The sequence below is a fragment of the Micromonospora sp. NPDC005367 genome, from assembly GCF_040606825.1.
GTDB lineage: Bacteria > Actinomycetota > Actinomycetes > Mycobacteriales > Micromonosporaceae > Micromonospora.
In genome coordinates this window covers 1-57,671 of the sequence record NZ_JBEXFP010000003.1, presented here as the reverse complement: position 1 = coordinate 57,671, position 57,671 = coordinate 1, and the positions used below count along the sequence as shown (strand labels likewise).

The 57,671-nt window shown below is 72.2% G+C and carries 27 protein-coding genes (1 of these 27 running past the window's edge); 10 read left to right on the top strand and 17 right to left on the bottom strand.

Annotated features, from left to right (window positions below):
• The 5 genes from ABZS42_RS03050 to ABZS42_RS03030 form a co-directional block, all read right to left on the bottom strand.
• Positions 1-434 carry the 5' portion of an SDR family oxidoreductase gene (locus ABZS42_RS03050; protein WP_355141983.1) on the bottom strand. The gene continues 253 nt to the left of window position 1, outside the view, so the window shows 434 of its 687 coding nt (coding positions 1-434); the start codon lies at positions 432-434; its stop codon lies off the left edge, out of view.
• A 253-nt stretch (positions 435-687) separates the two neighbouring features.
• The gene (locus ABZS42_RS03045; RefSeq protein WP_355141981.1) at positions 688-1,383 is read right to left on the bottom strand and encodes a hypothetical protein; all 696 of its coding nucleotides are present in this window, start codon (positions 1,381-1,383) and stop codon (positions 688-690) included.
• Positions 1,384-1,671: 288 nt separating this feature from the next.
• Positions 1,672-2,637, bottom strand: a complete 966-nt coding sequence (locus ABZS42_RS03040; protein ID WP_355141979.1) for an ROK family protein — start codon at positions 2,635-2,637, stop codon at positions 1,672-1,674.
• Positions 2,638-2,641: 4 nt separating this feature from the next.
• Positions 2,642-4,111, bottom strand: a complete 1,470-nt coding sequence (locus tag ABZS42_RS03035; RefSeq protein ID WP_355141977.1) for a M81 family metallopeptidase — start codon at positions 4,109-4,111, stop codon at positions 2,642-2,644.
• 13 nt (positions 4,112-4,124) lie between these two features.
• Positions 4,125-5,270, bottom strand: a complete 1,146-nt coding sequence (locus ABZS42_RS03030) for an ROK family transcriptional regulator (RefSeq protein ID WP_355141975.1) — start codon at positions 5,268-5,270, stop codon at positions 4,125-4,127.
• Positions 5,271-5,565: 295 nt separating this feature from the next.
• Here ABZS42_RS03030 and ABZS42_RS03025 point away from each other — a divergent pair, with 295 nt between their 5' ends.
• The 5 genes from ABZS42_RS03025 to ABZS42_RS03005 all read left to right on the top strand — a co-directional run bounded on the left by ABZS42_RS03025 (position 5,566) and on the right by ABZS42_RS03005 (position 12,274).
• Positions 5,566-7,356, top strand: a complete 1,791-nt coding sequence (locus ABZS42_RS03025) for a peptide ABC transporter substrate-binding protein (RefSeq protein ID WP_355141973.1) — start codon at positions 5,566-5,568, stop codon at positions 7,354-7,356.
• 198 nt (positions 7,357-7,554) lie between these two features.
• Entirely contained in the window at positions 7,555-8,514 is a 960-nt protein-coding gene (locus ABZS42_RS03020; protein ID WP_355141971.1) for an ABC transporter permease, read from the top strand.
• Positions 8,511-9,431, top strand: a complete 921-nt coding sequence (locus tag ABZS42_RS03015; RefSeq protein WP_355141969.1) for an ABC transporter permease — start codon at positions 8,511-8,513, stop codon at positions 9,429-9,431. The genes ABZS42_RS03020 and ABZS42_RS03015 overlap by 4 nt, the downstream gene beginning before the upstream one ends.
• A gap of 12 nt (positions 9,432-9,443) precedes the next feature.
• Positions 9,444-11,585 (top strand): ABC transporter ATP-binding protein, encoded by a 2,142-nt coding sequence (locus ABZS42_RS03010; RefSeq protein ID WP_355141967.1) that lies wholly within the window; start codon positions 9,444-9,446, stop codon positions 11,583-11,585.
• The gene (locus ABZS42_RS03005) at positions 11,582-12,274 is read left to right on the top strand and encodes a copper homeostasis protein CutC (RefSeq protein ID WP_355141965.1); all 693 of its coding nucleotides are present in this window, start codon (positions 11,582-11,584) and stop codon (positions 12,272-12,274) included. Before ABZS42_RS03010 ends, ABZS42_RS03005 begins: the two co-directional genes overlap by 4 nt.
• Before the next feature lie 22 nt (positions 12,275-12,296).
• On the opposite strand, the gene ABZS42_RS03000 is transcribed toward ABZS42_RS03005, so the two are convergent.
• Entirely contained in the window at positions 12,297-14,093 is a 1,797-nt protein-coding gene (locus ABZS42_RS03000) for a copper resistance protein CopC (RefSeq protein ID WP_355141963.1), read from the bottom strand.
• Between the two features lie 210 nt (positions 14,094-14,303).
• Here ABZS42_RS03000 and ABZS42_RS02995 point away from each other — a divergent pair, with 210 nt between their 5' ends.
• Complete coding sequence (locus ABZS42_RS02995; protein WP_355141961.1) at positions 14,304-14,873, top strand: sigma-70 family RNA polymerase sigma factor; 570 nt, start codon at positions 14,304-14,306, stop codon at positions 14,871-14,873.
• Positions 14,874-14,950: 77 nt separating this feature from the next.
• The gene (locus tag ABZS42_RS02990; protein ID WP_355141959.1) at positions 14,951-15,694 is read left to right on the top strand and encodes a zf-HC2 domain-containing protein; all 744 of its coding nucleotides are present in this window, start codon (positions 14,951-14,953) and stop codon (positions 15,692-15,694) included.
• Positions 15,695-15,788: 94 nt separating this feature from the next.
• On the opposite strand, the gene ABZS42_RS02985 is transcribed toward ABZS42_RS02990, so the two are convergent.
• Both ABZS42_RS02985 and ABZS42_RS02980 read right to left on the bottom strand, forming a co-directional pair.
• Positions 15,789-16,340, bottom strand: a complete 552-nt coding sequence (locus tag ABZS42_RS02985; protein ID WP_355141957.1) for a DUF5872 domain-containing protein — start codon at positions 16,338-16,340, stop codon at positions 15,789-15,791.
• Positions 16,341-16,523: 183 nt separating this feature from the next.
• A complete protein-coding gene (locus tag ABZS42_RS02980) occupies positions 16,524-18,440 on the bottom strand; it encodes a glycerophosphodiester phosphodiesterase family protein (RefSeq protein ID WP_355141955.1) in 1,917 nt (638 codons plus the stop codon).
• A 224-nt stretch (positions 18,441-18,664) separates the two neighbouring features.
• Here ABZS42_RS02980 and ABZS42_RS02975 point away from each other — a divergent pair, with 224 nt between their 5' ends.
• The 3 genes from ABZS42_RS02975 (at position 18,665) to ABZS42_RS02965 (ending at position 23,290) form a co-directional block, all read left to right on the top strand.
• Entirely contained in the window at positions 18,665-19,033 is a 369-nt protein-coding gene (locus ABZS42_RS02975; RefSeq protein ID WP_355141953.1) for a GntR family transcriptional regulator, read from the top strand.
• Positions 19,030-20,040: a hypothetical protein gene (locus ABZS42_RS02970; RefSeq protein ID WP_355141950.1), complete on the top strand. Its 1,011-nt coding sequence runs from the start codon at positions 19,030-19,032 to the stop codon at positions 20,038-20,040. Before ABZS42_RS02975 ends, ABZS42_RS02970 begins: the two co-directional genes overlap by 4 nt.
• A 463-nt stretch (positions 20,041-20,503) precedes the next feature.
• Positions 20,504-23,290: a M36 family metallopeptidase gene (locus ABZS42_RS02965; protein ID WP_355141948.1), complete on the top strand. Its 2,787-nt coding sequence runs from the start codon at positions 20,504-20,506 to the stop codon at positions 23,288-23,290.
• Between the two features lie 116 nt (positions 23,291-23,406).
• On the opposite strand, the gene ABZS42_RS02960 is transcribed toward ABZS42_RS02965, so the two are convergent.
• From ABZS42_RS02960 to eccD, 9 genes are all read right to left on the bottom strand, one after another.
• Positions 23,407-50,622 carry a toxin glutamine deamidase domain-containing protein gene (locus ABZS42_RS02960; RefSeq protein ID WP_355141946.1) on the bottom strand — a complete coding sequence of 9,072 codons (27,216 nt, stop codon included), beginning with the start codon at positions 50,620-50,622 and terminating at the stop codon, positions 23,407-23,409.
• Positions 50,623-50,711: 89 nt separating this feature from the next.
• Positions 50,712-51,038 carry a hypothetical protein gene (locus ABZS42_RS02955; protein ID WP_355141944.1) on the bottom strand — a complete coding sequence of 109 codons (327 nt, stop codon included), beginning with the start codon at positions 51,036-51,038 and terminating at the stop codon, positions 50,712-50,714.
• Positions 51,031-51,471, bottom strand: a complete 441-nt coding sequence (locus tag ABZS42_RS02950; protein WP_355141942.1) for a YbaB/EbfC family nucleoid-associated protein — start codon at positions 51,469-51,471, stop codon at positions 51,031-51,033. The genes ABZS42_RS02955 and ABZS42_RS02950 overlap by 8 nt, the downstream gene beginning before the upstream one ends.
• Before the next feature lie 13 nt (positions 51,472-51,484).
• A complete protein-coding gene (locus ABZS42_RS02945; protein WP_355141940.1) occupies positions 51,485-53,992 on the bottom strand; it encodes a hypothetical protein in 2,508 nt (835 codons plus the stop codon).
• 64 nt (positions 53,993-54,056) lie between these two features.
• On the bottom strand, positions 54,057-54,449 hold the full coding sequence (locus ABZS42_RS02940; RefSeq protein WP_355141938.1) for a hypothetical protein: 393 nt from the start codon (positions 54,447-54,449) through the stop codon (positions 54,057-54,059).
• 108 nt (positions 54,450-54,557) lie between these two features.
• On the bottom strand, positions 54,558-54,848 hold the full coding sequence (locus tag ABZS42_RS02935) for a WXG100 family type VII secretion target (RefSeq protein ID WP_355141936.1): 291 nt from the start codon (positions 54,846-54,848) through the stop codon (positions 54,558-54,560).
• 37 nt (positions 54,849-54,885) lie between these two features.
• Positions 54,886-55,233, bottom strand: a complete 348-nt coding sequence (locus ABZS42_RS02930) for a WXG100 family type VII secretion target (RefSeq protein ID WP_355141934.1) — start codon at positions 55,231-55,233, stop codon at positions 54,886-54,888.
• Positions 55,234-55,377: 144 nt separating this feature from the next.
• Entirely contained in the window at positions 55,378-56,784 is a 1,407-nt protein-coding gene (gene eccB, locus ABZS42_RS02925) for a type VII secretion protein EccB (RefSeq protein ID WP_355141932.1), read from the bottom strand.
• Between the two features lie 3 nt (positions 56,785-56,787).
• Positions 56,788-57,671 (bottom strand): type VII secretion integral membrane protein EccD (gene eccD, locus ABZS42_RS02920; RefSeq protein WP_355141930.1); only part of this gene is annotated, 884 nt, incomplete at its 5' end.

Genomic DNA, 57,671 nt, shown 5'->3' with positions numbered 1-57,671 from the left:
TTGTGGGTCGTGACCATGGTGGACCCCGGGTACGGACGGTCCTTGGCCACCCCGCCGAAGAGCACCACCGAGGCGCCGGGGCGGAACCGGTCGCGCAGGACCCGTACCGTCTCGGCGTAGCCGACCAGCTTGATGGTCACCGAGGTGACGGCCGCCTCCACGTCGAACTCGGCAAGGGTGTTCGGCGTCTGGCTCGTCGCGGTGATGACCAGGTTGTCGACCTCCGTGACGTCGGCGAACGCGGCGGCGATGCTGCCCGGCTGAGAGAGGTCGGCGCCCAGCCCGCGGGTGTCTCCGCCGATCTCCGCGGCCACGGCCTCGGCTCGTGCCTTGTCCCGGCTGGTGATGATGACGGTGTCCCCGCGGTCCGCGAAGTGCTGCGCGATGACGCGGCCCAGTCCGTTGCTTCCGCCGACAATGATGGACGTGCTCATTTAGCCCTTTTCCTCCCACCGGTCATACCTTGATCGGCAATTACAGACCGTAGCGCGTGCCGGGGTCGGTTCCGCTGGACGGTGTGGTGACCGCCATGCGTGGCCGGGGCCACAGCTTGGTGCGCGTCACCTCGAGCGGCTCCAGGTGTCGCTGGAGCTGACCGGTTGCGCCAGGTACGCGACCGCCCGCTGAAACAGGCTCGCCCGGGGTGCCGGCTGCGGCGCCACGGGCGAGGCCCGACCGGGGGACAGCTCAGTCGAGCACCGACTCGCCACCCGGGTAGGCGAACGACGCGCGCGGTGAGTAGAAGCCCCAGACGATTTCCAGCGGCTCGGCCGGACGCAGCGCGTACACCGGGTGGTCGGGCTCGAGGAACTCCAGTGACTCGACCTCGAAGGGGTCGACGGGCTCCGCCACGAACGGGTAGTTGCCGCTGACGAACCTTCCGTCCAGGCGGGTGAGGTAGCGCAGCTGTCCCCGGTTCACGGCGTCGCCGGCGCGGCCGACGCGGGCCGTCGTCCTGATCACGGGTACGCCGTCCGCCTCGGTGGTGGCGACCAGCCGCCTGCCCCGTACCTCGATGGTGGTGGTTCCCGCGGTGGCCGGCACCCCGCGGGCGGTGGCGTACGCGCGGACGACCGGACTCGAGTTGAAGTAGTGCGTCCACCATCGGCCGGGGGTGATCCCGTCGGGCGCATCGAGGCCGGACAGGTCCGGTCCGATGTAGGTCAGGGAGTAGGCGCCGAAGCCGGAGGTCTGCCCCGGATCGTCGACGACGTACTGATTCATGAAGACCTGACGGTTAGGGGCCGCCTCGAGCCCGTCCGGCACGAGGGCGGCCACGGCCTCGGGGTCGGCCGGTGTCCAACCGAAGTAGAGCATCCTGCTGTTCACGACGAGCTGTGGAGCGACGAGTTCGGTCACGAGGAAGCCCCTTCCACGCGGCATCGATCGATAGTCGCGACGCTACGGAGCGGGCTGCCCGGCAGACAACGACGGATTACCGACATGCGGCCGGTCCGTCGGCGACCGGGCCGCTCCGTCGGGCCCCGCCGATATCCGACCATTGTGGAATCAGGGCGGCCCGGACGCGCGGTCGATCCAACGCTCCGCCCGGGACAGGTGCGTCATGTACAGCGGTGAGGTTCTCTACTTCACCAGATGGCAGGGCGCCGGCCGGTTCAGCTGGGGCAACTGTGGCTGACCGGCCGTCGGCCCGGATCCGCTGACCCGCCGTCACCCGACGGGAGGCACGAGCTCGGGGGCGCCCCAGGCGTCGGGCACGGGCAGGCCGGCCTCCCGTCGGGCCATCACGGCGGCGCCGACCTGTGCGGCCTGCGCGCCGAAGGCGGAGCGCAGCACCGGGGGCGGGTTCCGCCAGGCGAGCGCCGCGCGCAGGGCCTCGCGTACCGGGTCGAAGAAGAGCGCGCCCGCGTCGGCCAGCCCACCACCGAGGACGATGCGGGCCGGGTCGAGGGTCAGGGTGAGGGTGGCCAGGGCGGTTCCCAGCGCCTGGGTCGCGTCGTCCCAGACCGTGCGGGCCACCGGGTCGGTCGTCACCGCGTCGGCGATGGCCCGGCTGTCCGATCCCGGCGTTCCGCCGAGCCGGGCGTAGCGGCGGGCCAGCCCGCCGGCGGAGGCGTACACCTCCAGGCACCCCCGCTGACCGCAACTGCACGGCTCCCCGCCCGGGTGGACCGGCATGTGTCCGACCTCGCCGGCCGAGGCCGTCGCGCCCGACACCGGCACGCCGTGTACCACCACGGCGGCGGCGATGCCGGTGCCCAGCGGTAGCAGGAGGAAGTTGTCGAGCCCGCGAGCCGCTCCGGCCACCGCCTCGGCGACGCCGGCCGCGCGCGCGTCGTGCCCGACCGCCACCGGCAGCCCGAGGTCGTCCCCGATGAGGGCGCGCAGCGGCACGTCGCGGAACCGGAGGTTGGCGGCGTACCGCACCACCCCGTCGACCTCGTCGACGATGCCCGGCGTGACCACACCGATCGCGGCCGGTGTGACGCCGAGGGCCAGCGCGTCGTCGCGCAGTCGCAGGCACAGGGACCGGACGGCCTTGACCGGGTCGTCGTCCGCCTGTGACGGCACGACCAGCGAATGCCGGAATCGGCCGTCCTCGTCGACCACGGCCCCCTTGATGGTCGTCCCGCCGACGTCGACGGCGAGGACGCACCGGCCTTCGGGCTGAGTCACGCGATCACCCGGTCACCACGGCGAGGCCCGCGGTGAAGTCGCGGTCCAGGGGGAACATCGGTCGCACCACGTTCTGGTACGGCAGCCGCACGAGGTCCTGGTCGACACCACCAGGTGTCAGCGCCAGCAGCCAGTCCCCGGCCGCGTCGAACAGTTCGGGCTCGAGATAGCCGATCTTCACCACGACGACGTCCACCGTGTCGACCGCGACCCCCAACCGGGTGTACGAGCTGAGCAGCCGGTACTGCATCCGGCGGGACGTGACGAAGACGCTGAGACCGCCGACCCGAACGCTGACGCACCGTCCGCCGTCGGGATCGTCGGCCACCGCCTCCAGGATCCCGTCGAGCGGGAGCGGTCCCGGATCGCGGGAGTCGATCCGTCCGCCGACCGTCACCCGGACCGGAGAGCCGAGCGGCTGGTCGGCGACCTGTGCCACCGCCTCGGGGTCGACCAGCGAGGCGAACACGGCCCGGCGCGAGCCGTCGCGGATCTCGGGGCGGGCCAGCATCCGTTCGAGGGCGAAGGTGACGTCGTCGGCGCCTCCGGCGCCAGGGTTGTCGCCCGAGTCGCTGATGAAGAACGGTCGCCGGGCCGGGTCGGCGACCGCGGCCAGGGCTGTGTCGAGGCACTCGTCCATCGTGCCGGTGGGGGCGACGAAGGCGAACTCCTCACGGGCCGCCCAGAAGTGACCACCGAGCTCACGGGCCGCGTCGGCGGCGGCAGTGGCGTCGGTGCCGGTGACCACGATCGCGCCCTGGCAGCGCGGCTGGTCGGCCCAGGCGAACCCGATCCAGATCGCCGCGTCCACGATGCCGTCGCGGGCCTCGATCTCGGGGATCCTCGCGTACAGGCCCCGGGCGGGCTCCTCGCGGGTGCTGGTCATCTCGCCGGGCAGCAGGATCGGCACGTGGACCAGCGCCTTGTGCGGGCGCTGCTGCCGGCGCAGCGCCTCGACCAGGTTGCGGGCGGCGCGTTCACGCGTCTCCCACACGTCGACGTGCGGGGCGGTGCGGTAGCAGGTGAGCAGGTCGCAGGCGTCGAAGAGCACCTTCGAGACGTTGCCGTGCAGGTCCATCGCCGCGGAGATGAACGGCTCCGCCCCGATCGCCGAGCGGATGGCGGTGACCAGGTCGCCCTCCGCGTCGTCGAATCCGACGACGCTCATCGCGCCGTGGAAGTCCAGCAGCATGCCGTCCAGCGGGCCGGCCGCGGCCAGCTTCTCCACCAGCTCCGTGGCCCAGGCCTGGTACGTCGGCGCGTCCACCGCGCCGCCCGGCAGGGCGCGGGCGTGCACGAGCGGGATCCACTCGACGTCGACGGCCCAGGGCTGGGCGGGGGAGAGCCAGTCGTATCGCGCCAGCAGCGCATCGCCACGGGTGACCTCGAAGTCGTCGGCGGTGCTCAGGTGGGGCGAGAAGGTGCTGGATTCGATGTGGATGCCGCCGATGGCGACGCGGAGGGGACGTGGCACGGGTGGTGGCTCCTCAGGAGGGTCGTACGTCGGCCGTCGTGCGCAGCAGGTGCCCGAGGCCGACCAGGGCCGCATCCGGGCCCGCGACGCTGGCTTCGATGGTCAGGGACTGGGTCATGGACGGTAGGCAGCGCTCGTAGAGCATTCCGCGGGTCGCCGCCACGTAGACGTCGAGGCTGGACAGGGCGCCGCCGATGACGACGCTGTCGGGGTTGAGGAAGTTGACCAGGCCGGAGAGCGCCACCCCTAGCAGGCCGCCGGCGTGGCGCACCATGGTCACCACGGTGGGGTCGGCGTCGCCGACGGCCGTCACGATCTCACGGACGGTGGTCGCCGACGAACCCTGCTCGGCCAGCTCGCGGGCCAGGGCGGCACCGCTGGCGACGGTCTCCAGGCAGCCCCTGCTGCCGCAGGAGCAGTGTCGCTCGCCGCTGTCCGCGACGCGTACGTGGGTGACGTCGCCGCTGAGGCCACGACCGCCGCGGTAGATCTGGCCGCCGCTGACCAGGCAGGCGCCGATGCCGGTGCCCGCCTTGACGTAGATCATGTCGGCGGTCTCCCGGCCGCGGGTGACGTACTCGCCGATGGCCGCCGCCTTGGCGTCGTTGTCGACCAGCACCGGCACCTCGAAGCGCGCGGTCAGGTCGGCCCTCGCGTCGAGGCCGCTCCAGCCGGGCATCCGGGCCGGGCCGATCAGCCGCCCGTGGGGGAACTCGACCGGGCCCGGTAGGGCGACGCCGAGCCCGAGCATCGGCTCGCCGGGCGCGGCCGCCGCCTGCATCCGCGTGAGGGTGGCCGTGACGACGTCGAAGACTTCCGTGGGTCCGGCGGCGATGTCGATCGCCACCTCCTCGGTCACGCGGAGCCCGCCGCCGGGTGCGCACAACCCCACTCGGGCGTGCCTGCCGCCCAGTTCCGCGACGGCGAGGAACCCGTTGGTCTCCCGCAGCCGCAGGATCCGGGGACGGCGTCCGCCGGTGGACCGTCCCACGCCCTCCTCCAGGACCACGCCCTCCTCAAGCAGCCGGCGCACCACGGTGGTGACGGTCGAGGGAGCGACCTGCAGCGCCTCGACGAGGTCCGCGCGCGAGCTGGCGGCGCCGCTGGCCAGCAGATCGAGGGTCTGATCGCGCAAGGTGGCGGAGATCGATGGTTCCAAGAAGTCTCTCCTCGTTCGGGCGGTACTCCGGCGCCGCAGCCTCAGTTTGTCGCAGTGCCAAAGCAAGGTTGCGCTCCGGAGTCCGCGCGGAGAGCATCTTTCGATGCCTCGCCGACTTCGATCATACCGTGGCCAAAGTTCCCGAATAAAGAGGGAATTTTTCGTTGACTCAGCACTTCGGCGTGGATAGATTCTCCGCGTTGATCGTCGAGCAGCGGCACAAGGCGGCTGTACCTGTGGCAACGCCGCCAGCGCCCGGAGACGCGGGGCACGTGCACATCAATCGAGGAGACTCATGAGGAGCAGATTTCCCGGGCGCGCCCTCCGTGGCGCGGTGGCGCTGGCGGGTGCGCTCGCGCTCGGGGCGAGCCTGGTCGCCTGCGGCGGCGGCTCGCCGAAGGACGGCGGCAGCCAGGGCAAGGACACCGCGACCGTCGCCTTCCGCACGCCGAACTGGATCCTGCCGATCTCGGCGCCGGGCTTCACCCAGGGCGAGAACGCCATCTTCGGTCAGGCGCTGTACCGGTCGTTGTACCAGTACAAGTTGGACGGCACGGCGCAGTACAACATCGACCCGAAGCGGTCGATGGCCGAGCCGCCGGTGGTCAGCGACGGCGGCAAGACGCTGACCATCACGCTCAAGGACAACACCTGGTCCGACGGCAAGCCCGTCACCACCAAGGACATCCAGTTCTGGTACGACCTGGTCACCGCGAACAAGGACAAGTGGGCGTCCTACCGGGCCGGCGGCTTCCCCGACAACATCGCGCAGTGGTCGATCAAGGACGAGAAGACCTTCTCGATCACCACCAAGCAGGTCTACAACACCGCGTGGTTCGTCGACAACCAGCTCAACCGGATCACGCCCCTGCCCCAGCACGCCTGGGACAAGGACTCCGCCACCGCGGCCGTGGGCGACCTGGCCAGCAAGCCGGAGGGCGCCAAGAAGGTCTTCGACTTCCTCACCGCGGCGGCGAAGGACCTGAAGACGTACGACTCCAACGAGCTGTGGAAGGTCAACAGCGGCCCGTGGCAGCTCGCGAAGTACGTGCCGAACGGTGAGGTCACCCTCGCCGCCCAGCCGAAGTACTCGGGCGAGGACAAGCCGAAGCTGGCCAAGGTCGTGCTGCGGCCGTTCACCAGCGACGACGCCGAGTTCAACGTGCTGCGCGCCGGGGACGTCGACTACGGGTACATCCCGGCGGCCAACGTCTCCCAGGAGAGCTACCTCAAGTCCAAGGGCTACACGATCTCGCCCTGGTACGGCTGGTCCGTCACCTACCTGCAGCTGAACTTCAACAACCCGAAGACCGGGGCGCTGTTCAAGCAGCCGTACCTGCGGCAGGCCATGCAGATGCTCATCGACCAGCCGACCATCAGCAAGGTGATCTGGTCCGGCACGGCGGCGCCCACCTGTGGCCCGGTGCCGGCCAAGCCGGGCACCAACGGCACCGGCTGCGTGTACTCGTTCGACCCGGCCAAGGCCAAGGAACTGCTGGAGAGCCACGGCTGGAAGGTGACCCCGGACGGGCAGACCACCTGCCAGACCCCGGGCACCGGGGCCGACCAGTGCGGCGAGGGCATCGCCGCCGGCACCGCGCTGGACCTCACCGTGACCAGCCAGACCGGTTTCGCCGCCACGACCAAGATGTTCGCCGAGATCAAGTCGCAGATGTCCAAGCTCGGCATCCAGCTGAACATCAAGGAGGTCCCCGACTCGGTCGCCGTCACCCCGGCCTGCAAGCCGACCGAGGCGACCTGCTCGTGGGACATGTCCTTCTTCGGCTCGCAGGGCAGCTGGTACTACCCGGCGTTCGCCAGCGGTGAGCGGCTCTTCGCCACCGGCGCGCCGGTGAACCTGGGCAGCTACAGCAGCGCGGAGGCCGACCGGCTCATCGAGGCCACGCAGTTCTCCGGTGACGAGAGCGCGCTCAAGGCGTACAACGACTTCCTCGCCAAGGACCTGCCGGTGCTCTGGATGCCGAACCCGGTCTACCAGAACTCGGCATATCGGTCCGGCCTGCAGGGCGTCGAGCCGCAGGACCCGATGAACCTCATGTACTTCCAGGACTGGTCCTGGAAGTGACCGATCACTGATCGTTCCGGCCCCGGGGGGGGGCCCCCCGCCCCCCGGGGCCCCCCCCGCCGGCGCCCCCCCCCATCCCGGCAGACCCCAAAGCCTCCTGGGTGTCTGGCGTTCCCCCGTCTCCTCGCCCGCGCGCCCCCCCCGCGGCCCCCCCCACCGCGCCGCCGGGGCCCCGACCGGGGAGGAGGAACCGACCACGTGGTCCGGTACCTCATCACGCGCCTGGGCCAGGCCCTCGTCGTCGTCGTGCTCGTCACGGTGATCGCGTTCCTCATCCTGCACCTGCTGCCCGGAGGCGCGGCGCGAGCCACCCTCGGCAAAGAGGCGACGCTGGAGCAGTTGGCGGCGTTCAACCACGAGATGGGCTACGACCGGCCCTGGATCCAGCAGTACCTCATGTACGTGCAGCGCCTGCTGCACGGCGACCTCGGCTACTCGTACCAGCTGAACCAGTCGGTCGTCGAGGCGATCACCCAGCGGCTGCCGAAGACCATGGTGCTGTCGCTGCTGTCGACCCTGCTCGCCATCGTGCTGGCGATCCCGCTCGGGGTCATCCAGGCCGTACGCCGCAACCGCTGGCCCGACTACGCCATCACCTCGCTGTCGCTGCTGGCGTACGCCACGCCCATCTTCTTCATGGGCCTCATGATGATCATCCTCTTCTCGCAGGTGTGGGCGGTCCTGCCGCCCGAGGCGCCGCAGGGATTCACGGTGGGGGAGGTGCTCGCCGACCCGGCCGGGCTGGTGCTGCCCACGGTCACGCTCGCCATCGTCACCATCGCGGTCTACTCGCGGTACGTCCGCTCCACCATGGTCGACAACCTCAACGAGAACTACGTCCGCACCGCCCGCAGCAAGGGCCTCTCCGAGCGGCGGGTCGTGCTGCGGCACACCCTGCGCAACGGGTTGTTCCCGGTCATCACCCTGCTCGGCATGTACCTGCCCGCGCTGTTCAGCGGCGCGCTCGTCGTCGAGTCCCTGTTCAACTTCCCCGGCATGGGGCAGCTGTTCTGGCAGGCGGCGCTGAAGCGTGACTTCCCGATCCTGCTCGGGGTCACCGTCATCATCTCGATCGCGACGGTCGTCGGCGCGCTCGTCGCCGACCTGCTCTACGCCGCCGTCGATCCCCGGGTCCGACTCCGCGGGAGGGCGTCATGACCACACTCTCCGAGACGGCCCGCCCCGGCACCGCCGGTGAACCGGCCGACGCGTCCGAGGCCCCGGTACGCGGCCTCTGGCGGCAGGGGCTGGTCGTCTTCTGCGAGAACCGGCTCGCCCTGGTGGGCCTGGGCCTGTTCATCCTGCTGGCCGGTCTCTGTTTCCTCGGCCCGCTCTTCTACCACACCGACCAGGTGCACACGGACCTCAGCGCCGTGCACCTGGCCCCCGGAGAGCAGGGGCACCCCCTCGGCACCGACGGGGTCGGCTACGACCAGTTGGGCCGGCTGATGCTCGGCGGCCAGACGTCGATCATCGTCGGACTCGCGGCCGGCATCCTCGCCACCGCCGTGGGCACGATCTGGGGAGCCGTCGCCGGGTTCGTCGGCGGATGGGCCGACGCGGCGATGATGCGGGTGGTCGACGCGATGATGTCGATCCCGTCGCTGTTCCTGTTCATGCTGCTCGCCGCCATCGTCACCCCGAGCGTGCCGATGCTCATCATCATCATCGGCGCCTTCGCCTGGCTGGGGCCGGCCCGGCTGGTCCGGGGTGAGGCACTGACCCTGCGCTCCCGCGAGTACGTCCAGGCGATGCGTGGGATGGGGGGCACGGGCGGCCGGGCGGTGCGCCGGCACATCGTGCCCAACGCCATCGGGACGGTGATCGTCAACGCGACCTTCCAGGTGGCCGACGCGATCCTCTACGTCGCGTACCTGTCCTTCCTCGGCCTCGGCGTACCCCCGCCGGCGGCGAACTGGGGCGGGATGCTCTCCGACGGGCTCGCGGACACCTACAGCGGCCACTGGTGGCTGCTGTACCCGCCCGGAATCGCCATCATCCTCATCGTCCTCGCCTTCAACTTCATCGGCGACGGGCTCAGGGACGCCTTCGAGGTCCGCCTCCGGCGACGCTAGCAGGAGCACGAAATGAGCGAATCGACCGAACCGATCGTCCGGAACTCCTCGGCGGACCGGGACAGCGCGGGGGTACAGCCCCTGCTGGAACTGCATGACCTCGACACGGACATCGCGTTGCGCCGGGGCACGGTGCACGCCCTCGACGGGGTCAGCTTCGAGGTCATGCCGGGGGAGACCCTCGGCGTCGTGGGCGAGTCGGGCAGTGGCAAGACGATGACCGCACTGTCGATCATGGGCTTGCTGCCTCAGGGCGGCCAGGTGACCGGGGGACAGATCCTCTTCGAGGGCCGGGACCTGCGGTCGTTGGCGGCCGACGAGGTACGCCGGATCCGCGGGGTGCGGATGGGCATGGTCTTCCAGGACCCGCTCACCTCACTCAACCCGACCATGCGGATCGGGGTCCAGGTCGCCGAACCGCTCCGGGTGCACGAGAAGGTCGGCAAGGCGGAGGCCCGGGAGCGGGCCATCGAGATCCTGCGCCGGGTGGGAATGCCGCGCCCGGACCGGATCGTCGACAACTACCCGCACGAGCTGTCCGGCGGGATGCGGCAGCGCGTCGCCATCGCGATGGCGCTGGTCTGCTCCCCGCGCCTGCTCATCGCCGACGAGCCGACCACCGCGCTCGACGTCACCACGCAACGGCAGATCCTCGAACTCATCGACGACCTGCGCGAAGAGTTCGGGATGGCGGTCATCCTGGTCACCCACGACCTGGGCGTGATCGCCGGGCGCGCCGACCGGGTCGCCGTCATGTACGCCGGACGGGTGGTGGAGACCGCCGCGACCGGAGAGCTGTTCCGCTCGCCCCGGCACCGCTACACCGAGGCGCTGATGGAGGCGCTGCCCGAGTCGGCCATCCGGGAGGCCGGTGAACACGCCCGGCTCTACAGCATCCCCGGACTGCCGCCGGACCTGTCCCGACCGCTGACCGGGTGCCGGTTCGCGGCGCGCTGCCGGCACGTCACCGACGAGTGCCGGACCACCGAGGTCACCCTCTCACCCGGTACGCACCAGCACGCCTGCCTGCACCCGGTGCCGGCGGCCTCCGCCGGTCCGGTCACCCTGCCGAGCCCGGTCCGGATCGAGGTCGAGCCGGCACCGGAACCCGCCGCCCCGCCGCCTGGGCCGGACGGGCCGGCGGTGACGCCGGTCCTGTCGGTGCGCTCGCTCGTCAAGGACTACGCCGCGCACGGTCGTGGGTTCCTGCGCCGGGACGCCGGGCAGGTGAGCGCCGTCGCGGACGTCTCGTTCGAGGTCGGCCCGGGGGAGACCTTCGGGTTGGTCGGCGAGTCCGGCTGCGGGAAGTCCACCGTGGGGCGGCTGGCCGTCGGCCTGGAACGGCCGACCGCCGGGCAGATCGTGCTGGACGGCACCGACATCGCCGGCCTGGCCGGGCGGGAGCGTCGCCGGATGCACCGGCGGGTCCAGCTGATGTTCCAGGACAGCTACGCGGCGATGAACCCGCGGATGCGCGTCGACGCCATCCTCGCCGAACCGCTCGAGATCCAGAAGGTGGGCGACGGGGCGGCGCGACGGGCGCGGATAGCGAACCTGCTCGATCAGGTGGGGCTGTCCCGGCGGGTCCTCGAGCGCTACCCGCACGAGTTCTCCGGCGGCCAGTTGCAGCGCATCGGGCTGGCCCGGTCGCTGGCCCTGCAACCCCGGCTGATCGTCGGCGACGAACCGGTCAGCGCGCTGGACGTGTCGATCCAGGCGCAGGTCCTCAACCTCATGAAGGACCTGCAGCGCGAACTCGGCCTGGCGTACGTGTTCATCAGCCACGACCTGTCGGTGGTCGACTACATGGCCGACCGGATCGGCGTCATGTACCTCGGCAAACTCGTCGAGATCGGACCCGCCCGCGAGGTGGTCCGGGCCGCCCGGCATCCGTACACGCAGGCGCTCATCGACGCCGTCCCGTCCATCACCCCGAACCCCGCGGCGGCTCGGGACGGCATCACCATCCGCGGCGAGCTGCCCAGTGCGCTGAACCCGCCCACCGGGTGCCGGTTCCGGACCCGCTGTCCCCTGGCCCAGGAGATCTGCGAGACGGAGCCGCCGCTGGCCGGCGACCGGCACCAGGTGGCCTGCCACTTCCCGTTGCGCCCGGAGTCGAGCGCGGCGTCCCCGCGGACGGGGGCCGCAGCGTGACCACGGTCGAGATCTGCGTGAGTGACGTGCCAACCGCCCTGGTGGCCGAGGCGGCCGGGGCCGACCGGCTGGAGCTCTGCGCCGACCTCGGCCAGGGCGGCACCACCCCCAGCCTCGGAACGGTCGAGGTGGCGCTGCGGACGTTGCGCAGGGTGGGCGTACGGGTCATGGTCCGTCCCCGTGGCGGTGACTTCCGGGTCAGCAAGGTCGAGGAGCAGGTCATGCTCGCCGACATCGAGGCCATCCGCGGGCTGCCCAATCCACACGGCCTCGCGGTCGGGGTGGTGGTCGGTGCCGTCGGCGCCGACGGCGGTCTCGACCTGGCCGTGCTACGCCGGCTGATCGAGGCGGCCGGCCCGCTGCCGGTGACCGTGCACAAGGCCTTCGACGAGGTCGACGACCAGTTGCGGGCCATTGACGGGATCATCGACCTCGGGGCGGACGCGGTGCTCACCTCGGGCGCGGCGCCCACCGCGCTGACCGGCGCCGCGCGCATCGCTGCCCTGCGGCAACGGGCCGGTGACCGGTTGCGGGTGATCGCCGGCGGCGGCATCCGGTCGCACAACGTCCGGCAGGTGCTCGCGGAGACCGGGGCGCGGGAGGTGCACCTGCGGGCACCGGTGCTGCTCGACGGGCGCGAGGCCACCGACGGCGACGAGGTACGCCGGGTCGTCGCCGCCACCCGCTGACGGCGGGTGGGCGGGGCGGTGCTCAGCGCACATCGATCGTGTATTCGGCCGTGTGCACCGTCCCGTCGACCTGGAAGTCGAAGAACGCCCGGTAACGGCCGGGGCTCGGCGGGGTCAGCCAGAACTTGACGGCCCCGTCGACCAGTTCCGGCTCCGGGTGGACGTGTACGTAGCCCAGGTCGCCCTCGCGGACGACGACCAGGTGCCCGTACGCGCCCAGATAGCGCTCGACCTGCGCGGGCGTGCCGGAGCGGCCGACCCGGAACGAGGTGGGGGACATCATTCCCACCGCCGGTGTCCCGTCCATCGACACCGTGTACGGCCCGGCGGTCGCCGCGGGGTGCGGCGGGGGCAGCGCGGTCGGGGAGTGTGCTCCCGGTACCAGGTGGTCGACGCCGAGCACCAGCGGTAGCGGGCTGCCGCCGGGGGTGGCCACGGAGAAGTCGGCGTAGATCCGGTAGCCGCCGGGCCGGGACAGCTTCAGCGGGACGCTCCAGGTGCCGTCGGGCGCCATCGTGGGATGCAGGTGCTGGTAGCCGGCCAGGTCGCGGCCGACCACGATCAGGTGCAACGTCGTCTCGTGCACGACCGCGAAGCCGGTGGCCGCCCGCCGGTCGGTCCCGATGATCCGGAAGCGGTAGTTCACCGTGGCACCCGCCGGCTGGGACCGCTCCACCGGTCGCAGGGTGTACCCGCCGGCGCTGACCGTGGTGCCGGCCGCCCGCGTCTGACTCGTCCCGCCGTCACCGGGGTGCGTGTGCGGTCCGGTGCCTGCCGGGTGCTGGTGCCCGTCCACCGTCGACATCGCCTGCCCCGCGGCGACCGGCTCGCCGGGGCGGGTGGTGGGAACCCGCGCCCCGGTGGTGCTCCGCTGGTCGCCCGCGCCGATCCGCCCCAGACCGAAGCCGGTCAGCAGGGCCACCACCAGCCCGCCGACGAGCAACGCGAGCCGCGGGTCGCTCGGCTGGGGCCAGCGCGTCCGGGCGCCGCCGTCCCGACGGGTCGTGCCACCCCTTGCTCGGGAGCCGGTGCCGGCGCCCCGACGGCCGGCGGCCACGCGCGCCGCGCCGCGCCGATCCGAGGCGCGGCCGGTAGAGCGGCGGCGGATCACGAGGGCGGCCACCGCCGTGGCCGCCACCGCCAGTCCGGTCCACGCCGGCCAACCGAGGCCACCCTCGTCGCCGGTGACCGTGGCGGCAGCGGCCGCCGGGGGCGACGACGCGGTCGGTGCGGCCGACGGGCTTCCCGACATCGCCGGAGCCGGTCCGGTCGCCGAGTGCTGCTCGGTGGCCGCGAGCAGCGCGGGGTCGGGCTGCTCGGTCGGCGGCCGCCAGCCCCGGGGTGCCGGCGTCGTCGGCCCGGTGTAGCGGAAGGTCGTCGCGCCGCGTACCGTGTCGCCGTCCGAGGCCACCGTCAGGTAACTCACCGAGTACTGCCCGGACGCCGGCAGGTGCGCGATCCGCACCACGGCGGGGAACCCCGTCGCGTACTCGCGCGGCTCGAACTTCCCGTCGACCAGGAAGTACTCCCGTACCGGCCGGTCTAGCGGTTTCGGCTCCCCGTGGCTCCAGCCGCTGTCGACCCGAACACCCCCGGGCGCCGTGACGGTGAAGTACGCGTTGCCGGCGACCTTCTCGGTGAAGTACAGCTCCACGGCCGCGAGCGGCCGGCTCACCGCCGAGCCGTCCGCCGGAGCGGCCGCCGCCAGGGTGCCGTGGGCGGCGGCGGGCGGGGCGGACGCGAGGACCGCGACCGCCGAGCTGAGGACGAGCGCGAGCAGGCCCGAGCCGAGGCGTGCAGGAGCCGGGGGGAGAGGCATCATCGCATTCTCACGACGGTCGAGCTTCGATCAATACTTCGATAACCTTTTATACGAATGGCCAAAAGTTCCGCGTCGATCGACTCATCAGGTCGGCGAGCGGTACGAAACTTCCTACTCTGCCGCTCACGCGGATGGGATACGCTGCCAACCTGTTACTACAGTTTGTCGTACTGCGGCCGTGGCTCGGCGGCGTGACCGGAGGTGGAGATGGCGGACGACGAGGCGGAGATCACCGGATGGGCGCTGGCTGCCGCCCGGGGTGACCGCGCCGCCGCCGCCCGGTTCGTCCAGGCGACCCAGCCGCAGGTGCGGCGGTTCCTCGCGGCGCTGACCGCTCCCTCCGAGGCGGACGACCTGGCGCAGGAGACGTTCCTGCGGGCGGTGCGGTCGCTGCCGTCGTTCGCCGGGCGATCCTCCGCGCGAACGTGGCTGCTCGCCATCGCCCGCCGGGTGGCCGTCGATCACGTCCGGGCCGCCATGTCCCGCCCCCGGACGGTGCCGATGCCCGACGGGTACGACACGACTGACGCCGCCCGGGGCGGCTTCGAGCGCCAGGTGGTGCTGGAACGGCTCATCGCGGCGTTACCGGACGACCGGCGGGAGGCGTTCGTCGCCACCCAGGTGCTGGGTCTGTCGTACGCCGAGGCCGCCGAGGTCTGCGACTGCCCGGTGGGCACCATCCGTTCCCGGGTGGCCCGCGCTCGCGAAGATCTGCTCGTCGCCATGGACGTCCGGTCGGGATCGGCGGCACGTCGCGGCGGCGGCCAGGTCGGCTGACGCCCGGCATCGCCGCTGACCTGCGTCGGAGCGAAACCCGCGGGAACCAGCGCGGCCGCCGTTCCGACTACCGGTACATGAGGTGTGAGCAGTGGCGTGATGTTCTGTCGGCGCAGCTCGACGGCGAGGAGTCGCCCGCCGAGCGGGCGGCGGCCGAGACTCATCTGGCCGAGTGCGACGACTGCCGGACGTGGTACGACCGGGCCGCGGCAGTGACCCGTCGGGCCCGCCTCTCCGTCCCGGCGGCCGGCCGCGACCTCACCGACGTGGTCCTGGCGGCGCTGCCCGCGAAGCGCGACCGGCGCAAGCGGCTGCTGCTCACGCTCAGGGGTGCGCTGGGTCTGGTCGGCGCAATGCAGCTCGTCCTGGGGTTGACCCAGATCGGTCGCGGTGTCACCGGCGAACACCCGCACCCCACGGACGCGCTGGCTTCGGGGCACCTCTGGCACGAATCCGCGGCGTGGAACGTCGCCGTCGGCGCTGGATTCCTCTTCGTGGCGGCCCGGCGCACCCCGCCCACCGGGCTGGTGCCGATGTTGAGCGCGTTCGTCGGCACGCTGGTGCTGTTGTCGGCCAACGACATGGTGACCGGTCGGGTGGAGGCGGCCAGGCTGGTCAGTCACGGGTTCCTGCTCGCCGGTTACGCGATCGTCATCGCGCTGTCCCGGCCCCGACTGCGCCCGGACGGACCCGCCAGCCGGGGACGCGACGACGAGGCCCACTGGCGTCTTCCGGCGGAGGGCGAGACCGAGGTGCCGAATCTGCGGCTCCTGCCGCCCTATCCCGGCTCGGCACACCATCGGGACCGCACGGCAGCGTGAGCGACGCGCCAGGGTCGCCGGGTGCCTCGGCGGCCGGCGGGAACGCCGGCCGATCCCGGGGCCCGCGGGGTTCGCGCGGGCCGGCCGGGAGAGGTCAGCGCCTGTCGAGTTCGGTCTCCAGCCGCTGGACGAGCGTCTTACGTCCCTTGCCGTCGCGCTCGCGCCGCAGCGCGGCCCTGAGCTGCCCCGTCTCGAGATGGGGCACGCGCTTGATCGCCTCGACGACCCGCAGGTCCAACAGCCGGTCGATCGACGTGGTGTCGCTGCGTGCCCGTTTGGCCGGCCCGGTGTTTGAAACGTACTGTCGGCCGGATCTTGACGCCTTTCGCTTCTTGACGTCGGTCGCGCGGCGCTCCTTGTCGGAAAGCTCTGCCCAGGCCCGTTTGGGCAGGTAACGGCTCGTCTCGCCGTCCCTGCGCGCCCGCGTACCGCCTTCCCTGGTCTGCCACTGCTCCTGACCCCAGCGCTGCAGATTCCGCTGCCGCTCGTCCCGTGGGCCCTGGTAGCCCCCGCCCCGCTTCTGGTACTCCTTCGTGAGCAGCTGCGACTTACGTGCCGACCACTGGCCCGGTCTGCCGCCCTTGTCGGAGGCCTGGATCTCGTTCTTGATCTTCTGTCTCAGCTCCGGGTCCGTGTACCGCACCATGCCAGCGGGCTACCCGGGGCCGAGGGGCGTATGCCTGCACGCGATTCTCCGGTGCGTCGGCCTCGCGCGGCGCGGAGACCTGGTCGCGGGCCGGTGCGGCACGGACTGCCGAGGGTGTCGCTGACCCGTGACGAAGGAGTCCCCGCCGTCGGCAGCGACGGCGGGGACTCCACTGTGGCGAGATCAGCGCGGTGCGAGGGCCCGGGCGTCGGCGGCGATGACGGCGGCGGCCTCGGCCGGTACGGCCTCTCCGGCCTGCCGGTCCACCCACCCGGCCAGCTGTGCGTACTGGCCGTGCGCCAGCTTGACGCTCATCGTGTTGACGGCGGACTCGTCGGCCCCCGACGTGAGGATCAGGTAGCCGAGCCCGGCCTGGCTGACCGTCACGGTGAAGGTGCTGGTCGCCGTGGCGGTGCCCTCGGGGCCGGTCACCTCGGCGGTGATGGTGTGCCGACCCGCGGTCAGCTCGGCCAGGTCGAGCTGCCGCCCGGCGGCCGACTTCTCGCCGTCCAGCGTGACGCTGACGGTGTCCGCGTTGGTCGCGGCGACCGCGATCACCGGGGACTGGGCCCGGTCGAGCCGCGCACCGTCGGCAGGCGAAGCGATCTCCACGGTCGGCTCGGCGGAGGCCCGCTGCATGAACGCGGAGTTCCAACCGACCAACTCCGATGCGCGGTTGGTAATGATCGCGTCGGTGCCGATCCGCTCCAGGCGCTGCCACAGGCTGGCGGAGTCCATCGTCCAGGCCATCACCGCGACCCCAGCGGCGTGCAGCGGGGCGATCACCTCCGGCTTGGCCAGCAGCGCGTTGCCGTCCGGGTTGTACGCGGTCAGGTGCAGCTCCTTGGAGATCGCCACCGGGTCGGCGTCGAGGCTGCTGCGGAGCAGGCCGAGCGGCAGCTCGGGGGCGAGCTCGTAGGTGTACTTGAGCGCGTCGACCTCGAAGCTCTGGACGAAGACCCGGCTCATCATCCGCTCGTCCCGGATCACCTGAATGATCGTGGCGACCTCGTCCCTGGTGTGCTTGCCCTTGATCTCCAGCAGCAGGTTGCCACCCCGGGTACGCAGGTCGGCCAGCTGCTCGGCGAGGGTCGGCACCCGCTCACCGACGTACTGCGGACCGAACCAGGAGCCGGCGTCCAGCGCCTTGATCTGCGCGGCGGTCAGGTTGCGGATGTTCCCGGTCCCGTCGGTGGTCCGGTCGACGGTGTCGTCGTGCAGGATGAACGGGATCCCGTCCTTGCTCGGCTGGACGTCGTTCTCGATCCAGTCGGCGCCGCCCTTGCGCGCGATCTCCTGCGCGACCAGGGTGTTCTCCGGCGCGGCGGCGGACGCGCCACGGTGCGCGATCACCGTGAACGGGCTGCCCTCGGGGCGGAGGTAGCCGTTCGGCGGCAGCTCGGTGACGAGGATGTCGTCGTACGACACGGTGCCGCCGTTGACGAACAGCGCCTGGACGCCGTCGGTGGAGCGCCGGAGGCTGCTGGTCCGCATCGCCTCGCGTCCGTCGAAGATCCAGCGGGCCTGGTTGCCGTGCACCTCGACCGCGACCCGCACGTCCCGGCCGGTGCCGGCGGCGTACGGCGCGGCGGCGGTATTCGTCACCACCCACGCGTCGGCCGTGGTCCGCTGGGCGAACTCGAGTCCGTTGGTGGCGGTGGTGCCGCTGCGCATCGTGGCGATCCACCATGGAGTGGCGCCGTCGGCCGACACGTCGATGCCGAGCGAGGCCCAACGGGTGGCGGCGGAGACCGACTCGAAGCGCATGGTCGCCTCGAACCGGAAGTCGTTCAGGTGCCGACCAAAGGTGATCTTGTTGTTCGCGTTCGCACTGGCCGAGGTCCCGTACAGCCGACCGTTCTCGACCTTCCAGGCTCCGTCGACCGCGTTCCAGCTGGCGGGCAGTGACCCGGAGGAGAAGTCCTCCGAGACGACGACGGCGCCCGGTTCGGCTGCGGCGGGCGACGAGCTGGTGATGGCCATCGCGGTGGCGCCGCCGGCCATGGCGAGCGCGGCGGCGACGGCGACGGCGCGGGTACGCGTCACGGCGAGCCTCGCGGCGGCGCCGCCGAGCGGTGAAGGTGCGGATGGGACAGTCATGGCCGGGACGCTACGGAGGGCGTCCGAATCCGCCGTCAATTGAGCGTGGCCGACGCCGTAACGCCAGATGTACGCGACCGACCGGTTCGGTCCGGCATGGAGGTCCGGGGCGCGAGCCGTGCCGTGCCGCGTCCTCCATGGCGGACGGAGCACCGCTCGAACCCGCCGTGGTTCGATCGGTCAATGCTTGATTCCTGTGTCACTTGTTCTAGTAGAATGCGAACATGTTGTTCAGTGTTGTGCCGGAGAGCGGGATGCCGCTGGCCGAGCAGATCGCGGCGAGCGTACGCCGCGCGTTGGCTGACGGAGCGGTACGACGGGGTGACCGTCTGCCCGCTGCCCGGGAACTCGCCGACACCTTGAACGTCAACATGCACACGGTGTTGCGGGCCTATGCGGCACTGCGTGACGACGGGCTGATCGAGCTGCGGCGCGGCCGTGGCGCTGTCGTGACCGGCGCGGTGCCCCAGGAGCAGGCGCAGGTGATCGAGTGGGTGCGCCGGCTGGTGGCCGATGCGCGGCGCGCCGGCGTCGGCCTGGACGAGCTCGTCGCGCTGGTACGCAAGCAGTACGTGAAGGATGCGGGCGAATGAGGACTGCACGTTGGATCGCCGGTATCGGGCTCCTGCCGGGCGTACTGCTCGGTTGCGCCGTCGCGATGACGCTGGCGTGGCGTGGACGTCTGCCGGATCGCCTGCCCAATCAGGGTGGCGTCGGTGACCAGCCGCTGGTGACGACGATCTCGGTGGACATGCTGGCCACGATCCTGATCGGAGTGTCCCTCGCCGTGTGGATCGCCGGGCTCGCCGGGTTCCTCGCTGCCGGTTGGCTGCCCCGGACACCCCGGCACTGGCTGCGCGCCGGTGCCCAGGTCGTGGTCGCCGCCCTCACCGGCGCGGTGGTGACGATCCTGCTCATGGTGCTCGGGGCGGCGCTCGACGCGGCCACCGCCGCCGACGTGCGCATCTCCTGGGCCTACTTCGCCGCGATCATGGCCGGGTCGGCCGCGGCCGCGGCCGCAGCCGGCCTGGTGGCACTCCTGCTGGCCGGCCAGGTCCCGGCGCAGCGCCCCGGCACCGGCCCGGCGACCGCCGGCGACACCGCGACGGCCCGGACCGCCCAGGCTGCGGGCGACGGCGAACGCCTGCTCTGGTGGGAGTCGCGTTCCCTGCGCCCGGTGGTGTGGGCGGCGGCCGCACTCGCGATCGCCGGTCCGCTGCTCGCCGCTCTGCTGGTGCCGCTCGTCGGCCTGCCGGGCTGGGCGGGACTGGCGCCTACCGTGGTCGCGCCCATCCTGCTCCTGTTCTCCCGCTACCGACTGGCCATCGATGCGCGCGAGGTTCGCTTCGCCTTCGGCCTGTACCGGTGGCGTCTGCCGCTCACCGCGATCTCCTCGGCTGAGGAGGCTCGCCTCGACGCGTCGGTGTGGCTCGCCCGCGGGATGTTGCGGGGCGCCACCGACCCCTCGCTTCCACTGCTGCCGGGCCGAGTGCTGGCCCTCCGGCTGACCGACGGCACCCGACGTCTCGTCACCTGCCGCGACGTTCCCACGGCGGTCGACACCGTTAACACGCTCCGCGCACGAGTCGCGGCTGGTTGAGCACCACTCCGTCCGGGCTCCGACGCCGAACCCCGTGTTCCCCTGGCTCCGGTGCTCGGGCTGGACCGCCCGGCGAGGTCGGCGCCGGTGATCGTGACCGTCACGGTCCGCCCCGTCTGACCGCACGTGACCCTGCCCGAGTTGACCACCGAGTTCGTCGCCGTGGCGCCACCGACCGAGCCCGGACCGGCGCTGTCCGACGAGTACGTCCCGCCGGCCGCGACAGGAGTAGGAGTGACCTGCTTCGATGTTGCGCCACGTGTCTGATGAAGGGCCCGCCGGTCGGGCCGTAGCGTCGGTGCTCTTCGTGCCGGCGTGGTCGCCGCACGTGACTGCCGGATGGTCGCCGCGGGAGCTGGGCGACGCACCGCCACGGCGGTCCACGGGCGGCGGGCGCGCGGTACCGACCCCCCGAAGGAGCAACGTGCCCCTACAACCGTCACGTAGGCGACGCCATGCCGCGTTGTTGCTGTCCACGGCGCTCGTCGTGTCCCTGACGCCGCTGGTCGCGCAACCCGCCTGGGCCGAGCCGGACGAAACCGCCCCGGGCAGAACGGCCTTCCTCACCGGCCCGAACGAGGGCGCGCCGAACGAGATCGCCGTCCGCTACCTGCGGGCGCATCCGGCCGAACACGGCGTCGCCGCCGCCGACCTCTCGGACCTCGCCGTGGCCTCCAGCTACACCAGCCCGCACAACGGCGTGACCCACGTCAATCTGGCCCAGCGCCACCAGGACCTGGAGATCTTCGGCGCCACCGCCACCGTCAACGTGGCCCGCGACGGCAGCGTCGTCTTCGTCGGCGACTCGCTGGTCACCGGACTGCCCGAGGCGGCCACCAAGGTCGCCGCGTTGGACGCCGTGGAGGCGGTGCGGGCCGCAGCCGACGGCCTCGACCTGGCCGAACCGGCCACCCCGCGGGTGATGAGCCGCAGCGCTGGTGCCGCGCAGCGCACCGTCGTCTCCGGCGGTGGAATCTCCGAACAGCCCATCCCGGCCAAGCTGGGCTGGCAGCCCACCGACAAGGGGCTGCGTCTCGCCTGGCAGATGGTGATCGACGACTCCACCGACGTCCATCTGTGGAACGCCACTGTCGACGCCGAGACCGGGGAACTGCTCGGCGCCGACGACTGGACCCACCAGGACGCCCCGGCCGAACTCGCCGCCACCCTGGGCCGCCGGCCGGCGCCGACCCCGACGCTCGCCACCACGAACGTCCCGGCCGCTCGGATCACCCCGCCGAACCCGGTCGACGACGGGTCGAGCTACCGCGTCTTCGAGTTCCCGAAGGGCGACCCGAACGACGGCCCGCAGACCCTCGTGACCAACCCGGCCGACGGCGACGCCTCGCCGTACGGGTGGCACGACACCGACGGTGCGCCGGGTGCCGAGTACACCACCACCCGGGGCAACAACGCGCACGCCTACACCGACCAGGACGCCAACAACCAGATCGACCCGGGCAGCCCGGCCGACGGCGGAGCCGGCCTCACCTTCAACTTCCCGGCCGACCTGAACGAGCACCCGCAGACGTACAGCAAGGCCGCCGTGGTGAACCAGTTCTACTGGTGCAACGTCGTGCACGACCTGACCTACCGGTACGGCTTCGACGAGGCGTCCGGCAACTTCCAGGTCAACAACTACGGGCGGGGCGGCAACGGCGGCGACGACGTGCAGTGCGAGGCGCACGACGGCTCCGGCCAGAACAACGCCAACTTCTCCACCCCGGCGATGGACGGTGGCCGGCCGCGGATGCAGATGTTCCTCTGGCCGGGCAACCAGTTCGGCCTGCCGAACACGGTGACGATCGACTCGGGCTCCGCCGCCGGTACGTACGAGGCGGAGTACGCGCGGTTCACCCCCGCGCCCACCAGCGCCGGGTTCGCCGGTCAGCTGGTGCAGGTGAACGACGGAGTCGGAACCAACGGTGACGGCTGCACCCCGTACACCCTGCCCGGCGGCGCCATCGCCGTGGTCGACCGCAGCGGCTCCTGCAACTACCACACCCAGGTCGTCAACGCCGAGACGGCGGGCGCGGCGGCGGTGGTGGTCGTCAACAACGTCGCGGGCGCGCCCGCGGTGATGAACGGCTCCATGGACCCGGCCGTCGGCATCCCCGCCGTCATGGTGAGCCAGGCCGACGGGGCCGGCATCAGGGCCAGCCTGCCGGCCGCCGGCCGGGTGCAGCGCAACCTGGACCGCCCCGCCATGCGGGACGCCTCGTTCCGCTCCGAGACGATCTTCCACGAGTACGGCCACGGCGTGTCCAACCGGCTCACCGGTGGCCCGACGGTCAACTGCCTGACCGGAGAGGAGCAGATGGGGGAGGGCTGGAGCGACTTCCTCGCGATCACCTCGCTGCTCAACCCCGCCATCGACGACCCGGAGAACGCCCGCGGCTACGGCCAGTACGCCCTGTTCCAGGACAGCCGGGTGGGCCCGGGCATCCGGCCGCGGCCGTACTCGCGGAACATGGAGATCCAGCCGTTCACCTACGACAGCATCAAGACCGGCGGCTGGCTGGACGGCACCTCGCTCGCCGCGCCGCACGGCATCGGGCACGGCTGGGCGGCCGTGCTGTACGACATGACCTGGGACCTCGTCGACCGGCACGGGTTCAACCCGAACGTCTACGAGCCGTGGAACACCGGCGGCAACAACCTCGCCCTCCAGCTGGTGATCGACGGTATGAAGATGCAGGGCTGCGGCCCCGGTTTCGTGACCGGGCGCAACGCCATCATCGCCGCCGACGCGGTACTCACCGGCGGGGAGAACGCCTGCACTTTGTGGGCGTCCTTCGCCCGGCGCGGCCTCGGCTACAGCGCGGTCCAGGGCACCACCGGACGCAACGACAACAGCGAGGCGTTCGACACCCACCCGTCCTGCCGGGCCGACTTCATCGGCCGGGCCGCGCAACCGGCCCTGAACACGGTCGACGCGGGTGACGCCGTACCGATGAAGTTCCAACTGGCCGGCAACCGCGGCCTGGACATCCTCGCGAGTGGCTCGCCCTACTCGCGGCTGGTCGACTGCGACACCCTGCAGACCGTCGGACCCGACGGCGCCGTCACCCCCCGGCCCCTCCCGGTCGCCGCGCGCAACCCGGGCGGGTCGAAGATGTCGGTGAACGCGAACGGTCGGTACAACTACCCGTGGAAGACCGACTCGGCCTGGGCCGGCACCTGCCGTGAATTCGTCATGACCCTCGACGACGGCCTCCAGTACCGCGCCTACTTCAAGTTCAACGGCTGACCCGGCACATCCGAAGACGGAGGGAGCGTCCCGATCGGGGCGCTCCCTCCGGCCGTACCACCGGGTCGTCGCCGGCGACGCCCGGCCCGGACCGCCGGACGGCGACGTATACGCCGTCAGACCTCCGACTCCTCGTCGAGTACGGCGTGGCCGGTGGGATCGATGCGCAGACGTACCGGGCTGCCGTCGGTGAGGGTCACCGTGAGGTGCACGTACCGGTGCAGGTTGCGGGCGATCAGTCGGGCGGTGAGCAACGGGTCGTACGTCTCGGGGGCGAACCCGTCGGGCGGAGTGAGCGAGGCGTCGTACCCGTGCACCAGGTCGATCAGGCCGGCGGTGCGGTCGCGCAGCGCCTCGATCTGCGACGGCGGCGGCGACGCGATGCCGGCCATCTGCCACATGAGCTGGTAACGAGCCTCGCCCCGCTGCTGCCGCAGCCGCTCGGCCGCGGCGCGGTCGTGCGAGCCGAGCTGGTCGATCGCCCACCCCTCGACGACCAGGTACCGCTCGTAGACCTGGCGGGAGACGGAGGAGGAGAGCACGACCTGGTTGGTGCGGGCGTGGCCGCGGAGGTAACGGGAGATCTCCTCGGCGACGGCGAGGTGGTCCCCGCCGCCCCGCAGCGCCCCGCTGAACAACTGGTCCAGGTTGTGGCGGGGGGTGTGCGCGTCGGGGCGGGGCCAGGCGCTCGGGTCGATCGTCGGCTCCGGATCCGGCGAGCCCTCCAGCTGCTCCAGCAGGTCCACCACCTCGTAGCCGAAGAGCTGGGCGTAGACCGGGCCCATGATGGGGTCGCTGACGAACCTGCCGTTGGGAACGCCGTCCTCGGTGCGGTCCGCCTCGAGATGGCCCACGAACCGCATCTCGACCGCGTAGAGCCGTCCCTGCTGCTTGAGGTGCTGCTCGTACCGGTAGTTGACAGTCTGCCCGATGCCGTCTCCGCGCGGCGCGACGCGGGACTGTTCGGTGTTCAACCCGCTGCTGTGCGTGTGCGCCGGATCGGTCGGGGGCGCGGCGTCGTTGACGCCGAGCGGCTGACCCTGGTTGGCGCCACCCACCGCGGCCGCGCGCAGGTGGCTCCGGTTGGCGCTGACGCTCGTACCGGCCTGGTCCTTCGCGTACCGGCCCGTGCCGCTGCCCTCGATGGGGTAGAGCACCTTGAGGTGGTAGAGCTCGCCCACCAGGTACAGGCTGGCCCGGGTCCCGGAGTGGCCCGGCAGGAAGATGTCGTCCGCGAGCTTGTGGCGTCCGCCCGCCACCGCCTTGTGCAGGAAGTTGCTGAGGTGGCTCGGCGAGAGCAGCGGCTGCAGGGTGATCGCCGAGCGGAAGGTCGCGTCGTTGGCTTCGGTGCCGAACATCCGGCCGAGCAGGTCCCATCCCACGGTGAGCGCGTCGTCGAGCCGGGCACTGACGATGTACTTGTCGCCCGGCAGCCGGGTGAGCGGCCTCAGGTCGCTCTCGTCGAGAGAACCCGGCAGCCGGCGGGCCTCGGCGATGCTGTGCGGCAGCTTCAGCACCAGCTCGCCGTCGAAGCTGCGCCGTACCGGCTCGTCGCGTCCGGTCACGTGCCGGTAGACGTCGGTGAGCACGTTGCTGATCGGCCGGTTGGCCATGTTGAGGCGCACGACCTCGATGTCGAACGAGACGGCCGAGCGGGCACGGTAGTGGGCGACCCAGTCGTACACGGTCTGCTCCTCTGTGCTCTGATGCGACCGGGTCACGCCGGAGCTGGTCCCGCCGGAGAAGTTGACGTCGGCGGTGCCACTGGTGTTCGAGGTGTTCCCGGCACCACCGAAACCGGTCTTGGCCGGCGAGAAACCGTAGGAGAAACTCTTCGACCGGCTCTCACTCTGCCCGCTGTGCGCGTGGCTGTAGTTCTCGATGCCGGTCTTGGTGACGAAGTCGAAGATCTCCGGCCGGGAGTTCAGCGTCAGCCGTAGTTTGATCTCCACCACGTCGGCGAGGAGCGGACCCACCCGGTTGGTCAGGAGCAGCGTGGCACCGTGCACCTGCACCAGATCCTCGATCATCGGGTGCAGTCGGGTTCCCGAGAAGAGACCGTCGATGAGGTCCAGGCCACCGACGAGCCTGCCCATGACGACCTTCTCGCCGACGACGCGGCGGTACCACACCTCCAGGGTGCTCCGGTCCGCCTTGTTCGGCGTCCACTCCGTGCGGTGGGCACCGAGCAGTCCGGGCGCCGCCTTCTCGATCGCCTCGCGCAGCATGTCGATCGGGCGGATCGTCCGCCGAGCGGGTGCGGGTCCGTCCTGCGTGCCGGCGGTGCCCGCCGGGCCGGTTGCGCCGGGCACGTCGTCCGCCGGGGCGGGCCGGTAGAACGTCAACGAGTGGACGCCGCTGTGCCCGATGGCGACCGGGCCACCCGGCTCCAGATGGGCGGGGATGTTCAACTCGTCGACGCTGTTCAGCCCGAGTTCGAGGAGTCGGTTGCTGAGCGCGTCGTAGGTGGGGTCGGCCAGCAGGCCCCCCAACGCCGTCCGCTCGTCCCGGTCCCGGTCCTCCGCCAGCCCTTCCGACTCCCGGTCCATCCGGTCCAGCACGGCACGTACCACCCGCGCGTTGAGTTCGAGCCGTTCCGCCGGGTCCCCGTTACCGTCCTTCCACCGCCGGAGCGCGTCCATCAGCTGGTCGTGGTCGATGGGCAGGTGGCCCTCGCCGTACCGGGCGAGCGCCTCGGGCTCCGGAAGCAGGTAGACCATCGGACGCTGACCGACGTGCTCCGAAGCGGGCCGGTCCACCCCGGTGGGCCGGAACTTCCCGTGCGACTCACGCACTCCACTCACCGTGAGGTCGACGGTGCTCAGGAAGGCGTAGGCGCGATGGAAGCCCAGTTCCAGGATCTCCTTGCCGCCGGTGCGCGACATGGACGTCGACTTGTTCGAGCCGACCCTGAACCAGGCGGAGCTCTGGCCCGTGACGGAGGCGAGGTTGTCGACCTCGGTCAGCGGGACGCGCAGCGTGTCGTCGGCCGAGAACCTGATGCCGTGACCGCTGCTGTGCGAGTGGGACGTCTGGGACAGGGACAGCTTGATGAGACCGGAGACGAACTTGTCGGCGGTCGCGCCGACGAACGCGCTCGCGCCGAGCGCGCCACGCACCCCGAGCGCACCCTGCTTGTGGCCGAAGAACCCGGACTTGAAGAAGTTTTCGGACCCGTACTCGTCCTGCAGGATCTCCTTCAGGTAGGACCGTACCGAGGTGGTGCTGACGAAGTTCGCCACGTCCTCGTCGCCCGGCCGGCCCGGGCCGGTCAGCGTGGGCTGGAGGCCGCGCGCCGCCCCGAGCAGGCCGGTGGCGTCCACGTAGTAGATGACCGCGTGCTCGATCACACTCAGGTCGGTGGGCCGGCCCGTCGGGGTCGCCGCGAGGCGCTGCGTGTTCAGCCCGGGTATGAGATGGACCGTCGACGTGCCGTCGACCTGGCCGCTGTTCCAGGTGCGTGCGGAGGCCCCATCCCGGCGTCGACCTGCGCGTGACACGTCGGCACCGCCGGAACGGCGCGCCGCTGCGTCCGGCCCCCGCCGGCGGGTCCGGTGGCCGTACTCGACGCGGGCCCGGAACCGGCTCGGCAAGCGGTACTCGTGCGAAGCGCCCGGGTACTCCAGCAGCTGAGGCTCGTTGAGCACCAGGCCGGCGGTCTGCGATGCGCCCTTCGTGCGGGCGTACTCCAGCCCGACGCCCCAGGTCTGCATCAGCCGCACACCGGCAGAGAAACGCGGACCGACCGAGAACGCCCGGGACCCGCTCGCGGTGTACGAACCCGCGCTGCCGCCGATCGACAGGTTCACCAGGTGGTAATCGTTCGTCCGCCGTTGCAGGTGGGCCGAGTTGTTGTTATCGCCGAGCCGGCCCAGCTCGGCCGGGTCCTGCGTCGCCTCGATGGTCACCCGGGCCTGCCGTAGCCGGCCGTCCCTCGGGTCGCCGCGCAGGGTGAACGAGAAGCCGTCCTGGTGGAGCTGGTCGTAGTAGGCGGAGAAGGCGTTGCTGGAGACGAACTTGTTGACGTCGGAGAGGTTCGCGAACCGGCTGTTGCGGCCGATGCGCAGGTCGCTGCCGAGCTTCGGGTTCTTCGCGAACGGGTGCCGCGCGCGGTACGGGACGTACCCGGTGCGGCGCAGCTCGGCCAGGATCTGCCGGCGCAGTCGCGCGGCGACGGCATCGTCCACCTTGGCCAGCCCCATGCCGATGCCCCGCCCGCGTGCCACGTGGTGCGGCAGGATCGCGTCGTGCAACTCGCTCGCCGGCGTGCTGCCGTCGTCGATCAGACCGGGGGCATAGGGGACGGTCGCCGTTCCGGGCGGCAGCGGCTGCCGGAAATCGGTGATGTCGACCGGATACCTGTGCGCGAACGCCTGTGGCACCGGAAGCCGGAAGAGGACCGTGCCGGTCACACCGGCGACACGTCGCGGCGCCGCGTCCGGCCGGGTGGGCGTGCTCAGCTCGACGTCGAGCCGCAGGCCCTCCCGGTAGCTGCCGGTCTTACCGACCCATCGCGACACGTGCACCCAGATGCCGGTACGTCCGGCGTTGATCGCGTCCTGGTTGGTCCAGCTCCAGCCGAACCCGACGCTGGGCCCCAGCACCAGCCCCGGCAGGGGTACGAAGTTGAGCTCACCGTTGACCCGCACGTCGCTCTGGTTCGCGAGACCCGAATTTCCGCTGTGCGCGATGATCGCGGTGCTGACCCGCTCGATGTGCGACTTGGCGCTGGTGGCCCCCTCGCGGCGGGCCGTGCCCGGCACCCGACCGGCGTGCACGTTCAACGTCGCGACGACGTCGCCGTTCTTGTCGTGCAGCGTGATCGGGTACCCCTCGTCCCGGTCGTTGATCGCGGCGTCGAGGTTGATGCCCAACTTCCACAGGGTCTGCCGTAGCTCACGCCGCTCCGGTCCGTCCGCGGCCAGCTCCACGCCCATGTCCCGCAGTCCGGTCACGATCTGGTGGTAGAGCTCGGGCAGCCCGGTGAGCCCGGTGGCGTGGTAGGTGTCCGGGATCTGTTGTTGCCGGGTCTCGAACTCCGCGCGCAGCCGCTCGTCGCTGGGTGGCGCCGCGGTGACCTGTGGCTCGCCCTCCTCCAGGTAGTGGTCGGGGAGCCAGACCTCCATGGGTTCCTGGCCGGTCGGATGCTCGTCCGCGCTGGACCATTCCGGCGGGGTGTCCGCCCAGGTGGGCGAGGTGTACCTGCGCCCACGCAGCGTCCACTCCGAGGTGTCGGTGCGTACCCGCAGTGTCCAGTTCGGGGTGTACGAGACCAGCGTCGAGTCGATCCGGTTGTCCTCCACCCGGCCCGACTCGGCGTCCTTGACGTTGGTCGTGCTGCGGTCGACCTTGTTGGCCGTGCCCGAGACGTTCACGCCGAACCGGACCACCTGCAACAGACCCGGCGCGATGCCGACGCCGACACCGAACCCCAGGCCGCCGCGCAGCGCACCCGCCTGCCCGCTGTTGGTGTGGGAGGTGCCGCCCGTGTTGAAGCCGCCGGTGGTCGCCTGGTTCGCGTGGTAGATCTTCTTCGGGTCGTCCTCGTCGCTCCGGCTCTTGCCCTTGTCGTCCGGTTTGCTGGGGCTTTTGCCCTTGTCGTCCGGGCCGGCCGCGCCGCCGTTCTCGGCGTCCCAGTCGTCGATCGGAGGGCGTGCCGGGCGCGCGTAGGCGGGATCCGGTGCGAGCGCGGGGTCGGTCGGGTCGAGCTGGACCAGCACCTCGACCGGGCCGATCTGGACGAGGTGGCCGCCGCCGACGAGCTCGCGGTAGTTGCTGAGCAGGCGGGCCGACAGCACCGTCCGCTCGTTCTCCGGCACCTGCACCCCCCGGGCACGTACGGCCGTCACGATCCGTTCGGCCACCTCGTCGAGGTAGGGCAGGGTGCGGTGCGGGATGCCGATGGTGTGCACGATCGAGCCCGGCGCCGGTGGGCGAATCGGCGGCGGCTCCGGCTGGCTCCCGGACGCCGCCGGCGAACTTTCGTCCCGCTTCGGTGCCGCGTCGGTGGGGTCGCCCTCTGCCTGGGCCGGCCGACGGATCGCGTCGTGCCGGTCGGGCGCCGGCACGGTGGGCATCACGTGGCCGTCCGCGGTCACCACCAGACGCAGCACCGGCGCGTCGGTCAGATCGAGGGCGGCGGTTCGGGTGCGCGGCACCACCTCGACCCCACTGGAGTGGATCAGCTCCACCCGTACCCCCAGGAGTCGCGCGAGGACCTGGGCGATCCGCCTGGGCGTGTGTTCGGGCACGGGGGTTCCCGGCGTGGCGAGTCTCCCGATCCAGTCCAGGACGCGGTCGCGCCGCACCCCGAGGACCTGGGGCGAGAGACCCAGCAGGGGAGCGGCGGTGCCGCCGGTGGCCGCCAGGTCCGCCTGCAACAGTGTGGCCAGGGCGTGGCGCAGCGCCGGCGCGGTCCACCCGGCCAGCCCGGCCAGGCCCGGCTGCCCGTGCGCCGCGGCTTGCAGCAGAGCCTCGAACAGCGCGTCGTGGCCGGGCTCGGTCCATACCGCGCCCGCGCCGGCCTCGGCGAGCCGGGCAACCTGGAAACCGGTGAGCTGGTTCGCGGTCGTCGATCCCGGCGGTAGCAGGTTCCAGCCGGCCGGGTCCGGCGCGCGTGGCGTGGGAGCCGCCGCCGCGGCGGCCCGGGTCTGGCCCAGCAGTCCGGCGAGGTCGCCGCCGGTCGGAGTGGCGGTGCCGGCCAGCGCGTCCGGCAGCGCCGCGGCGGCCACCTCGGGCGCCGGGAGCGGCGAGTCGCCCTCGCCCCCGAGGACGCTCTGTAGGAACAGGTTCAGCACGCTGAACGAGGCCACATCGCTGGGCATGTGCTCCGCCGCGCCGGAGTTCTGGGTGACCAGGACCTGGTCGGCGTCGGCCCGCAACAGCGCCGGCATGCCGCTGCGGGGTGCGGTGGCCAGCAGTTCGCCGTCGTCGGTGGCGACCAGGAGCAGGGCGCCCCGCTGATCCGCGACGGTGCCGTTGAGGATGGTCTCGCCGTTGGGAAGGACCACCGCGATCGGGCGCTCGATCAGGTTGGCGGTGAGCGTGAGCATCGCCCTGAGCTTCCCGTCCGGCCCGTCGCCGAGGTCCAGCGCGGCGAGGACGGCCGCGGGTACCCGATCCATCGGCAGGCCGCTGCCGATCCAGGTGGTCAGGGCGCGGACGGTCGTCTCGTCGGTCGGGTCGAGGCCGATCCGGGGGCCCGGGGTTTCGTCGCCCCGTAGCTCAGCCAGGAGCATCCCCGCGATGGTGGTCGGCCACGCGTCCGGATCCTGGCGGGCGAGCAGGTCGCCGCCCGGCAGTTGGTAGTGGGTGAGGGTGGCCGCGATCGTGGCGAAGAGGGTGTCCTCCTGGGCCACCACCGCGCGCATTCCGAAGCTGTCGAGGACGTCCGCGGCGGGGCGGGCGAGCGATCCCGGCCGGGTGGCCCAGGAGAGGTGGTCCGCCACCGGCTGTCCGGCGTCGCCGTTCAGGGCGGGCAGCGCGTTCGCCCGGAACGCCTGGTAGGCGTCCAGGGCGCCGTTGGTGTCGGTGGGGGTCAGCGCGTTACCGGGCGGCAACGTCGAGGGCTGGGACGGGGTGGGCCTCGCCGGACCGGGGACGGTGCCGCCCGGACGTGCGGACTCGGAACGGTTGGGACGTGCGGCCGGCCGGGGCCCGCGTTCCCTGGCGCTCGCGCCCGTGGTGCCGCGCGCAGTGAACCGCCGGCCCCGGCGGCCCCGGCGACGTCCCTCCGGTGCTGACTCCGAAGGGGCCCGCGACGGCTCCGACCGGACGTCCTCCTCCGGGGTCCAGGGATCCCAGCGCTGGTCGCTCAGCCCGTCCCGGCCGGCAGCGCCGCTGCGATGGTGTTCGCTCGCCGGCACGCCGACCCAGACCCGCGCCCAGTCCCGGCCCGGACCGTGACCGAACGGACCCGCGCCGGCCAGCGGCGTGGTCGCGACGCGGCTGGTGAGCACGATTCCGCTGTTCGCCCCGGCGTGCCTGGTCAGCAACTCTTGCAGGGTCGCGGTGAGTCCGGCCGCGCGGGAGTCTGCGATCCGTCGGCCCGGCCCGCGGTGGGTTCCGTCCGTGCCGGGACGTACGGGCAGCAGCTGTTCGACGAGCCTGTCGACGAGCCGGGTGCTCTGGCCCGGCCCGACCTCCACGTGCAGCCGCAGCGGCGGAAGTCCCTCGTCGGCCCGGCGAGCCGCCTCGGCCGCGATGGAGCGGACGTAGGCGTCCAGCTCGGCCCGGTTGGCCCAGGCGAGGTCGACCGTACCCGGATCGAAGGTGAAGTCGGCGTCGAGATCCCGCCGGAACGGTGGGGCGGGCAGGGGTGCCGGCCCCTCCCGCAGGAACCGGTCGATGAGATCGCCCGCCAACCGTTCGGTCTCGTGCCGCTCGAGGTGGTCGTTGGTTCGCAGCAGGTCCACCACTCGGTCGGCCAGTTCGGCGCGCTGCACCGGTGCGAGGGCGTCGACGGTGGCGGTGACGCCCGGTTGCCGCTGCCGCTCCCCGATCACCTCGTCCGCCCACCGCCGGTACCGGCGCAGGTCGGCCGGAGGCATGGCAGCCAGCCGTTGCCGTACCTGCCACGGCTGGGTCGTCGCCGCGCTGAGCGGCGTCACCGGTCCGCGGGTGGTCCGCATGCGCCGCGTGGGCTGCAGGGACGTCAGCGCGGGATCTTGGGCGCGGCGATCGGGCACGTGCCGGGGGCCGGCGCCGCGCTGGTTCGCCGCGGGACGGGGGTTCGGCTTGCGCAGCACCCGGCGTCGCCGGACGGGGGTCGCCTCGGGCTGCTGCCGGCTCGGTGTCTCCGCTGAGCTGTCGCTGCGGACGCTGTCGTTCGATACCGACCATCGCGGCGGCGTCGAGAGGAGCCCGTCGAAGGGCCGTCGTTCGCCGTCGATGTCGTCGTTGACGACGTCCCAGGGTGTGCCGTCGGCAGTGAAGAGTTGCCAGCTCTCACCGTCGACGGTGGTGAGTTCGGGTTGCGGGCCGGTGACGTCGACGAAGAGGTCCGTCGGCGCGGCGACGACGTCGCGCCTCGTGACGTCGGCGAGTCGCTGGGCGAAGCCGCCCGGGAGCGCGCCGGCGGCGCAGGAGAGCAGGGCGATGGGGGTGCCCTCGGGGAGCCGGCCGGCCAGGATGGTCGCCAACTGGTCGGCGGTGATACGGACTTTGCGGGTCTCGCCGTCCGGTCCACGTACCGGCACGCGGACCCTGTCGTCGCCCGCGGGGTGCACGGCCACCGGGGTGCTGGTTCCGGCGGCCAGCATGTCGCGTCCCGCGATCTGGTTCAGCTCGCTGTCGGCGAGCAGCGCCCACCCGTTGCGCAGTTCGGGCGTCCGGCGTAGCAGCACCTCGGCGCCGTCGGCGAACCACGTTCCGTTCGCGTTCGAGGTCAGTTCCGCCACGGCCGGCAGGTCGGAGGTGTTCGTGTCCGAGTTGCCGAGGAAGAAGCCTCCACCGCCGGGACGATCCCGCCCAGCGGTATCGGAGCGGGCCGCCCCGGGCCCCGGCGGCCGATCCGCCGGCCGCAGGCCGGTCTGCCCGGTGCGGTCCGGGCGCTCCTGGTAGGCCGGGGGATCGTTTCGGGTGGGCGCGGTCGACGCCACCGGATCCCGCCGGCCCGAGGTCTCCAGCCGCAGGTTCCCGTTGGCGTACGTGCGGATCCGCGGCCGGTCGGCCACGATCGCGGCGAGGTCGACCACCTGGTAGGTCCGCCGCTGACCGTCGGAGAACTCGACCGGCACATCCCGCACGTACCGGCCGGGTACCGCGATCCGGGTCTGGACGTACCGGTCGTCGGGGTGCAGGACGGCCAGCTCCTGGCCGCGCAGCCAGCCGCCGGCGGTGCGCGCGGTGGCCTGCCCCAGCGCGGCCGGTAGCGGAAGCAAACGCGGTTGATCGTTCACCGGCACCGGGGCGCTGTCGAAGGCTCGGCGGGCTGCGGCGGACACCTCGGGCGCCACCGGTCCGTCCGCCTGGGCAAGCGTGTGCACCGCCGCCTCGCCCGAATACGCCCGGCCACCGGGCCGGCGGCCACCGGTCAGGTCGGTGAGCAGTGTGGCCAGGTTCGACCGGCGGATCTCGGCGAACCCCCGCTGGTCGCGGTTGGTCCAGACAACCGCACCGCCCTGCCGCGCCGCCCAGTGGTGGGTGGTGTCGCGCCCCCCGACCTTTCGTTGCTCGCGCCGCTCCGACACCACGACGGCGTGCTGTTCCAGCGCCTGGTGGAACGGGGTCTCCGGCCAGGGAACGTCGCCGGGCGGATAGGGCAGCACCACGATCGGCTTGCGTTGACCGTCGCCGGTCGGCGGGAGCATCGACTGCACGTACCGCTCGACGGTGATCCACTCACCGTTCGCCGTCGACCGCAGCAGCGTCCCGGGCGGATGCCCGTCGACCGTCTGATCGTTGAGCAGCCCGGTCTCGACGCGGATGCGATCTCGCGAGTCCGGCGGGATGCTGTCGAGCAGCACGCTCCGGACCGTGGCGTTCGCCTCCGTCGCCACCAGCCGGCCGTCGGCGTGCTCGTTCACCCAGAGGTCCACCTCGCGGCGGACCGGGCGGCCCTGCGGGTCCAGTTCGGTCAGGAACTTGGGAGCCAGGACCACCAGATCCAGATCCGATTCCGTACCGGAACCGGGCAGGGTGACCGCTCCGCCGAGCAGCCCGTCGGGCAGGTGCACCTCGACGGTCCGCTCGCCCGGTTGCGGCACCGGCCGCAGCGTGCCCAGCCGCAGCCAGTCGCGGACCCGGCGGAGCCGTTCGCCCGGGTGCTCCGCGTCGCCGATCGGCACCCGTACGGTCGGGCCGAACGGGCCACGGTTGGGCGCGGCCGGCGGGACCGTCGCCGAGTACGCCGGCAGCAGCGGATACTCGCCGTCGTCCAGCCCCTGCTCCGCGGCGAGCCGCGCGGCCAGGGACGCGTCGGTGTAGCCGTACCGGTTGGGCTCACCCCGTAGCCGGGCGCGAACCTCGGCGTGCAGGTCGATCGGCGGCGGTGTCGTCGTCCTGGCCATGGTCAGCGCCGTCGGCAGGTCCTCGTAGAGAGCGCCGTGCAGGATCCATCGTGGGCCGGACCGCCACCCGATCCAGTCCCACACCGACGGAACGGCCGGCGCCGACACCAGGACCGCGGCCGGAACCGGTTCACCCCGGCGGCGCCGCTCGTCGATCATCGCCTGGATGTCGCGTGCCGCCGTCGCCGACCGGTTCAGGTCGGCGTCGTGGAGGTAGAGCAGCACGACGTCGTCGGTGCTGCTGGGGATCAGGTCGTCGAGCAGCTCGGAGACCTCGACCAGGCCGGTCGGACCGGTCGTCGCGAGGTGCGGCGGGTCCAGGTCGACCGACGGCAGCACGGCCGCCAGCATGGTCGTGCCGGGCGGCACACTGAGTCGGCTGGCCGCGGTCTCCAGGTCGGCCACCGTGACCGGGCTCTCCGCCGGTGGGGGGAGCAGCCGTACGCCGTCCGCCAGCTCCCGGGTCGAGGCGGGCTTCGGGTGCAGCGGCTCGGCGGTCAGCGCGCTCGACGGCGGACCCGGGAAGTCGTCCGAATCGGTGGTGGACGTCGGGCCTCCGGGGGCCGGGCCGGTGCCCGCGGGCCGGAACTGGCCGAGCGCTCCGTTCTCGTCGAGAACCAGCCGTACCGGGCCGCCGAACACCACCGGCAGCGGCTCCCGGCCCGACAACCGGTCGTCGAGCCGGAAGGCGGTGACGCTGTTCCCCTGCCGTGGCTGCGTCTCGATCTGCGCGAAGCGGTGCTCGTCGAGCCGCTCGACCAGCACGACGTGCATCTCGTCGTTCGGGATCGCCACCCAGACCGCGGTCACCTCGCCCGGGTTCAGGTCCGCCAGACGCTCCAGATCCGAGTCCCGGAACCGGCCGCCCAGCTGGCCGGCGATGGTGTCGACGTCCCGCTGCCCGGTCTGGTCGTCGCGGTCCCGGTTGCGGGCCCCCAGCGCCATGAGCAGCCGCCGTACCCGGGGTGCGCAGTCGGGCGTGCTGCCGTCCCACTCGGGCAGGGCGGCCACCGCCGCCCGCATCGTCGGCGACACCTCGGCAGCCGGGTCGGTGGCCGCCTCGGGACCGCTCGGGACCATGCCGGGATAGCGGCGTGTCGACGGGTCGAGCAGCCCGCGCGCCGTACCTGCGGGGCTGGTCGCGGCCGCGGCGGGTGACGGGGGCAGGGTGGTCCCGGCCTGGTCGGCGGCGCGCAGGGTGGACCGGAGCTCGGTGGCGTGGCGCTGCGCCTGGAGCAGTTGCTGTGCGACCTCGGGGGCGGGCGTACGCAGGCCACCCAGTCGCTTCAGGAGTTCGGTGAGCTGGTCGACCGCCATACCGACGCGGTCGCGTCGCCGCGCCGACATCGTCGCGAGGTTGCCGTCCGCGGCGGTGTGTACGCCGACCAGGACGGTCGCGATCTCCTCCGGCGACAGCAGCGACGGTCTGCCGTCCCCGGCCCCCAGTCCGAGCAGCGCGTCGAGGTTGCGTACCGCGCCGAGGAGGTCGTCGAGCCGTCCCGGGGACTCCGTCCCGGTCCACCACCGCGTCGCGTCCTGGACGGCCTCCAGGTGCCGGCGACCGTCCCGGGACCCGCCGAGGCTCAGCGCGTCCAGGTCGGCCAGCATCTGGTCGGCGAAGTCCCGCCGGCCGAGCCCATCCGGCGAAGTCGCCGCACCGCCGGTGCCCGGCGAACCGGGCCAGCGCGGTGAGCGTGGCGAGCGGGGAAGCAACGGCGACGCGGACGAAGGCGGTGTGATGCCCTCGGGGCGGCCGGTCCGACGCGGGGTGTCCGGGGTGACGGGCGGGCTGTCGAAGAAGGCCGGTCGGCGTGGGGTGGTGGCGGAAGCCACGGCGGTGACCGGCGTGTAGCCGGTCCGGCGTGGCGTGACCGTCACGGGCCGGGACAGCTCCGCGAGGCGCCAGGTTCCGGTTGGGTCCTGCCCCGGCTCCTCGGGCAGACCCAGCCGTTGCCGCACGACAGGCGGCAGGTCGAGCACCTCGACGTCGACGGGGCCGTCGACGTGCTCCGGCGGCACCAACGCCCGGTCGGTGGCCGTACGGACCTGCCGAGCCAGCGCCGGGGTCTCCAGGATGTACTCGACCACGGCCTCCCAGGCGGCGGCCGGATCGGGTAGGCCGTTGACCACCGGTGCCACGCCGGTCAGGTGCAGGTCACCCTCCCGGTTGTGCAGACCGCGGATGAGCGTGGCGGTGATCCGGGCCAGCACCTCCGGCACCTCGTGCGGCAGGTACGCCCGCTGCGCGTCGAACGGTCGCCGGGACATCCAGCTGTTGGCCGTACCCATCCCGAGGTGGCGCAGGTGCGGCAGGTCCGGAAACGGCCGCCGGTGGCCGACGTCCTGGCTCAGCCCCCGGAGGTTGTCCGGGCCGGTACGGCTCATCACCGAGTGCCGGCGCGGCCGCAGCATCGGCTGTCGTACCCAGATCTCGGCCGCCTCGCGCGTCTCGTCGTCGGGGATCGGCACCAGGGTGCGTTGGGTCTTCCCGTAGTTCGCCTCGAGACGCTCCAGGTAGCGCAGGAAGAAGGGATGGCCTCGAGAGGCGAGCAGCGACGAGTTGCCCACGAGCCCGCGATCCGGGTGCGCGTGTACGGCATAGCCGCCCTGTTGGAAGAGGGTCATCACCTCGTCCAGCCACGCCGGAGCGCTCGTCTCGTCGTCGAAGTGGAGGACCGCTCTCGACAGCGAGTTGTCGCCGTCGGTCTGCCACCCGCCGAAGAGGATCAGCAGCAGCACCTTGACGATGTCGGCCGCCGCCGCGTAACCGCGACCGTGCTGCTTGTTCAACTCGGCGAGCAGGAACCGCTGGATCGGCATGCCGACCTCGGCGTGGAAGACCTCGTGCACATTGATCAGACGGATGTTGTGTCGTCGCGCCCACCCGAGCATGTCCCGCACCGCGTCGAGGCGGTCGCTCTCCGACTCCTCCACACTGCGGAACTCCGGCAGCTGGGCGGCGGCGAGGAACTCCTCCCGGGTGACGTCGGTGAACAGATTCGTCCGGAATCCCTCCCGGCCGGTCCTCCGGGCGAAGACCTCCATGTTGCGCCGGAAGTCCTCGGTGGCCGCCGTGCCCGTCAACGGGCCACCGAACCAGATGGCGTGCACCATCAGGGGTAGCTCGATGACGTCCGGCAGGCTGCGTAGGTCCTCGGGCAGCTGCGTGGTGTTCGGCGCCCATCGCCGCCGGTCCGGGTCTCCGGTCTCCGGGTTCGGCGCCCGTACGTCCTGCCAGATCGCCTCGGAGAAGGCCGGCAGGTCCTCGGGCCGGACCTGGTAGCCATCCACCCGCTCCGGGTGTGCCATGTCGATGAAGTCGAAGAACGCGTAGAGCTGGTCGGTGTACAACTGGTCGTACGAGAAGCCGTCGGCCAGGAACTGCGGCATCGGCGCCGGCTCCAGCAGGCCCAACAGGTCCGGCCCGAGCACGGTGTCGGTGGCGTGAAGCGGAACCGACGGTTGTTCCCAGGCGTGCAGCTCGTTCAACAGGCCCGCCGCCGGTCCGTCCACCGCGGGCAACATGCTCGCGTTGCGCACCGGGACCGGCGGCACGACCAGCGGCGGCAACGCCGGTCGTAGCGACCCGGACGTGCCGCGGCGCGGCCCCGGACCGGACCCCGAGCCGCCGGACAGCGGACCGGACGACGAGCGCCTGTCGTCACCGCTGTCGCGGCTGCCGTTGCCGTTGCCGTTGCCGAGCGTGCCGGCCGTACCGCTCAGCTCGGCCGGGTCGACCGTCGGCGCGCCCTCGGGCCGAGGGACGTCCTCGCTCAGCGAGAGGAACAGCAGGTCTCCGGCGTACGCCGGCATCCGGGCCAGTCCGCCGTGCTGCCCGTCGAGGAACACCACGCCGTCTTCGTCGCGCAGGACGTTGAAGGCGTGGGACGTTCCGCCCAGGCCGGCCGCCGTCACCGGATCCCGGACCAGCAGCACGCCCCGCGATCCGGGTCGCGCGGCCTCCATCGCCGTCCGGACCGCCTCGACGTCCGTCCGGTACACCGGCGGCGCCGCCTCGTCCGGCAGCCCCAACCGCTGCCGCTGGTAGTTCAGCAGGTGTTCCTCCGGCTGGGCGCTCTCCGGTGGCGCCTGCCAACTGGCGTTCCGTCCCTCGGCCGCGTTCATGTCCGACACGATCACGGTCAGCACACAGTTCGTGTCCGACCCGCTCGGATTGACGAGCGTCAACCAGGGGTACGCCTCCCGTGCCGCCGCGTCGTCGGCGAACCGGGACGGGATCAGCCGGACCGGCCCGCCCGCCGTACCCCGCCCGGCGCCGAGACCGGACCCCACGCCCCGGCCCGAACCTCCGGCATGCGATTCCCGTGAACTGTCGGTGGGCGGGCCGTCGGGGTCGATGAAGTCGATGAGGGACGATTCGGGTACCACGGCGTCGATCTGCCGGATGAGATCGGCCCTGACCTCGGCGAGCTCCGGGAGCTTGCTCCGCAGCTCCGGATCGGTCTCGGCGGCCGTCCGCAGGATCTGGTCGAGGGCGTCCAACTGCTGCCGGACCTCCGGCAGCCGCTCCCGCCACGCCGGGTCCACCGGCTCGGTGGCGAGGTGGTCGAGGCCGGCGCTGATGGCGTCGTACGGCCCGTCGACGGCGCCCCGGTGCCGGCTGGGCAACCGGAACGGGTTGTTCAGCGTCTTGAGGAGCCTGCCGAGGTCGGCCGCGAGCCGGATCGGCTGCTCGTGGTCGGGACGGCCGCTCTCCGGTGCCGACGGCGAGCTGTCCCGGCTGGCCTCCGAAGTCGACGGCGAGTCGACCCGGGCGGCCTCGGGCTGCGGTGGCATTGGCCGGTGGTGTGGTGCCGGCTCGGCGAAGTCGGTCTCCTCCAACCGCAGGTCCGACAGATCCATCACCAGGCCGGACGCCGGGTCGAAGTCGAGGTCGAAGTTCGCGTCCGGGTCGTCGTCCGCGGTCAGCGTGAACTCGTCGACGTACTCCAGGTCCGCGTCGTCCGGTTCCGTCGGCGCGCTCTCGTACGGCGGTCCGAAGTGCGCCCAGCCGTCCCCCCGGCGTCCCTGGAAGGTGATCGGCTCCTCGGGGCCGGCGACGACGAACCTCAACTCCGGGTCGGAGCCCGAGAGCACCCAGCTGTACGAGTCGATGACGACGACCTCGTAGCCGGGCGGGACCTCGGCGAAGTCGGTGCTCTGGGCCCGCAACAGGAACCGTTCTCCGTCGACGAGGCGCGCGCCCACGTCGGCGGGCAACATGACGAAACTGCGACCCCATTCGTGCCGGCCGTCCCGGGCGAGCACTGCGGCGGTCGCGTCGCGTTCGTAGCGCCAGTTCTGCGCCACCCGCGCGTTGGTTTCGGCGGGGTGTTCGCCGGCCATCCGGCCGAGCAGCGCCGCGTACCGCGCCTCATCCGACGGGTCGGCGGGTACGGAGACGACCTCGATCGCGGCGCCGTCGTCCCGCCGTACGGTGGTGAGCGGGGCGATCGTGCTGCTCTCCTGGACGAACGCCAGCTCCCACAGGTAGCGGGCCGCGATGATGTCGGGCCCACCGGCCCGGTCGACGTCCTGCATCAACGCCGACGGCAGGTCGGGGCGGCGTCTGCGCGGGGAGACCGGATCGCGGTACGCGTTCCGGAATATCGCGGCGACGCTGTACACGCCCCCCGAGGTCCCGTCCGCGAGGTATTCGTCCGGCAGACCGAGCAGGTGCATCATCTCGTGCAGGACCCAGTCCTGGATGCGCTGCGGGCCCCGCTCCGGTTGGGCGGCTCGCAGGGCGCTGACCGGCCAGGCCACATTGGTCATCTCACCGGTCGCCGGCACCTGGACCACGTGGTGCGCGTCGTCCTCGTTGTCGGTGAACTCCACGACCAGGTGGAACTGGTCCCCGTCGGGGAATCGGAAGCGGCCGTTGATCTCCTGTGCGACGGCGGCGCGCGCGTGCGCCATGAACGCCTCGACGTCGGCGTCGGCGATGTTGTCGTGGGCGGCGAGGTGGATCCGCAGCCGGAAGATCCGGACGGACTGCGCGGGCACCGGTGCGCCGGCCGGGCCGCTCTCTTCGACAGCGACCCGGGCCACGTCGTACCGGACGTCGGACCGGTAACCGGTGAGCAGCTCCGGGTGCGCACGCGATTCGCCCGCTTCCGCGGATTCGGCGTCGACTCGCCGGAATGCCGCCTCCGGCAGCACCGCCAGGATCTGGTCGACGTTCGGCACCGGTGTGTCGGCCCGCCACCAGCCGGGCTCGGCGGTCGACACCGCCGCGAGCCGCCAGCTGCTCAGGTAGTCCGACTGCGGGACGTCGTAGTCTTCCGCCTGGACCGGCGGGCGCGGCGGGGGAACGACGTAGTGAAGTTCCACCGGCGGCGCGTTCCGCTGGCTCGGATCCAGGTCCGGCATCGGTCGGGTCTGGATGTCGTACCGGACGCTGGCGAGGGTCTGCCGCACATCGGCCGCCGTGGCCGCCCTGCCGGTCAGCTCGGCGATCCGCCGAGCGACCTCCGCCTCCAGGCTGCGATGGAACCGTGGCTGCACGTCGATCACAGCCCCGCCGTACCCGTCGTCGCGGTCCCCGTGGTGCTCGTCGTACTGCCCGACGACGATGACATCGAGGGGAGAAGGCGCCCTGGACGTACCGACCGGGTCCGGGTCCGAGGGGGCGTCGAAGCGCTGCTGTGCCACGGCTCGGACGGCGACCTCGGCGGCCAGTTCGTCGATGTCCGCGGCGCCCTCCCGGGTGGGCAGCCCGGTCGACGGTTCCCGCGGCACCACGAAAGCTCGGCCGTCGAGGATGAGCTCGCGCTGGCTTCGCAGCGGCGGGGGCTCGGCGATCGCCGGCGCCTGGTCGACGGCTCGGAAACGGAGCCGGTCAACGGCCGGTGTTCCCTGCGCGGCGGCGGGTTCCCGGACCACGGAGAAGCGCACCTGCGCCCGGGGAACAGCCCGCGTCGCCGGTGCCCGCTGGCTCCAGCGGGTGAGACCGAGGTTGAGCTGGAGGTTCAGCTGGCTCGTCAGCCAGGTGGCGAGGTCCGCCTCCCGCGCCTCCCGCGCGGAGCGCTCGGCTGGGGTCTCGCCCGCGGGTGGGGGTTGCAGGCCGATCTCGACCTCGACGGTGAGCGGCCGTGGATCCACGATCGGCTCGGGGCCGAGCAGCTCCACCATGGCGGCGTCCGTCGTCGCTGCCCTGGCCCGGTCCCTGATCCACCGGATGGTCCCGGTGGCCACGGCGGCTCCCGGATCCGGTGCCGGGTCCTCCCCGCGCGCGCCGCGTATCTCCCGCAGGTGGCGGGCGAGTTCGCCACGGGACAGCACCGCCGACCCGTCGGTCGTGGCCACGATGTCGAGTAGGCCGACCGCGCGCATCTCGACCGGTGCGGCCCACAGGGAGGGTCCGCTCGCGGCCGGCGCGCTCGGTGGACCGGACTGCGCCGGCGCGGCATTGGCGAGGGCGGACCCGGTCGTCGTCGGGGGTGACGGTCGAGCGGGCGGCGAAGGAGCGTCATCCGGCCGAGGGCCGTCGGGATCGGATGACCGCGGCAACGGTCGGGGGAGTGTCGCCGCGGCGGTGTTCGTCGGCCCGTTCGCCGGCGCCGGCGTCGTGGACAGGTTCGGGACCACGGTGACGTGCTGCGTCGAGGCCGGCCCCGACGGCAGCGGGTGGGGCAGCGGCGCCAGGAATGCTCGTTCCCGCGCTTCCCGCTCCCGGTCGTCACGCCGGAGGTCGTCGCCGTGGCCCTCAGCGACAGCCGTCCCCGGGGTAGCCGGATCGACGCCGGACCCAGGGGACAGGACGGCGTCCGGGACGGAAGATCCGGGCGCCGGCGGGAGGACGGCTTCGGGCGTGGGCGGGTTGATCGTGCCGGACGCCGGCACGTCGAGGTCCGATGGTGCGAGGCCGGATACCGGTGCGGCGGAGTCGGTCGGCGCCGGGTCCGTGGCCGGGGCGGGCGGGGTCGGCGGCAGCGCCGGGCCGTCCTGCGCCGGGCGGCGGGTGAACCCCTCCGGTACGACGTCCCGGTTCTCCGCCGTCGTACCCGACGGGTCGATGAACAGGACCCGGGCCTGCGACGGGTCGCCCGTCACGGGCGCCCATGCGTCGGCCGTCCCGTCGTCCGGCACCGGGATCAGCCGGCTGTCCCCGGTCTCGTGCGGGTCGCTCCAGAAGATGCGACCGTCGGCGCTGTGGTAGACCGCTGAGGCCCGCTCGTCGCCGTCCCCGTTCCGGTCGAGCACGAGCGCGGTGCTGCCCGGCCCCAGGCTGCGTACCGTCTCGGGCACCGCCTCCCACGACGCGGTCCGGCTCCAGTGGTCGACGCGGGAGAAGTCGTCGGCATCCGGTCGAGTCCCGGTGTTCACGTGTTCCGGGCCGAGTGGCGGCCGTACCCCGGCCGGGTACAGCTGCTCGGCGAGGGCACCGACCACGGCCAGCTCGTCCGCGTCCGGCCCCACCGACTCGACGGCCCGCTCGGTGGCCAGAAGCAGCCGCGCGGGGGTGAACACTCGCCCGTTCACGGTCAGGCGCTCCCGGCGCGGGTCGCCGGGGCTCAAGAGGTCCTCCGGCGAACGCTGGCTCTGCCCGTACAGGCCATCGGGCGACGCGACGGCCACCGTCCGATCGTCCGGCAGGTGCACCACCAGCGTCAGTCCGTAGTGGTAGAACCTGTGCTCGGCCTTGTGCTCCGTGTTGCGCTCGGCGATCTCGGCCAGCTCGGCGGTCGAACTCTCCCCGGCGTGGCTGCCCGTCTTGCCGCCGAACCGGGTTCCAGCCGACCTCGTCTCTCCGCCCGGAAGGGCGGCCGCGTCGACCGTCGCTCCCACGTCCCAGCCGTGCGAGGAGCTGCTCTCCACGACGGGCTTGGTCTCCTCCTGGGTGTACCGGCGGGCCTTGACGGTGGGGTCCACCGGCATGCCGTTCTCGTCGAGCAGCTGCGCGACCTCGGTCAGGACGACGCCGAGACGTACGTCGGTCCCGGGCACCCGGTACTGGTGGGTGAGCAGCTGCTGGATCCGGGGGCGCAGTTTCGTCTCCGCGATGAACTGCCCCGGGTCGACGAGGACGTCCCCGACGGAGAACCCGGTGAGGCCCAGCAGGTGGCGGAACACGAGTTGTCCGAGCGGGTTGGCCGGCGCGACCCTGGCCGCGAGCTGCGCGGCCGCCCCGCCCGGCTCCAGCGCCTGGATCAGGTCCCGGCCGAGCTGCTCGGTGATCGGCAGGGCGATCGGGATGAAGGTGGGGTCCGTCGAGACGAGGTCGTTGAGTCCCGCGTCGCGCTGCGGTGACCCGCCCGACTTCGCCGGGTCGACCGGCCGGTCGTCGGCCAGCAGCGGCTCCCACCGCTGCACGCCGCTGTCGGCCGGGCCGGTCAGGAACGCGGGAAGCAGCCGGCGGACCGATCCCGCCGCCAGCCGCGGTTCGATCGTCTCCCAGGCGTTGCGCTGCGGGTCGACGAGCGCGCGCAGGGCCGGGATTCCGGTCGCCACGGGCAGCAACAGCGACCGGACCGCGTTTCCGACCACCTCCAGCCGCAGCGGCAGCCGATGCGTGTAGCGCATCTCGACGGTGAAGTGGACCTGGTTGTTCAGCTCGTGCGAGCCGGAGGTGCCGTACCGGAAGATGTCCTTGGTGGCCTGCTCCTCGCCGTGCTCCCGCGAGGAGCCCCAGTCGTAGTCGAGCCGCAAGGTGCCGCCGCCGACGCTGTCGCGGCCGGCTCCACGCCCGCGACCCACGAAGCCGACCTTGGCCGACCAGCCCGACGACTCACTCTCCTCCGTCGAGTCGTACCCCTGACCGCGCAGCGTCAGGTTGACCTCGGGTCGGGGCCGGTCGGAGGTGACGGTGCCGAGGGACGCGCTGAGCCGTACGAAGAGGTAACCCGTGCCCAGCAGCGTCCCGGGCACGACGAACCACTCCTGCACGCCCCCGCCGAACAGCTCGAACGCCTCCAGTTCGAGCGCTTCGAGGGAGAACATCTTGGTCAGCGCCTTGCGCAGCATCGGTGGCGGCCCGTGGTCCTCGGGCGGCAGGACGCCCCGCTCGGTGAGCGTGTCGAGGATCAACTGCAACGGCGGGTCGTCGGTCCGCAACCGCTCGACGTGGCTCGCGGCGCGGCCGAGCTGGGGGTCCAGTTCGCGGCGGGGGCCGGGCGATTCCGGCAGCGCGACGGTGCCGGGCAGCCCGAGCTCGTGAGCCATCCGGTTCGGCACCTGGAATTCCATGCCGTGCTGGAGGTCGATCGTCGCGTAGCGCTGCACGGCCGCCGGGTCCGAGCGGCGCCAGCCCTTGACCGACACGGTGAACCGGACCAACCGGGATCGGTAGCTGTGCACCGGCCCCTTGTAGGTGGCACGGGTGATGTCGATGCTGCCGGATCCATTGGACGCGGAACGACCCACCTCCCTGGACGCGTGACCGGAGAAGTAGCCGCCGACCATGTTCGACGCCGCCGAGTCGTCGGCCGTCCGACGGCCGGCGGAGTAGTAGGCGCCACCACCCGCGCCGACCGAGAACGACCTCTCGGTCTCCTCCGTGACGTCGAACTGGGACGCCGCCTGGGAGTACTGCTCGATCTCCACCCCGTCGCTCGTTCCGAGGTGCAGCACGTCGTGCACCGATGCCGAGACCTCGGCCTCCACGGTCATGCCGTCGTGGGTGCCGAGCGAGATGGTCCACCGCTGCTCGGTACTGGTCAGCGCGGGCAGGTTGGCGCTCAGTTTGGTGGGCACCGCCAGTTCCGCGTCCCACAGCTCGACGGGCCAGTTCGACGGATCGAGATGCCAGCCGGTGGCCGCCCCGTGCACCTGCCCGTACAGCCGCGCCACCGTGGCCGGCAGCTCGGGCAGCTCCGCGAAGCGGGGGTACACCCCGGCGACACCCTCCCGGTGGAACGGCACCGCTGCCGGCAACGGCGGCGGCCTGTTCCCGTGCATCCGCACCGTGACCTCGACCGCGCCTATCTCCTCGGCGGTCGGCGTCGTGGCCGGCAGATGTTCGACGGGTACGACCACGTGCTGCTGGACGTCCGGGCCATCGATCAGCCATCTCGTCGCCGCACCGTCGTCCGGCCATACGGTGATCTCGTACGTCAGGTGGTAGTCGTGCTGGACGACGTCCTTCGTGGTCTCCGTACGCCGGTAGCTCTTCAGCGTCCGCGAGCGGCCACGTTCCGTGCTCCGCTCGTACGACCCGTCGACGTGCAGCCCGGGCAGCTGGCCCCGGATGTTCTGGCCGTACCCGAAGGCGGCGTTGGCCGAGACCCCACCGTGCAGCCGCTGCGTGTTGGTGACACCGGCGCTCACCTTCGCCGTCGACATGGCCCGGTTGTTGACCGGCATCGGGTAGCTGCTGCTACCGATCCACTCCCGCGGATGCGCGGTCACCAGCACCTTGTACCGATCACCGTCGATCTCGAACGTGGTGAGGATGCCCGCCCGCACCCGAGCCGGGTCGGCTTCCAGCACCGGCAGTCCGTAGCGGATGGCCGCGAGTCGCTGCACCTCCGCCCAGGAGCCCGATTCCGTGCCGGGGCCGCCCACCTCGGGCCGGCCGCGTCGCGCGCGGACCTGACCGACGGTGTACCGCAGCGCGGTCAGCACCTGGGGCATGACCCGGTTGCCACCGGGCAGCTGGTGGGTGGTGCCCGGGCCGTCGCCGCGCCGCGCCGCCATGAGCAGCGGCTCCCGGTGGGCCGCGGTGTCCGCGGGCAGGTCGTGGTCGCGTAGCTGCCGGTGCAGTGCCGCGACGGTCGGCGTGAAGTCGATCGCGTTCAACACGTCGTGGGCCGTCGCCGGTCCCGGCCGCGAATGCGCGTCCGCGTCGACCGTGACGTTGCCCCGCGGCCGTTGGTCCCGTCCGACGTACTGCTCCGGGAACTTCACCACGAGCATTCCGTCATCGGAGTCGAGCCGGTGGGTGTCGCCCCAGTGCCGCCCGTCGACGAACACGTCGACCGCCAGCCCGCTGGCGTAGCTGGGCCCGCCGTTGAAGAAGAGTTTCCGCCCCGAGATCACCCGATCCGACGAGCTGACCGAGTGCGAAGTGGCGTACTCGGCCTCCAGCGGAACCCCGACCGGCATGAACTGGAATTTGCGGGGCAGACCGAGGATCAGGTCCGGGCCGGTGGCCACCTCGTTCGGTTTCGTCTGCTGCCGAGCCGAGCTGGCCGCGGTCGAGTTGAAGGCCACCTCGAACCTGGTCCCCTGCACCGGGCGCGCCGGCACGGGCCGTGCCGCGTGCAGCCGGGGCTTGATCCAGACCAGGCGGCCGCCGATCACCCCCGTCCAACCCTCGCGCACCAGCTTGTCCCACCGGTCGACGTTGCTGTCGGCGGCAGCCAGGTCGACCAGTGCGGCTGCGCTGACCAGCGGGGTGGGCTGCCCGTCCGACGTCGCCGAGGGGTGCCCGTCGATGCCGAGCAGCGTGCTCAACCGCGTTCGTACGCCGTTGCGCAGGTTCTCCGACTCGGCGACCGTGGCGTTCGGCGCGTCGACCGGCAGTGCGGCCACGATCTGCTCGGCGACCCGGCCCGGGTCCGCGTACCCCGCCGACTGGATGCTCATCGCGCCGGTGGCGCCATGCTCGATGTACCACGGCGGCTGCGGGCCGTCGTCCGCCGGATCCACCGGGGCCGACGCCGAGTCCGCGGGCGGCTCGAGAGCCGCCGCGGGGCCGGCCGGTGGTTCGGTCGTCACGGGCGGTGTGGACGGCGGCTCGTCGGCCAGGTGCTGCGGGTCCACCTCCACGATCCGCCGGGCGCGCTCGGTCAGCTCGTCGACGACCTCGTGGTCGAGGCCGCTACGCATGAGGGGGTTCTCGGGCTCGACCGGCAGATCGACGACGAAGCGCGTTCCCGGTCGCAGGCCGGGCGGGGGCAGCTCGACTTCCGATCTCTCGGCGACGGGGACCGGCGAGAGCGCGTCCGGGCCGCGTCCGGGTGCGTCCGGCCCCGTCGGCACCGGAGTCGCCGGCGCCGGTACGGCAACCGTGTCCAGCACCGCGGAGCTGAGCTGGACCGGCGGCACCGTCCCGGGCGGGGACACCACCTCCTCGTCGCGAACGGTGGCCTCGTCACCGGCCCGGTCCCGATCGGCGGGGAGCGGTGGGGTTGGGGTGTCGGTGGTGGGGGTGCTCGGCGTGGGGGGCGGCGGGGTCTGTGTCGCGCTGGCGGACGTGCTCGGCGCGGACGGTGCCCCCTCCGGAGCGGGGGACTGCCCCTTGCGCTTGAACAGCGCGCCGTAGCGGTGGTCGGTCGGCGCGTCGACGATCGCCCGCGCGACGGAGGCGGATTCGGGTCCGGTCGGGAACACCACCGGGGCCGGCCTGCCGGTGCCGGAGCCGTCGACCGGCAGCTGTCCGACGAGGGGGACCTCACGTCCGGTCGGGTCGAGGACGAGCACCCGCGCGGCGACGGCGGAGCCCAGGTCGTCCCGCGTGACGAGTCGGCTCCCCTTCGGCCGCTGCGGCTCCAGCCACTGGAGCGGTTCGAGCAGGTCGGTGGTGTGGTAGAGCGCGAAGGCGTGGCCGATTCCGTTCGGCTGCTGCCACAGGACGAGCGCCATGCTGCCCGGTCCGGCCGCCGTGACGGCCGACTCGACGTCCTCCCAGGACGGGACCCGGTGCCACCTGGCGTCGCCACCGAGCCGGTCCGCCACGTGACCGGTGCCGATCTTCAGGTCGTCGGTGGTCCGCCGCGAACCGGCGATCGGTGCCCGCCGCTTGAAGACCAGTCGCTGCAGGTCGTTCACCTGGTCGACGCAGAGCTCGGGATTCGGCGGCGCGTCCGGGCGTCCGGGCCGGCGTACCTGGTCGGCGACCTCGTCGATCACCCGCTCCACCCCGGCGCGGTCCAGCCGTACCGCCGGCTGTACCCCGAACGGTGGGGCCTGCGACGGGACGCGGGACGGGCCGTCGCGGTCCGGGCCGAGTGGCGCGTCCCGGCGGGTGGTGCCGCCGTCCGGTCGTCGCCCGGCGGACTCGTCGACGGTCGTGTGCGGCGTCGGCCCCGAAGGACCGGCAGGGGTGGGCGTCGGCGCCTCGGCAACGGGCCGGAAGGGATTGTTCGTGCCGGTGCGGTCACCTGCCGGCGTCGGCACGTCCGTGGCGGTGCGGAACGGGTTGTTCGACCCACTGGTGGACGCCGGCGCCTCGGCAGCGGGCCGGAACGGGTTGGTCGCTCCAGACCGGCCACCGTCCTCGGGAGTGGGAACCTCTGCGGACGTACGGAACGGATTCCTCGACCCGGACGGCCTGTTCTCGGCGGTGGCTCCACCGCCGGTGGCGTCCCTTACCGGCGTGGGCTGGGTCGTCGTGCCGTTCGATCCGGTGACGCCGTTGGCCGCCGTGCCGGCACCGGTCGAAGTGGTGGCCGCTCCGGTACCGCCCGTGCCGGGACCGGTCGTGCCGGGTCCGGTCGAGGTGGCTGTGCCGGGTCCGGTCGTGGTGACTCCGGTCGTGCCGGGGCCGGTCGTGGTGGCTGTGCCGGGTCCGGTCGTGCTGGGTCCGGTGGCAGCGGGTCCTGCGGTGCCAGGCCCCGCGGTGCCGGCCGGGACCGGCGATGGCGTTCCGGTGACCGGGGGAGCGTTCCAGGAACCGCCCGCGGCCGGCGAGCCGCCGTCCGCGGACGTGCCGCCGCCTTGGCCCGGCAGGCCGGTCGCGCCGGTCGGCTCGCCCGGGTCGAAGCTCAGCTCGACGGGCACCACGGTTATGGGCGGCGGCACGTATATGCCGTCGTCGTCCGAGGCGGTCGAGTCCGTGGGGTTCGTCGCCTCGTTGCCCATGGTGTCCCCGTTAGGGGAGCCCGGCCCGTTCGACGGGCCGGTCACCCCGCCGTTCGCATGCTGAGGGTCCACGTTCGGGGTGTCGGTGACCGGCGACGACCCGTCGTCACCGGCACCCGGCCGCGTGTCGCCCGCGCCACCCGTGCCGGTCGGGCCGCTCCCGCTGGTCGAGCCGTTCGCGCCGGTCCCGCCGGTCGAACCGGCGGGACCGCCCGAACCAGGGCCGGTCGAACCGGTGCCACCGCTCGAACCGGTGCCACCGCTCGGGCCGGCGCCTGCAGAGGTGCCGTCGCCGGACGTGCCTGCTCCACCGCCCGTCGCCCCGGAACCAGCCGGCCCGGTCGTACTCGTGGGTGGCGCCGTGGCCTCCTCGTAGGAAGGTGGAGGCGGCTCGTACAGCGGGAGCGGCTCGTCGGGGAACTGGCCACCGCCGGTGGACCCCCCGCTCGCCGTCGGTGGCGCGCCGTCCGGTCCGTGCGTCTGCATCCTGAGGTGCGTCCCCGCCGCCGTGCCGAGCCCGCTGAGCAGACCGGAGAGCGCCCCGGAGACGAAGGTGGCCGGCGTGCTGCTCCACTCCCAGCCCTCGCCGGTCATCGCACCGTAGGTGCCCTCGCCGACAACCTCGGTGGCACCCTCGTGCAGCGTCTCTCCGGCGAGCGAGTCGTGGCCGCCGGCGTCGCCGTTCTGCCGGTACGGGGGCGGGGTGTCGGTGTCCTTCGATCCGGAGTACCTCGGCGCGTCGTCGGACTGCTTGACCACGGTGTCGACGACGGGCTCCTTGACCGGGGGTGGCACCGGGCTGTCGTCCTTGACCGAGTTGGGGGTGGGAAGGTCGTCCGCGGCTCCCTTTCCCGGACCCGGGATACCGGCGCCCGGTACGTTGCCCTTGCCGAAGAGCTTGCTGACGATCGCGTTGCCGCCGGCGCCCAGAACAAGGCCGACCACGCCGATCCAGGCGCCGATCTCGGCGGCCTTCCCGGTCTGGTCCCAGTTCCAGCTCTTCTGGTGACCCTCGGAGATCAGGATGCTCTGGGCGATGATGTCCATGAGGACCTGGAGGCCGACCCCCATGACCTGGCTGAGCACCACCGCGTAGATGAGCTGGGCCAGCCACCTGCTGATCATCATCTTCTCGACCAGCAGGCGCATGGCGAGCTTTTCGAGGACTCCGGGGACGAGCCACGCGATCGCCAGCGCGATGGCGACCTCGACCATCAGCTGGATGACCGACAGGAAGATCATCAGTTTGGCGTACTCGACCTGGTTCGCCGTCTTGTCCAGCTCGTCGCCCATCCGCCGGACGTAGCGCGACGCGATGCCCAGAAAACCGTCCTCCGAGAGGAAGTCCTCCATCGAGTCGACGAAGGCCCGCTCGGATTCGCCCATCACCCCCTCACGGATGTTGTTGACCCCGGCGATGAGCAGCGGCACGACACGCTCGATGCCGTCTGCGGCATCACCGAACGCCTCCGCGATCGCGCGCACCTTGTCGGGGTTGGTGGCCGGGAACTCCTCGCCGGAGAGCCACTTGAGGAAGGCGGCGGCGTCGTCCGACATCTCGATGTCCAGGGCCGTCACACCTCCTCGTCGCTGAGGGAGGGGTCACACCGCCGCTGAGCGGTGTGACCCCCGGGAATACTCACTGCGGGCCGGTCACGGCCCGTGACTCAGTGCCGAACGGTGATGTCGCCGGACGGCTTCGCCAGGTCGACGTTGGTCTCCTCAACGCGGGACAGTAGCGAACGCAGGGAGTCCACCTTCGAACCGTCTCCCTTGGAGAGGCGGACGAGACCGTCGATGATCGACGTGACCAGCTCGACCTGGGTCTTGAGCCCGTCGTGGATCTGCTTGTCCACCTCGGCCCGCACCCCGCCGGGAGGATTGTTCAGCTCGACCACGGAGGCGAAGCTCTTGTTCACCGCGAGCATCTCGCGGTGTGCCGGATCGAGCTTGCCGCCGCGCAACAGGTCGGTGTTGGCTCCGACGCTAGCCACGGTTCGCCCCCGAATTCCCGTTCGCCCGCGCTTTCGCGCCGCCGAACGACTCGTTGATCGACTGCATCGCCTCGTCGAACATCTGGTCAGCGGTCTTCTCGCCGCGCAGCAGGCCGGCCAGCGGCAGTCCGGGCGGCAGGATCGACTCGAACAGCTTCATCGCCTTCTGCCGGGCCTCCTCCCGCGCCGACCTGACCGTCTCCACCAGCAGGCCGGCGAGCTCCGCCGGTGCCATCGTGCGGTACGCGCTCGTCGGGAACTTCACGTCGATGAGATCACCACGACCGTCCACGGTGACGCTCACGGCCCGGTTCTTGGCCGTCACCGTCGTCTGCGCACCCGACATCTGCTGCTCGACACCGCTGATCGCGGCCTTCTTCTCCTCGAACTCGGCGTACGCCTGTTCGATCCGGTCGTACAGCGGACTTGTCATCTGGTTCTTCCTCTCAGTTGCCGCGGCGGACCTGCTGGCCGCTGCCCCGACCGGGGCCGTACGGGGATCCGGGCGTCTGCGGCGCGGCCGGCGACCATGGGGTGCGCTGCCCGCTCGACGGCTCGGTGATGTCGTCCCGGCCGATGACCGCGGGCGCCACGTCCGGGTCGGTGCCCCAGACCTCCTCCTCCTCGGCCAACCAGGTGGTGCGTTCGCGCTCCTTCTCCTGCTGGTTGCCCGCCCCCATACCGCCCATCGGCGGCATCATGGGTGGGTAACCCCCGGCGGGCCCGAACGCGCCGGCCGCGCCGTTCGGACCCGGCTGACCGCCGACGCCGGGGACCAGGTTGAAGCCGGTTCCACCGCCGCCGGCCGGTGCCGGGCCCAGCGGGCCGAGCACCATGCCGTTGGGCGAGGGACTGTTGGCGCCCCAGCCCGAGCCGGTGCCACCGCCGCTGCTGCCGAGGCCGGCCGCACCGAAGTCGTCGAACTCGGAGTGCGAGCCCGGTGCTCCGCCGAAGAAGTCGTTGCCACCGACCCCGCCGCCGCCCGGGCCGCCCAGACCCGGCAGGTTGTCGCCGCTGCCGAGCCCGGGGAAGTCGCCGCCGGCGCCGCCGGTACCGCCGAGCCCGGGGAAGTTCCCGCCGGCGCCGGGCCCGTCGGAGCCGCCGAGCCCGGGGAAGTTCCCGCCGGCGCCGGGCCCGTCGGAGCCGCCGAGCCCGGGAACGGTGATCCCGGAGCCGGAACCCGAGCCACTGGAGCCGCTGAGGCCGGGGAAGTCGCCGCCGGCTCCGGGGCCGCCGAGATCGGGGAGGTCGCCGATGGAGGACGGTCCCTCCTCGAAGTCCCCACCGGTGGTGGGCCCGTTCTGCGATGGGGGCTTGTCGTCGTTGCCCCGCGGACCGTTCAGGCCGCCGGTGAGGCCGGGCAGACCACCGAGACCGAGGTTGCTGCCGAAGCCGGCACCGCCACCCGCACCGGATCCCGACCCGGTCAGACCGTCGAGTCCCGAACCGCCGCCGTTGCCGAACAGGCCGTCGGTGTTGAGGCCGCCGCTGCCGCCGCCCCCGCCGTTGAGCAGATCGTCCAGGCCGAGGCCGCCGCCCCCGCCGCCCCCGCCGCCCGACAGGCTGTTCGCGTCGAAGCCGCCACCGCCGCCGCCACCGCCGGTCCTCGACAGGATGTCGTCGAGATCGAGGCCGCCGCCGCCTCCGCCGCCACCCTTGTTGAGGATGTCGTCCAGGTTGGTGCCGCCGCCTCCGCCGCCACCCTTGTTGAGAAGGTCGTCGAGGTTGATGCCACCGCCGCCACCCTTGTTGAGGATGTCGTCCAGGTTGGTGCCGCCGTCTCCGCCGCCACCCTTGTTGAGAAGGTCGTCGAGGTTGATGCCACCGCCGCCACCCTTGTTGAGGATGTCGTCCAGGTCGATCCCGCCGTTGTCGCCGTCGTTCAGGTCGTCCTTCGACGGCGGCGGCGGCGTGTACGTGCGGGGGTCGACCAGGTTCCGGTAGGTCGTCTCGAAGCTGTCGTGCAGCTTGCGGTACTGCTCCGTCATCGCGTCGTTCAGCACCTTCGCCGCCTCGGCGTAGAAGGCGTGCATGTTGGCGTTCAAATCGGACAGCGCCTTGCCGGCGTCGATGAAGTCGTACGTCTTCGCGCCGTTGCCGATGTCGATGCTGATGGGCCAGGTCTTGAGGTCGTCCCAGACCACGAGCTTGTGCTCGTCCCAGGCGCGGCCGTTCCAGCCGTCGGTCTCCTTGCCCAACTGGTCGATCGCGCGCTCGATGTCACGCATCGCGGCCTCGACCATCGCCTTCGGGCTCCGCCCCGGGTGCGTGTCGAACGCCTGCCACGCCTTGGCGATCTCGGTGAGGAAGGTCTGCACCGCGTCGCCGTTGCCGTGCAGCATCGCCACCCAGTCGTCGGCGGTCCTGAGGTCCTCCCGGAGCAGCAGCATCTCGTCCCGGAGGTTCGTGAGCGACTCGCGAAGCCCCTCCGCCGCCGCGCCCTTGAAGCCGTCACCGAGATTGTCGACCTCGGTCTTCAGCTGCTGGGCGGCCGTGTCGAGCCACATCGCGAGGTTGTAGAAGCTCTCCGCGGACTCGTGCAGGGTCGCCGCGTCGAGCGGCGGCGGCAACGGCGGACGGAACAGCGCGTCGCCGGAGCTCTTGTAGAACTGGTTCCAGTAGTCGTCCGGTGAGTAGTCGCCCGACTTCTCGAACCAGTTCACCTTTCCCTTGATGATGTAGTACGCGGCGTGGGACTTGCCGATATGTCCGGCGCCGTCGAAGTAGAACTCCTGGGCGGTCCGGCGGTAGAGGGTGAACTCGTTGTTCGCCGGGGTGCCCATCGGATCGTCCCAAGGCTTCGCCTTCGAGTTCACGTAGAAGCCGGAGCCCGACAGGCTGATCCAGGTCGGCTGTGTGAACTGGCGGGTGTCCATGTCGGAGGCGCCGAGCACTTCCCGCAGGCCCTGTTCCCAGGCCGGCAGGTTGTTGGGCAGCGGATTTGGCTGAGTCATCGGGACCTTCGTTCACCGCACGGGGTCGGCGGCGTGAGGGGGGTCGGGACGTCGCGGGGATCGATCAGGTGTTGTTGCCGGTGTTGCCCGAGCCGGTCGGACCGTTGCCGAGGCCGGTCGACGACGCGTACGAGGTGTTCGCGTCCTCGATGTCGTCGCTCGACGCGATGATCCGCTCGAGGTTCTGGCCGTAGCTCGACAGCTTCTGGTCGTACGCGGCGAGCCGCTGGTCGACCTGGCCGCCCACGGTCCGGATCCGCTCCCGCAGGTCCTTGCCGGCGGCGAAGTTGTCCGAGCCGGTGCGGACCACGAGGCTGTTCAGGTGGCCGCCGTGCGGGTGGGCCATGTCGTTGGGGTTCGCGCCGGCCCGGACGGTGGTGACCTGGTTCCTGATCCCCTTCAGCTTCTGGACCACGCCGCGCAGGTACGCCTCGTCGATCTTGATCTGTTTCGGCATCGCCTGGGTTCCTTCCCTCGATCTCTCGCTGCGGACAGGTCCCGGCCGGGCGGCGCGGTGGTCCCGTGCCGCCCGACCGGCTCAGCCTGCGCCCGGGATGGTCCCGGGTCAGGCGACGAAGAGCGTCGCTCCCTGGCGGTCACCGGCGTGGTAGTTCTCGCCGATCTTGCGCAGCTCGGCGACGGCCTTGGCGGTGCCGCTGTTCACCTTCGTCATGCCGCCGTCCCACTTCTTCTGGACCTCGTCGTAGTTGGTGATCGTCTGGCCCGCGTTGCTGCTCACGAAGACCTGCACCTGGGACTTCAGCTCCTCCAGGGCCTGGCTCAGCCGCTGGGCGACGCTCTGCAGCTGACTCGCCGCGGCGTCGACGTCGGAGAGGTCGACGGTGTAAGTGGCCATTGCTCGCTTCCTTCCTGCCTCGGGTCGTACGGAAAGATCAGTTGGTCCAGCTCGCCTTGGGGGTGAAGGTCTCGGTCTGCAGCGAGATGCTGGCTGCCGCCGCGACGTTGTCGTCCTCGGTGGAGTCCGTGATCGCGGCGAACCGTTGCATGGCGCCGCTGATGTCGCCGAGGCCGGAACGGATCTCCACGATCCCCTGCGAAATCTCCTGAAGCCCCTGCTGGTAGCGCATGGAGGCCTCGCCCAGCCAGCGGGCACCGAGCTCGGACGAGCTGCTCATCACCGTGCGCTCGGCCTGCTCCAGCTCGTCCACCATCCGCTGGAACGCGTAGATGACACTGCTTCTGGTCTCGTCGTCGGATTTCTGCTGAGTCCAACTTGCCACGGCCCTGCTCCTTCCTCGTCTGCTGTCTCCGGGACGACTCCGACTGGAGCCGTCACCACACTTCTGCCTTGCTCGCCCCGGTCGCGTGGCGACCGTCGTGTGATCGCCCGTGCCGGCCACTCACCGGCGCTGCTGGGACGGCGATCACCCCCCGCCCACGGCGGAATCCAGCAGGGGGCCGGTGGGCAGCATCTCCAGCAGCTGTCGGGGCACCGGCCGGGCCGTCGCCGGAGGGAAGCCGAGCTGGGTCGCCACCTCGCTCGAACCCACCGGATACTTGATCCCGGCGTCGGTCACCAGATAGAAACCCGACCCGGCGGCCTGGTCCGTCCGGCCCGCCAGCACCAGGCCACCGACCCCCGGCTGCACCGCGACCGCCTCCGCGCTCGCGGAGGTGCGGGTGACGCCGACCCCGTCGGCGAGGGTCGTGGCCTCGGGGGCGGGCACGTCCACGGTCACCTCCACCGCGCCGTCCGCCATCGAGTGGCGTACGCACCACGTGCCGCGCTCCGGAGTCTTCGCCAGGCTGGGCGGGGTCGCCGGCAGCGCCGCCACCCAGTCCGGTTGCGGGGCGACCGGCAGCGCGGCCAGGGCGGCGGGGGACAGTTCGCGTGGCCGCACCGGCTGTCCGTCGTACACCTCGGAGGTCGCGGGGTCGGCGGCCACCATGGCGTACGCCATCGGGCTCAGCTCGGCCAGGCCGTTCTGCTGGAGCAGGTAGCGCCGCTCCGCGCCGTCCGGGGTACGGGCGGTGAAGAGTTCACCGACGACGCCGCGCCGCCCGTCCACCGTCGGCCCCGCGCTGCCCCGTCCGGGCAGGTCGGGCGGCGCGATGTCGGCCCCGACCGGTACGGACTCCAGCCAGCCCGCCTCCACCGCAAGCGCGTCGCGGTCGTAGCCGAGTACCCGGGCCAGCCAGGGTTCGGTCAGCCGGTGCCGCCGCCCCCGCCAGACGAGGAAGCTCTGGTCGTCCGCGGTGACCAGGATCGCCTGGTCCCGGTCGAGCGGCCGGTCCCGGCGCGCGCCGCCGGTGGGCTGCTCGATGCGAACGGTGGTCGCCGTGAAGGTCGTGCCCGCGGCGTCCGGCCGGGCCAACGCGCAGACGGTCCACACCTGACGGTCGACGGCGGTGGCGGTCGGCAGCGCGTCCGGGGCACCTGCGATGCCGAGCGGCTGCCCGTGCGCCACGTCACGCAACGACTTCCGGGAGACCGTGACGACCGCGGGCTCGCCGCCGAAGAGCAACCGCGCCGAGCTGTAGTTGAGGACGGGATGCAGCAGGCCGTCGTCGAAGACGTACCGGCTGCCGGTCTCCTTCTCCACCACGAGGACACCCGGCTGCCGCCACTTGGTGGCCCCACCGGGGAAGAAGAACCCGAAGATCACGAAGCCGGCGAAGAGCACCGCGGCCACGAGCACACCGGCGATCGTGCCGACCACCATGCGGCGGTTCGGGTTCTCCAGGCCGTCCGGCTCGGCGGCGACCAGCGCGCCCGTCAGCCGGCCCAGCACGTACGTCTGGGCCTGCACCTGGTCACGGCGGGACTGCACGGCTCAGCCCGCCAACGCCCGGGCAGCCGCGTACGCGCCGAGCACGGCGAGCAGCGCCGGCAGCATGGCGATGGTCGCGGTGAGCTGGACCACGTCGCCGATCCGTGCCCAGTAGGGCATCAGCCGGCGGTTGGGCAGCAACCGTCCCAGCAGGAAGAGCAGCACTCCGGCCAGCGGCAGCAGCGTCACCGGCGCGAGCAGCCGGAGCAGCGACGGCGCCTGCGCCAGGCTGATCACGGTCAGCGCGACGAGTCCCGCCACCGCCGGCAGGGCGTGCGCGAGCCGGTGCCACGCGCTGGTCATCGGGCGCAGCGCCAGCAGCCGCACGAGGGCGACCAGCCCGAGCAGGGTCCAGGCCGCCCAGCCGCCCGCGAGGGCCACGAGGAGCAGGCAGACACCGGTCACGGCTGCCGCTCCGGCGTACAGCCCCGTCATGTACCCGTCGGCCACCGCCGTGCGCTCCAGCAGTTGCTCGCTCGGCTCGGGATCGATCTCCTCCTGGAGGTGCTCCGGCTCGGTGGGCAGCGGCGCCAGGTGGATGCGGGCGAGGCGGAAGGCGACCAGCGGGACGCGTACCGTCGCCACGGTGGCGGCCACCGCGACCACCGCCGCGGCCTGGCCCGCGTCGAGGCCGACGAAGGCGGAGAGCGCGGAGCCGACGGCGGCGAAGAGCGCGCAGGCGACGACCGCGGCGAAGAGCGGTCCCGCCCAGCCGATCAGGACCGCCGCCAGCGGCGCCACCACCAGCGCGGACACCGAGGCGGTGAAGACCTCAGGGCTGCCCACGACCAGCGGGGAGCTGTCCCGGGACAGGTCGGGGGCGATCATCCCGGCCAGCGCGGCGAACCCGATCGCGGTCACCGCCGACGCGAGGCCGAACGGCCGGT

Coding starts and splice junctions, on each gene's coding strand:
- ABZS42_RS02970 (WP_355141950.1), top strand. CDS start 19,030: ATGAGGACTGCACGTTGGATCGCCGGTATCGGGCTCCTGCCGGGCGTA.
- ABZS42_RS02990 (WP_355141959.1), top strand. CDS start 14,951: ATGAGGTGTGAGCAGTGGCGTGATGTTCTGTCGGCGCAGCTCGACGGC.
- ABZS42_RS02940 (WP_355141938.1), bottom strand. CDS start 54,449: ATGCCGAAACAGATCAAGATCGACGAGGCGTACCTGCGCGGCGTGGTC.
- ABZS42_RS03015 (WP_355141969.1), top strand. CDS start 8,511: ATGACCACACTCTCCGAGACGGCCCGCCCCGGCACCGCCGGTGAACCG.
- ABZS42_RS02980 (WP_355141955.1), bottom strand. CDS start 18,440: ATGACTGTCCCATCCGCACCTTCACCGCTCGGCGGCGCCGCCGCGAGG.
- ABZS42_RS03010 (WP_355141967.1), top strand. CDS start 9,444: ATGAGCGAATCGACCGAACCGATCGTCCGGAACTCCTCGGCGGACCGG.
- ABZS42_RS03000 (WP_355141963.1), bottom strand. CDS start 14,093: ATGCCTCTCCCCCCGGCTCCTGCACGCCTCGGCTCGGGCCTGCTCGCG.
- ABZS42_RS02950 (WP_355141942.1), bottom strand. CDS start 51,471: ATGACAAGTCCGCTGTACGACCGGATCGAACAGGCGTACGCCGAGTTC.
- ABZS42_RS02975 (WP_355141953.1), top strand. CDS start 18,665: ATGTTGTTCAGTGTTGTGCCGGAGAGCGGGATGCCGCTGGCCGAGCAG.
- ABZS42_RS03045 (WP_355141981.1), bottom strand. CDS start 1,383: ATGCCGCGTGGAAGGGGCTTCCTCGTGACCGAACTCGTCGCTCCACAG.
- ABZS42_RS02985 (WP_355141957.1), bottom strand. CDS start 16,340: ATGGTGCGGTACACGGACCCGGAGCTGAGACAGAAGATCAAGAACGAG.
- ABZS42_RS02945 (WP_355141940.1), bottom strand. CDS start 53,992: ATGACTCAGCCAAATCCGCTGCCCAACAACCTGCCGGCCTGGGAACAG.
- ABZS42_RS02935 (WP_355141936.1), bottom strand. CDS start 54,848: ATGGCCACTTACACCGTCGACCTCTCCGACGTCGACGCCGCGGCGAGT.
- ABZS42_RS02995 (WP_355141961.1), top strand. CDS start 14,304: ATGGCGGACGACGAGGCGGAGATCACCGGATGGGCGCTGGCTGCCGCC.
- ABZS42_RS03025 (WP_355141973.1), top strand. CDS start 5,566: ATGAGGAGCAGATTTCCCGGGCGCGCCCTCCGTGGCGCGGTGGCGCTG.